This is a genomic window from Gracilimonas sp. (assembly GCF_031581265.1).
Classification (GTDB): domain Bacteria; phylum Bacteroidota; class Rhodothermia; order Balneolales; family Balneolaceae; genus Gracilimonas.
Map to the genome: position 1 here is coordinate 1 of NZ_JAVLBQ010000026.1, position 42,303 is coordinate 42,303.

Annotated in this window: 40 protein-coding genes; 25 read left to right on the top strand and 15 right to left on the bottom strand. The window is 42.3% G+C overall.

Translation table 11 applies throughout. From position 1 onward, the window contains the following. The first annotated feature begins 170 nt into the window (after positions 1–170). The 3 genes from RI561_RS09755 to RI561_RS09765 all read left to right on the top strand — a co-directional run bounded on the left by RI561_RS09755 (position 171) and on the right by RI561_RS09765 (position 2,158). Positions 171–545 carry a hypothetical protein gene (locus tag RI561_RS09755; RefSeq protein ID WP_395080046.1) on the top strand — a complete coding sequence of 125 codons (375 nt, stop codon included), beginning with the start codon at positions 171–173 and terminating at the stop codon, positions 543–545. Positions 546–847: 302 nt separating this feature from the next. Beyond that, a complete protein-coding gene (locus tag RI561_RS09760; RefSeq protein WP_395080047.1) occupies positions 848–1,717 on the top strand; it encodes an alpha/beta fold hydrolase in 870 nt (289 codons plus the stop codon). 96 nt (positions 1,718–1,813) lie between these two features. Then, on the top strand, positions 1,814–2,158 hold the full coding sequence (locus RI561_RS09765) for a DUF6122 family protein (protein ID WP_395080048.1): 345 nt from the start codon (positions 1,814–1,816) through the stop codon (positions 2,156–2,158). A 17-nt stretch (positions 2,159–2,175) separates the two neighbouring features. Here the strand turns inward: RI561_RS09765 and RI561_RS09770 are convergent, their stop codons facing one another. Continuing rightward, the gene (locus RI561_RS09770; RefSeq protein ID WP_395080049.1) at positions 2,176–2,667 is read right to left on the bottom strand and encodes a VOC family protein; all 492 of its coding nucleotides are present in this window, start codon (positions 2,665–2,667) and stop codon (positions 2,176–2,178) included. A gap of 81 nt (positions 2,668–2,748) precedes the next feature. Here RI561_RS09770 and RI561_RS09775 point away from each other — a divergent pair, with 81 nt between their 5' ends. Beyond that, positions 2,749–3,135: a DUF4345 family protein gene (locus tag RI561_RS09775; RefSeq protein ID WP_395080050.1), complete on the top strand. Its 387-nt coding sequence runs from the start codon at positions 2,749–2,751 to the stop codon at positions 3,133–3,135. Positions 3,136–3,217: 82 nt separating this feature from the next. Then, positions 3,218–3,868 carry a nicotinamide riboside transporter PnuC gene (gene pnuC, locus RI561_RS09780; RefSeq protein WP_395080051.1) on the top strand — a complete coding sequence of 217 codons (651 nt, stop codon included), beginning with the start codon at positions 3,218–3,220 and terminating at the stop codon, positions 3,866–3,868. 20 nt (positions 3,869–3,888) lie between these two features. On the opposite strand, the gene RI561_RS09785 is transcribed toward pnuC, so the two are convergent. Next, entirely contained in the window at positions 3,889–4,506 is a 618-nt protein-coding gene (locus RI561_RS09785) for a thiamine diphosphokinase (RefSeq protein ID WP_395080052.1), read from the bottom strand. A gap of 89 nt (positions 4,507–4,595) precedes the next feature. Here RI561_RS09785 and RI561_RS09790 point away from each other — a divergent pair, with 89 nt between their 5' ends. From RI561_RS09790 to uvrA, 3 genes are all read left to right on the top strand, one after another. Next, complete coding sequence (locus RI561_RS09790) at positions 4,596–5,567, top strand: bifunctional oligoribonuclease/PAP phosphatase NrnA (protein WP_395080053.1); 972 nt, start codon at positions 4,596–4,598, stop codon at positions 5,565–5,567. A 102-nt stretch (positions 5,568–5,669) separates the two neighbouring features. Then, the gene (locus RI561_RS09795) at positions 5,670–6,905 is read left to right on the top strand and encodes a S1C family serine protease (RefSeq protein WP_395080054.1); all 1,236 of its coding nucleotides are present in this window, start codon (positions 5,670–5,672) and stop codon (positions 6,903–6,905) included. A gap of 114 nt (positions 6,906–7,019) precedes the next feature. Continuing rightward, positions 7,020–9,833 carry an excinuclease ABC subunit UvrA gene (gene uvrA / locus RI561_RS09800; protein ID WP_395080055.1) on the top strand — a complete coding sequence of 938 codons (2,814 nt, stop codon included), beginning with the start codon at positions 7,020–7,022 and terminating at the stop codon, positions 9,831–9,833. Positions 9,834–10,027: 194 nt separating this feature from the next. On the opposite strand, the gene RI561_RS09805 is transcribed toward uvrA, so the two are convergent. The 3 genes from RI561_RS09805 to RI561_RS09815 are packed head-to-tail and all read right to left on the bottom strand — an operon-like array spanning position 10,028 to position 14,195. Further along, positions 10,028–10,579, bottom strand: coding sequence for a DUF2911 domain-containing protein (locus RI561_RS09805; RefSeq protein WP_395080056.1), 552 nt, complete (start codon positions 10,577–10,579; stop codon positions 10,028–10,030). Between the two features lie 14 nt (positions 10,580–10,593). Next, on the bottom strand, positions 10,594–13,530 hold the full coding sequence (locus RI561_RS09810) for a hypothetical protein (protein WP_395080057.1): 2,937 nt from the start codon (positions 13,528–13,530) through the stop codon (positions 10,594–10,596). Continuing rightward, on the bottom strand, positions 13,530–14,195 hold the full coding sequence (locus tag RI561_RS09815; RefSeq protein WP_395080058.1) for a hemolysin III family protein: 666 nt from the start codon (positions 14,193–14,195) through the stop codon (positions 13,530–13,532). Before RI561_RS09815 ends, RI561_RS09810 begins: the two co-directional genes overlap by 1 nt. Positions 14,196–14,370: 175 nt before the next feature. Between RI561_RS09815 and serA the strand changes: the two genes are divergently transcribed. Then, positions 14,371–15,612: a phosphoglycerate dehydrogenase gene (serA, locus tag RI561_RS09820; protein ID WP_395080059.1), complete on the top strand. Its 1,242-nt coding sequence runs from the start codon at positions 14,371–14,373 to the stop codon at positions 15,610–15,612. Positions 15,613–15,618: 6 nt separating this feature from the next. Here the strand turns inward: serA and RI561_RS09825 are convergent, their stop codons facing one another. Both RI561_RS09825 and RI561_RS09830 read right to left on the bottom strand, forming a co-directional pair. After that, the gene (locus RI561_RS09825; RefSeq protein ID WP_395080060.1) at positions 15,619–16,392 is read right to left on the bottom strand and encodes a gamma-glutamyl-gamma-aminobutyrate hydrolase family protein; all 774 of its coding nucleotides are present in this window, start codon (positions 16,390–16,392) and stop codon (positions 15,619–15,621) included. After that, a complete protein-coding gene (locus RI561_RS09830; protein WP_395080061.1) occupies positions 16,382–17,380 on the bottom strand; it encodes an amidoligase family protein in 999 nt (332 codons plus the stop codon). Before RI561_RS09830 ends, RI561_RS09825 begins: the two co-directional genes overlap by 11 nt. Before the next feature lie 222 nt (positions 17,381–17,602). Here RI561_RS09830 and RI561_RS09835 point away from each other — a divergent pair, with 222 nt between their 5' ends. The 4 genes from RI561_RS09835 (at position 17,603) to RI561_RS09850 (ending at position 21,118) form a co-directional block, all read left to right on the top strand. Further along, positions 17,603–18,064, top strand: coding sequence for a hypothetical protein (locus RI561_RS09835; protein WP_395080062.1), 462 nt, complete (start codon positions 17,603–17,605; stop codon positions 18,062–18,064). Continuing rightward, the gene (locus RI561_RS09840; protein WP_395080063.1) at positions 18,061–18,261 is read left to right on the top strand and encodes a helix-turn-helix transcriptional regulator; all 201 of its coding nucleotides are present in this window, start codon (positions 18,061–18,063) and stop codon (positions 18,259–18,261) included. Before RI561_RS09835 ends, RI561_RS09840 begins: the two co-directional genes overlap by 4 nt. An 85-nt stretch (positions 18,262–18,346) precedes the next feature. Beyond that, positions 18,347–20,245, top strand: coding sequence for an ABC-F family ATP-binding cassette domain-containing protein (locus tag RI561_RS09845; protein ID WP_395080064.1), 1,899 nt, complete (start codon positions 18,347–18,349; stop codon positions 20,243–20,245). A gap of 153 nt (positions 20,246–20,398) precedes the next feature. Continuing rightward, a complete protein-coding gene (locus tag RI561_RS09850) occupies positions 20,399–21,118 on the top strand; it encodes an SIMPL domain-containing protein (RefSeq protein WP_395080065.1) in 720 nt (239 codons plus the stop codon). A 180-nt stretch (positions 21,119–21,298) separates the two neighbouring features. On the opposite strand, the gene RI561_RS09855 is transcribed toward RI561_RS09850, so the two are convergent. Continuing rightward, the gene (locus tag RI561_RS09855) at positions 21,299–21,550 is read right to left on the bottom strand and encodes a hypothetical protein (protein ID WP_395080066.1); all 252 of its coding nucleotides are present in this window, start codon (positions 21,548–21,550) and stop codon (positions 21,299–21,301) included. 326 nt (positions 21,551–21,876) lie between these two features. Next, the gene (locus tag RI561_RS09860; protein ID WP_395080067.1) at positions 21,877–23,724 is read right to left on the bottom strand and encodes a hypothetical protein; all 1,848 of its coding nucleotides are present in this window, start codon (positions 23,722–23,724) and stop codon (positions 21,877–21,879) included. A 388-nt stretch (positions 23,725–24,112) separates the two neighbouring features. Between RI561_RS09860 and RI561_RS09865 the strand changes: the two genes are divergently transcribed. The 5 genes from RI561_RS09865 to RI561_RS09885 all read left to right on the top strand — a co-directional run bounded on the left by RI561_RS09865 (position 24,113) and on the right by RI561_RS09885 (position 28,546). Further along, positions 24,113–24,457, top strand: a complete 345-nt coding sequence (locus tag RI561_RS09865) for a hypothetical protein (RefSeq protein ID WP_395080068.1) — start codon at positions 24,113–24,115, stop codon at positions 24,455–24,457. Positions 24,458–24,638: 181 nt separating this feature from the next. Continuing rightward, positions 24,639–26,189: a hypothetical protein gene (locus RI561_RS09870; protein ID WP_395080069.1), complete on the top strand. Its 1,551-nt coding sequence runs from the start codon at positions 24,639–24,641 to the stop codon at positions 26,187–26,189. Continuing rightward, positions 26,174–26,932 (top strand): ABC transporter ATP-binding protein, encoded by a 759-nt coding sequence (locus tag RI561_RS09875; protein ID WP_395080070.1) that lies wholly within the window; start codon positions 26,174–26,176, stop codon positions 26,930–26,932. The genes RI561_RS09870 and RI561_RS09875 overlap by 16 nt, the downstream gene beginning before the upstream one ends. Before the next feature lie 66 nt (positions 26,933–26,998). Further along, positions 26,999–27,688: a hypothetical protein gene (locus RI561_RS09880; RefSeq protein WP_395080071.1), complete on the top strand. Its 690-nt coding sequence runs from the start codon at positions 26,999–27,001 to the stop codon at positions 27,686–27,688. Between the two features lie 3 nt (positions 27,689–27,691). Beyond that, positions 27,692–28,546: a mechanosensitive ion channel family protein gene (locus RI561_RS09885; RefSeq protein WP_395080072.1), complete on the top strand. Its 855-nt coding sequence runs from the start codon at positions 27,692–27,694 to the stop codon at positions 28,544–28,546. A 17-nt stretch (positions 28,547–28,563) separates the two neighbouring features. Here the strand turns inward: RI561_RS09885 and RI561_RS09890 are convergent, their stop codons facing one another. After that, a complete protein-coding gene (locus RI561_RS09890) occupies positions 28,564–29,034 on the bottom strand; it encodes a GAF domain-containing protein (protein WP_395080073.1) in 471 nt (156 codons plus the stop codon). A gap of 113 nt (positions 29,035–29,147) precedes the next feature. On the opposite strand from RI561_RS09890, the gene RI561_RS09895 reads away from it, so the two are divergent. From RI561_RS09895 to RI561_RS09905, 3 genes are read left to right on the top strand one after another with little or no spacing between them, the layout of a single operon-like run. Next, a complete protein-coding gene (locus tag RI561_RS09895) occupies positions 29,148–29,822 on the top strand; it encodes a MarC family NAAT transporter (RefSeq protein ID WP_395080074.1) in 675 nt (224 codons plus the stop codon). Beyond that, positions 29,822–30,268 (top strand): DinB family protein, encoded by a 447-nt coding sequence (locus tag RI561_RS09900; RefSeq protein WP_395080075.1) that lies wholly within the window; start codon positions 29,822–29,824, stop codon positions 30,266–30,268. The genes RI561_RS09895 and RI561_RS09900 overlap by 1 nt, the downstream gene beginning before the upstream one ends. Positions 30,269–30,305: 37 nt before the next feature. Next, positions 30,306–31,706, top strand: a complete 1,401-nt coding sequence (locus RI561_RS09905; protein ID WP_395080076.1) for an alanine/glycine:cation symporter family protein — start codon at positions 30,306–30,308, stop codon at positions 31,704–31,706. Between the two features lie 38 nt (positions 31,707–31,744). On the opposite strand, the gene RI561_RS09910 is transcribed toward RI561_RS09905, so the two are convergent. Then, positions 31,745–32,698 (bottom strand): YheT family hydrolase, encoded by a 954-nt coding sequence (locus RI561_RS09910; RefSeq protein WP_395080077.1) that lies wholly within the window; start codon positions 32,696–32,698, stop codon positions 31,745–31,747. 107 nt (positions 32,699–32,805) lie between these two features. Here RI561_RS09910 and RI561_RS09915 point away from each other — a divergent pair, with 107 nt between their 5' ends. Beyond that, entirely contained in the window at positions 32,806–33,567 is a 762-nt protein-coding gene (locus RI561_RS09915) for a lysophospholipid acyltransferase family protein (protein ID WP_395080078.1), read from the top strand. 12 nt (positions 33,568–33,579) lie between these two features. Here the strand turns inward: RI561_RS09915 and RI561_RS09920 are convergent, their stop codons facing one another. Continuing rightward, entirely contained in the window at positions 33,580–33,831 is a 252-nt protein-coding gene (locus RI561_RS09920) for a hypothetical protein (protein WP_395080079.1), read from the bottom strand. A gap of 415 nt (positions 33,832–34,246) precedes the next feature. Here RI561_RS09920 and RI561_RS09925 point away from each other — a divergent pair, with 415 nt between their 5' ends. The 3 genes from RI561_RS09925 to aat all read left to right on the top strand — a co-directional run bounded on the left by RI561_RS09925 (position 34,247) and on the right by aat (position 39,163). Beyond that, positions 34,247–35,878, top strand: a complete 1,632-nt coding sequence (locus RI561_RS09925) for a sodium/sugar symporter (RefSeq protein WP_395080080.1) — start codon at positions 34,247–34,249, stop codon at positions 35,876–35,878. An 85-nt stretch (positions 35,879–35,963) separates the two neighbouring features. Continuing rightward, a complete protein-coding gene (locus RI561_RS09930; protein ID WP_395080081.1) occupies positions 35,964–38,378 on the top strand; it encodes a zinc-dependent metalloprotease in 2,415 nt (804 codons plus the stop codon). Positions 38,379–38,578: 200 nt separating this feature from the next. Then, positions 38,579–39,163 (top strand): leucyl/phenylalanyl-tRNA--protein transferase, encoded by a 585-nt coding sequence (gene aat, locus RI561_RS09935; protein WP_395080082.1) that lies wholly within the window; start codon positions 38,579–38,581, stop codon positions 39,161–39,163. 277 nt (positions 39,164–39,440) lie between these two features. Here aat and RI561_RS09940 read toward each other — a convergent pair whose 3' ends face one another. Genes RI561_RS09940 through RI561_RS09950 form a run of 3 tightly spaced genes read right to left on the bottom strand, consistent with a single transcriptional unit; the run spans position 39,441 to position 42,089 of the window. Next, entirely contained in the window at positions 39,441–40,829 is a 1,389-nt protein-coding gene (locus RI561_RS09940) for a hypothetical protein (protein WP_395080083.1), read from the bottom strand. A 17-nt stretch (positions 40,830–40,846) separates the two neighbouring features. Beyond that, positions 40,847–41,527 (bottom strand): anti-sigma factor family protein, encoded by a 681-nt coding sequence (locus RI561_RS09945; RefSeq protein WP_395080084.1) that lies wholly within the window; start codon positions 41,525–41,527, stop codon positions 40,847–40,849. Further along, positions 41,520–42,089, bottom strand: coding sequence for an RNA polymerase sigma factor (locus RI561_RS09950; RefSeq protein ID WP_395080085.1), 570 nt, complete (start codon positions 42,087–42,089; stop codon positions 41,520–41,522). Before RI561_RS09950 ends, RI561_RS09945 begins: the two co-directional genes overlap by 8 nt. Positions 42,090–42,303 lie beyond the last annotated feature (214 nt).

A 42,303-nucleotide genomic window follows, 5' to 3' on the forward strand; every position in this document is an offset into this window, starting at 1 on the left:
GTTTATAATACTTGTTAACCATTGTATAGCAATATGTTACAAACAATCATAACATGCTATACTTCATAAGACCCTAAAATAATATCAATTATCTAACTACCCCTGTTGATGCCACTTTATTAGAAAACCAAAGATGTGGAATAAGAACGATGATTGGTAGTTTTCATCATATGAAACCACATGAAGCAAAAAAGATATTAACCTCAGTTCAGAAAAGCGGTGAACCTATCTGTGTGTTTGAAATCAGTGATAATAGTACTCCCACCTGGCTTTGGTGGGTCGCATTTCCTATTAACTTTATCATGACATTTTTTATAACACCCATGGTGAGACCTATGTCTTGGCAGCAACTTGTTTTTACCTATATCATTCCCATAATACCATTCTGTTTCGCTTGGGGTGGTGCTGTTTCAAATGCCCGAACATATACCCTTAATGATTTAGATGAGTTATTAAGTGGTATTGAGTCTAATACTTATAAGTGGAAAAAGAGAACGATCGAAGGTAAAACCAAACAGATCTATTTACTTGGAATTCCGAATTGAATATTAAACATTGGCTTCCCATGGTTCATTTAAACTATTCTTTGGGCCCTAAAACCCGCGCATTAACTCGCACGCAACTAGCCAGGTCTTTGCCGCTCTTGGTTTTAAGTCTCTTCTTTCGTTAGTTGCTATTTCAATATCAATTCGTGTGCCGGTTATGTGCAATGTCGTTACCTGCCAAATTTTACCTGATGTCGTGCCATCCTCTTGGAGATTTTTATTGCTTGTTAAAAGATTTTAGCCTTTTATAAAACTAATCTTGATGCTCTATCACCAACTTACCATACCTGAAAAGATTCAATATGGCTGATAACATTTTCAAAAATAAAACTGCCCAAAATCGGATGGAAAATTGGTATCAACAATTTTTAGACCGGGCAAATGTTGAAACCGAATCCGTCGAAGTCTCTACCTCTTTCGGATCAAGTCATGTCTTAACGGCCGGTGACCGTTCCAAACCCTCACTTATTTGCTTGCATGCTATGATGACAAGCTCGGCTCATCTACTTTCTGAGTTGGCCAGACTTCTCGATCACTTTTATATCATTGCCCCAGACCTGCCCGGTCAGTCTGTAAAGGGATTACCTAAAAAACTGCCCTACTCAGATAACTCTCATGCAATTTGGTTGCAAGAACTACTTGACGGACTCAATTTAGAGAAGGTGCATCTACTTGGTATAAGCCTTGGCGGTTTTGTAGCCCGACAGTTTGCCTCTTCTAATCCCAAAAAAGTTAAGTCGCTTGTTCTTATTGTCCCCGCCGGAATTGTGCAGGGCTCGCTGGTCAAAGGTTTTACGAAAATGGCTTTACCTATGATCAAGTATAAAATTCGCCCCTCCGAAAAAAACCTTCGCAACTTTGTGGGTCACCTGATAACAACATGGGATGAGGATTGGGCCAAATACTTGGGAGATGCCTTTAATGACTTCAATCCAAATCTTAAGATCCCACCCCTTGCTTCTAAAGAGGAATTGGAGAACTTGACTATGCCTTGCCTGGTAATAGGTGCTGAAGATGACATTTCATTCCCGGGAGATAAGGTTATCGATCGCGTCAAAGCTCACGTTCCGCACGTAGAAGCGGAACTGCTTAAGGGCAGCAAACACAGCCCTCCAACAACCCCTGAATTTCGAAACTGGCTGGCAACACGTATCAAGAGTTTTGTTAGTTAGCTTGATTGTTAAACCCATTTAAACAATTGCAAGGGATCACACCGTCCAAATCTCTGGCAGTTTTAACAAAAGAAACAAGTCTTTTACCCTGCTTTTATGATTCATATTATTCTGCACTTTCTCATTCCCCCGGTAGTTGCTCTTGTTTTCTACTATAGTAGATGGCGAAATGCTACCTTTATCATGATTGCCACCATGCTTGTTGATATAGATCATCTGCTGGCCAATCCCATCTACGATCCTACCCGGTGCTCAATTGGCTTTCATCCCCTTCATACCCTGCCTTTTATTATTATTTATACCGTAATGTTTGCTGTACCACTTTTGAGATTCAGGAATAACGAGAACAAGGATTGGCATTCAACAGCTTGCATTATTCATTTGCTGGGACTGGGTTTACTTATTCATATGACGCTCGACTGGTTAGACTGCTTTATTTAACAAAACCAATCACTCGGTTAATTTAGCTCCCCAAGCAAGTCTTCAATATCTAGCGGTTCGGTTACCATTTTTACGGAGCCGCCCTTTGAGTAAGCCCACTCTTCTTTAGGGCGATCACGATACAGTTCTACTCCGTTACCGTCCGGGTCTTCCAGGTAAATTGCTTCTGATACCCCGTGATCACTCGCCCCTGTAATAGGATATTCCGCATCAATCAGTCGTTGCAAAATTTCTGCTAAATCTTTTCTTGTAGGATACAAAAAGGCCACGTGATATAAGCCTGCACTGTTTCTTGGAGCCGGCGGACCCCCTGCACTGTTCCATGTATTCAGTCCAATGTGATGATGATATCCTCCGGCCGATAGAAAAGCTGCTCGCTCGCCGTACATCGTTGTGAGCTCAAAACCGAGCAGGTCTCTATAAAACTCGAGTGCGCGATCTAAGTTTGATACTTTTAAGTGTACATGTCCTACGCTTGTTTTGGAAGGGACGGTGTATTCTTTGCTCATATTGACTTTGAGTTAGTTGCTGGAATGTAATCGCCTTTATATATACCATCAAAGTATAAATAAAAACAAACCGCTTCTGATATGCATAAAAAATCTGCTTTATTCTTACGTGTTAGCGCACTCATACTTATGGCCTATGCGCTTTCTTTCATTGTCTATCCTCAGTTATTGGGAGAGCTGGTTGGGTTTACCCATATGAATCCCAATACCCTCGTGGAAGTTACCGCATTTTATGGCGGTCTTGAATTGGGTATTGCCATATTCCTGCTGTGGTCAGCGGCCCGGGAAGAGCGTCTTTATTTTGCGCTGATGATGGTATTCTTTGTATTCATGGCTGCGGGTTTAGCCCGGCTTTTTGGAGTGATCCGATTTGGGTTTGAAGGACCGAGTCAACCTGTTGTTACCGTCTTAGAAATAGGTTGGGGCTTCCTTTCGTATTGGCTGGCCGGTAAAATTCATTCCGATTGACGGGCTTTACATTTTAAACCATGAATTATCAGCGTGCTTCCTTATCTTCACGCCGGCATGTAACCATTAGTATTATTTTTCCATGGAAGTTATCATTGACGGCATTATTAACGGAGTCATTCAAACCAGCCTGCTGGAGTGGATTGCTGTAGCTACTGGACTGGCAAGTGTCTGGTTCTCCATGAAAGAAAATATCTGGGTGTATCCAACTGGCATCGTCAGTGTATTGATTTATGTTTATATCGCATTCGCTTATAAGCTCTATGCTGATATGGGAGTGAATTTCTACTACTTCGTGATGAGCGTATATGGTTGGTACTACTGGGTTCACCCCAAAAATGAATCGCGGGAACAGGTTGCCGTCACCATCAACAACAACAAAGAAAACCTCATTACGCTGGCGCTTGGGATCGTTTCCTTTGGTATTTTATATTTCGTTTTGTTTAATTTCACCGACAGCGATGTTCCGTTCTGGGATTCGGTAACCACCTCATTTGCCATCATGGGTATGTTCCTGATGGCACGCAAAAAACTGGAAAGCTGGATTGCGTGGATTATAACCGATCTTATTTCCATTCCACTTTATTTTTATAAAGAGCTGGTGCTAACAAGTTTTCAATTCCTGGTATTTACAGCCATCGCCTTTGCGGGTTATTTTGCGTGGAAAAAGTCGATGGAAAAGAATACCGACGAAATTGTGAAAGATGAGGTTAAACTGGTTGAGTCATCGTAGCTGCCTAATATCCCCGGACCTTACCGGCGCTCCACAAAAATAACCAAGTCCCCGCTTTCAACACTCACAGAGAATTGGTCTGAAATTGTTTCGTTGGAGGTGCCGTCTCTCTCTCCATTTTTAAGTGACTCATTATTCAGAGGAAATTTTAGTCCTTCAGTTACAATTCCTGTTACTTCTCCCGACAACGGAAATAACGATACTAAATTTCCTACAGGACACTCCTCTGAAAAGGTTCCATTTATGATAGAAGCCTCAAACAACTCATCCTTATAAATTAATTTTTTGAAGGCAGCATCAAACTTTTTGAGTACTGAAAGGTTTTTCAAGGCATGATCCATTCTCTTCCCGAAAGCTCCCAAAACCGTGCACGTATCTGCGCCTCTGGTTATCACTAACGAAAGAGCCTTTTCCAAATCATTGGTTTCTTGTTCCGGTTCATGGATAATTTCAAAATCAACATCCTTCGGCTTTTCAAAACTGTCCAAATCTCCAATTATCACATTGGGGAGTAAACCATATTTTAAAATTTTATTACCGCCGCCGTCTGCACCAACTACCAAATCCGCTTTCTTGAACTCGGCTTCCAATAAATCTTTGGGTGGGGGAAAACCATTGCTGACTACAAGTACATGCATAAATCAATTTTACTGCTGAAATTATTTCTCTATAAAATAAGTGGAATTCCGGCAATGTTCGCCTATTTTTGAACCTTATGAAAAATACTATGTTCAAATCGTTTATATCAAAAATCTTATCACACCAAAAGGTCGCCGTTTTCTCGCATGTTCGACCTGATGGAGACTGCCTCGGGGCACAAATAGCCCTTTCTCTTTGGCTTCAAAAAAATGGGATTGAGGTCGCAGCTTATAACGAGGATAGCATCCCCGGCAACATGCGGTGGCTGCTGGAATACTTCCCTATTGATGATCCGGCTAATGCAAACCTGGATTCTTTTGATGCTTTTGTGGTAGTGGATGGAAATGCACTGCATCGTTTTGGCGACACCGCAGAGACCTTACCGGAGTTTGAAAAACCGATCTACATGGTTGATCATCATCCGGATCCCGATGATGTTTTTGAGGAATTTGTATCAAGTGTGGAAGCTTCATCTACCTGTGAGCTTATATATCGGCTTTATGCCGAACATAAACCCCAACAAATTGACGAAAAGGCTGCCAAAGCAATGTATCTGGGGCTGGTTACTGATACGGCCTCTTTTCAATTTAATAGCGTAAAACCGGATACCTTGCAAGCTGCCGGAGATCTGCTTGAAAGAGGCGGATTCACCCCGGATGAAGTGGTAGAAAAAATTTATTCATCTCGTCCACTCCGGCAATTAAAGTTGTTGAGCCTTGCACTCGAAACGATTGAAGTTCATGCCGAAGGCACTATCTCCACGATAGTTATAACCCAAGATATGCTGAAAAAAACCGGCTGCACCAAAGAAGATACGGAAGGTTTTGTGCAGTACCCTATGAGTGTGGAAGGGGTTAAAGCTTGTGTGCTTTTCCAGCAACAGGATGAACGAATTAAACTGAGTCTCAGATCAAAAAGCGATGATGTTGATGTTAACCAATGGGCCCTAAATTTTAACGGTGGTGGGCACAAGCGTGCAGCCGGGGCTTGGTTTGAAGGAGATTTGGAAGAAGCTATAGAAGCCGTGATTAAAGTTGGCCAAAAACAGGCTTTAGCTTAATATTTAGGTGTTACTCACGCAATGGATACGGGATTGATCCGTTAGATGAGTCCTATTTCTTGCTGTATGCTAACTTTTGTATTCCTAACAAATAAATGTTTTATGATTAGATACGCTACTATTTTTCTGTTGATGTGTACCTTATTTGGTTGTCAGCTTGAAGATAAACCGACCGATAATTCTACCGACCGCACTCCGGTTGCAGCTGTAGGTTCACTGTCAACTTCTAACACAACACCCGAAACTGCTACTGAACAGGTGCCTGATCAAGCTCAAGATCAACCTTCAACCCCTTCCATTTCAGTTGATGATACTCGCCGCAATGCCATCACCAATGCCGTAGAAAAAGCCGGTCCCGCTATTGTCAGTATTACCGTCACAGAATTACAGCGTGGGTACACCCGGGAATTTGACTCCTTCTTCTTTCGCTATTTTGATGTTCCCATCCAACGTGAAGTTAAAAGTGTCGGCTCCGGATTTATCATCAGTGAAGACGGACTTATTGTAACCAATGAACATGTGGCCAGTAAAAATTCTAAAACCATTATGGTCGCTCTTTCCGATGGCAACAACTACGAAGCCGAGTTACTGGGTTCTGATGAACTGGCTGATCTTTCACTACTCAAGATTAAAACCGACGATCCTGATAAAACTTTTCCTTACGTCACTTTTGCTAACTCTGATGAAATTATGGTCGGTGAATGGACTATTGCCATGGGTAATCCTTTCGGGCTTTTTGCAGACGGACAACCTTCTGTAACGGTAGGCGTAGTTAGTGCCAAAGAACGAGATTTCAGACCCGATCCACAAGATCCACGCGTTTATATTGAAATGATTCAGACGGATGCCGCCATTAATCGTGGTAATTCGGGTGGACCATTAGTGAACAGTAATGGAGAGGTAATGGGTGTTAATACCTTTATTTTTACGGGGGGCACCAGCAGCGGCTTTGTGGGGTTGGGTTTTGCTATCCCCAGTAACCGCGTTCAAAAAATTATATCACAGCTTAAGGAATCAGGTTCCGTTTCTCTGGATTTTGATCCCGGCATGAAGTTCAAGCCGGTAACCCGTCAGCTTATTATGCAGTATCCAAGTATTCCCAGGGTTTTGGGTCTTTTTGTGACGGAAATTAATAAAAGCGGTCCTGCCTATGAGGCCGGTATTATGCCGGGAGATGTCATTGTTCAAATCGGGGAAGAACGGGTTACCAGCGAAATGCATGCCTGGGCTTTAATGCGGGAATACAATGAAGGGGATGATATGGAACTACATCTTGTGAGAAATAACAAACAGTATAAAACTAGTATGGAATTACGGAAGCGAGTTCAGGGTCGCTAATAAAAGGATAGCTCAGGATAGCTTCTGTCTCTTTTTTTGTTGGGGAATCGTATCGGATTGCCGATACTAAATCCTTATATTCAGGGTTCGACGAATTCAGAATTCAATTTCTATATGTCCACTAAACAAACGGCTACCCAAGAAGCTAAAGAACAAGAAGAACAACGTCCCATTATCGTCAAGGGAGCGCGGACGCATAACCTCAAAAACATTGATGTTGAAATTCCTCGCGGTAAATTAACCGTTGTGACCGGTGTTTCTGGTTCCGGAAAATCCAGCCTCGCTTTTGATACCATCTATGCCGAAGGACAGCGTCGTTATGTGGAAAGCCTCTCGAGTTATGCTCGCCAGTTTTTAGAACGAATGGATAAACCTGATGTAGATTTCATGCAGGGTATTTCTCCGGCCATGGCCATTCAGCAAAAAACGACGTCCTCCAATCCTCGTTCAACTGTTGGGACCACTACCGAAATCTACGATTATGTGCGCTTGCTTTTTGCGCGGATAGGGAAAACTATTTCTCCTGTCTCCGGCGAAGTGGTGAAAAAGGATTCCCCTCTCACAGCTATCAATAAATTGTATGAGACCCAGGAAGAGGGCGAGCGATTTTATGTACTTCATCCCATTCCTCAACATGAAAAGAAAAAGCTGGAGGAAGAACTGAAAGTCCTTAAGGAAAAAGGACTGACCCGGCTACTCAATGTAGAAACTGAAGAAATGCTTGACCTTACCACAGACGAGGTCAACCTCAAGAAATTCAAAGCCGATAAACACCGGGTTTTAATTGACCGTCTTGTGCTAAAAGATGAAGATAAAACACGGACCCGTATTGCTGATTCTTTGGAAACGGCATTCCAGGAAGGGGCCGGACGATGCTCAATAAAAATGAAGGATGGCGAAGAACTTTCCTTCAGTGAGCGGTTTGAGATGGATGGTATTGAGTTTATGGAACCAACCCCTCAAATGTTTTCCTTTAACAACCCTTTTGGGGCTTGTGATGAGTGTGAGGGATTCGGAAAAGTGGCAGGTATTGATGAAGACTTGGTGATCCCGGATCATCAAAAAACCATTCGGAATGGTACCATAGCTCCGTTTAATTCACAAAAATTCAGTATGCACCTTAAAGACCTTATCAAGGTGTGTGCCCGCGAAAAATACTCTATCGATACGGCTTATGCCGACCTGCCCAAAGAAGTGAAGGATGTTATTTGGAAGGGTAAGGATGAATACATCGGGATTTGGGAATTTTTTGATGAGATTAAAAATCAATCTTATAAAGTCCACATGCGCGTGTTGTACTCTCGTTATCGCGGATATAGCCGGTGTCCGGAATGTGAAGGGTACCGCGTTCGCAAAGATGCGCTCTATGTTAAAGTTGGCGACCTCCATGTCGGTGAGGTTTCGGAACTTACTATCGGACATGCCCGAACTTATTTTGAAGACCTCGAACTTTCTGAATTCGAAGAAGAAGTAGCCGGACAGATTTTATATGAAATCCGAAAGCGACTGAAGTATCTGGATGAAGTTGGGCTGGATTATCTCACCCTCGACCGACTCGCCAATACTTTGAGTGGAGGAGAATCACAAAGGATTAGCCTGGCTAATGCTCTGGGAAGCTCCCTCATCGGCAGTATGTACGTGCTGGATGAACCCACAATCGGGCTTCATCCGCGCGACAATGACCGACTTATTAAAATCCTGGAATCACTGCGAGATATTGGGAATACCGTATTGGTGGTAGAGCATGATCCGGAAATGATCAAGTCTGCCGACAATGTGATTGATATCGGTCCTTTTGCCGGGGTACATGGTGGAGAAGTAGTATTTAGCGGGCCGGTTGATAAACTGTTGGAAGCCGACACACTAACCGGAAAATTTTTAAGTCGCCGAAAAGAAATTCCGGTCCCTGAAAAACGACGAAAAGGAAGCGGTAAAACAATTTCTTTGGAAGGAGCATCTGAACACAATCTAAAAAATATTGATGTGGAATTCCCTCTTGGTATGATGACGGTGGTGACCGGAGTTTCCGGGTCGGGGAAATCTACGCTTGTCCACGATACATTATATGCCGGTATTCAAAAACACATAGGCTCCTACAACGACAAAGTGGGGCGTTTTTCAGACCTCTCAGGGATGGCTGCGGTACATGGAGTTGAAATGGTAGATCAGAGCCCCATTGGCCGATCTTCACGTTCAAACCCTGCCACCTACACTAAAGCTTTTGACGGTATTCGTGATCTCTTTTCCAATACCAAGCAGTCCAAAATAATGGGCTATACTCCGGGACATTTCTCCTTCAACGTGCCCGGTGGAAGGTGTGAAAACTGTCAGGGGGAAGGATTGCAGCGCATTGAGATGCAGTTTATGGCGGATATTGAACTGACCTGCGAAGTTTGCAACGGAACACGGTTCCGAAAAGATGTTTTAGCCGTGAAATATCGCGGTAAAAATATTCATGATGTGCTTGATATGCCGGTATCTGAGGCTATTGAGTTTTTTGTAGATGAGAACAGCATCACCAATAAATTACAGCCATTGGAAGATGTGGGGCTGGGATATCTGAAATTGGGACAAAGTGCAACAACCCTCTCCGGTGGTGAAGCACAACGAGTTAAACTGGCTAAATTTCTTTCCAAGACATCTACCGATCATACCCTGTATTTCTTTGACGAGCCAACCACCGGATTACATTTTGAAGATGTAGCCAAACTGCTCGATTCCTTCAATGAATTAGTAAATCAGGGCCACTCGGTAATCATCATTGAGCATAACCTCGATATCATTAAATGCGCCGATTGGGTAATTGACTTAGGACCTGAAGGCGGCTTTGGTGGCGGACAAGTTATCGGCGAAGGAACCCCGGAAGACCTGATGAAGATTGAGAAAAGTCATACCGGAAGGTTTTTGAAAGATTATTTAGAGGGATGAGAAATTGGCTTTTGAGCTACAAAATGGGCTTTGGCTATCCGCCCTACGTGTTCTTTATGTGCCAAAAACTCGTGCAGACGCTCTGCGTCGGCACGAATGGTATCAAGGTTCGCTCCGACGCAGAGCGTCAGGAGCGAGGGGCGGGATGGTATTTTTAGCAGAGTGAGTCTCTAATGAAAACCTTCTTAAATCTTTTATTCCCCATAAAAGCGTATGGGGACATCCACTTGGACAAGTCCCCATTTCATCGTCATAGTCGTCATGCTTTGAGCTGGCTCAGAAAACTGAATGGTGAAGGCTTCCACCGGATTTTGAAGGTTTTTTACAGGAAACTTCATTCTTTTATAGTCTCGCTCCGGATTGTATTCAAATGCTCCCCATTGTCCCAATTCGTGATTTAAAATAACGGTGAAAGAATCGGGCTCAGGTATAGTGAAAAGAGCGTAAGTTCCTGACGGAATAGCTTCCGTCCCCATTAAAACTGGTTTGATAATGGTAATTTCAGTTGCTTCGTTAGCGCCGGTTCTCCAGACTTCACCCCAAGGTTCTAAATCTCCAAAGATAGTACGTCCACGCCGGTATGGCTGTCCATAAACCACTTTAATGTATGTACCATCATCCTTAACTGTTGATATCGCTATCGGGCTTTTGCGATGCTCAACTTCAGGACCGGAATTACTTTCTTCCGAATTGTTTCCACAACTGATAAACGATGCTGCAATTAGTACGACAAAAAATAATCTCATGCTATTGTATTAAATCAAAATTGACCAAAAATAAATTGGGTGTTATCACGCATAGGTTCATACGCCAGCCCCACTCCAATATCGAATAACAGATTCGATAGTTTGAATTGAACATGAAGCCCGGCCCCAAAAACACTGCGACTTGATGCTACCAAATCATCCGAATCCATGTCGGTTAAAGTATGTGAAAAAGCCGTTAAATAAATACTGCTCAAATATAGTGGTACCGTGAGTCCTCCATTATCCGGGTAGAAAAGCGGAATGGTATAGCGGGTACTAAACCGCCCAATATTTTGAAACCCGGTATCGGATCCGACATTGTAGTTCGGCAGTATATCCTCCGAAAACCCCATAGGTATAATGGAATCATTAGAATAAATGGGTGATTCACTTTGGGTGAGGAACTGCACATCTAACCGCAGTGACTGATTCCACTTTCTCAACGGTGATACATAACCAAACACACCATATAAAGCCGCCCATTGGTTCTTGAACGTATTTGTAACTCGCGCTCCCGGGAATTGAATTTCTACACTGGGTTCATTCAGCGTTTGCTCGTACAAACCAAAAAAGGAAATTCCTGATGAAGGCTGTATATCGCGCGGTAAATTCAACAGCCCAAAACTAACTTGTGTGAATACTGACGCCCGGTATCTGGTTGCAAAATCAGAAATTGCTGTCGGCTCCAGGTTAAAGTATCTAAACTGCTCTGCTTTAATTTCCGGCCTGAGAGATAAACCACTAAACCGTGTGTCGCCCCTAAATGTATATTGAAATGGGAGAGTGAGACTAAATCCACGATCCTGCCGCATAATAGAATAAGGTTCATTATTGGCCGGATTTTGAGTAGCAAAAAACTGTGGCTCGCTGTAAGCTGAAAGCTCAAAGCCGGGGTAGAAGGTTTTATTGGTATATGTTAAATCATACCAAAGGCGATTTTGAATTCCTGTCACCTCAAATGAATATGCCTGACTTGAAAGTGGATCAATACTTGAAAATTCCACGCCATATTGAGGAGTATTTGCATTTTCTCGGTATACCGGCAGAATGGCTCGTGGTTTTAGCCAGCTTGGTCCCGGTCGGTATGAAGATTTTTCAAGCTCTTTGACAGAGTCAATAATCTCGTGACCTAAAAGCGGTCTGTTTAATTCCGATTCCAGTTCATTTCCGCTCAAGAAACTTGATGATTGAATACGGTTATTCAGAAAATCTTCCCGGTTTAGGGTTGCCAGTTTTCGCTGGTCGCCGTCCTGCACTATGTACGCTATTTCATCACCTTGTGGTGAGTAAGAGGCCTCAAATGCATTGTATACAGAACTCGTTACTTGATAGATTTGATCTTCATCCAAGTCATACTCATACACATTCATGGCCGGTGATCTATCTACTGTAAACAGTAGTTTATTTTCTTCAGGATGCCACTCAGGATCAAAGATGGAAGCATTTTTGAAAGCTATATCCGGATTTCCGGATACATCTTCACTCAGTGAGTTCAGCGTAGTAATCCAAAGAGCCTGAACGCCGCGCTTGTTCATCAAAACCGCTAACTGATCGGGATTATTTGGGTTGAATTTTAAACTTACCGGTGAGGCATTTCGAAGCTCTTTAAGCAATTCAACCTCACCATTAGGTAAAATTTCAACAATGTTTCCATTTGATCCATCCGTTTGAATAGCAATGACCTTTTCTCCGTTTGAATTTGGAGCATATACCCGGATTTCATCTGTAATGGTGTCCACATCTCCAGACTCTATATCGAGTGTCCTAACTTCTGCATTAAATACTCCGGAAAATTTCGGATTTATTCTATAGGCACTATAAAGTAAGTTGCCTTCATCATCGATCTCATAATTGAAATCGCTCACCCCAAATGTCTCTTTTACTAAACTGAAATTTTGAGTAGCAGTATTATACTTGTAAAACCCAAGCCGCCCATTATAGTATGAGCCGTAGAATAGAATTTCATCCTCATTAATCCATTTTGGGGCATGCACTTCTTCCCCATCGTAAGGAGTATCAATTATCTTAGATTTTTGAGTAGTATTAGCCGTGATTTCTGACTGTCTGTTTTCTTCTTCAGCTGCCATATCTTCTTCATAGAGTGCATAAAGCTGTCCCGGCCATTTGCCCGTTTTCTGACGGAGTGCAAACCCGTATCCCAAATAAAAATTATGGTAGTGATAGCGAATAGCCTCTTTCGAAATCTCTTCCCCATATTCATCATGCAGCCAATTCACAAAAGAATAGCCCGCGATGTAATGGCGATTAAAGGGTTGTGTGTAGTCGGAGGGGATTAGTGTTTGCCCCATACTCCATCGGTCATCACTGGCGAAATTTGCATTAAACCGATTTGTTGAGAAGGTATAATTTCCGCGTCCACCCATTGGTGCCACTGATTCTGTTTCATAATACACTGCCAAGCCTTCGTGTAAACCTACCGGTGGAAACCCATGAAAAGTACGAGCTAAATCAGGAGAAAAAAGACTTACCAAGTCAGGAATACTAACTTTCTTCCCTTCCATGGGAATCTGAATATTGAAATGAGTGGCATGGACTAACTCATGAGGAAGAACCATCTCCAGCCAATCTCCGGTTTGGGGATTCATCCCTTTTCCTTTAAATGGTGCTAAATCGATCTCGGATCGAAAATTTATAGAGCTTACAAATCCATTGGAAAGGTCATTGTAGTTATTTAAGATTACCGGGAAGTTTTTAAGTGTACCGCCGGTCAGTGAGGATGTTTTGGCATAATGACTTTCGAGGATAGCCGCTGACCTGTAGGCAAGAGAGTCTTCCCCATCAGGAAAAATAATGCGGAAATGATCGGTTTTAATCTCCTGCCAATTTAACCCGCCGGGTCTGTTTATCGTCATTGAATTGTAAATCTGTCCCAAAGCAGCCATCGGTAACAGGCTGATTAGAAGAATGACGAATAGCTTTAGTTTGCTCATTAAGCCGGAAAATTAAATTCAGGTAAATATTTATAAATCGCCCAATAATGTGAAAAAGCCCCACCCATTACAAATAAATGCCAAATTTCGTGAAAGCCAAAAGCGCCGGGAATAGGGTTTGGTTTTTTGATTCCATAAATCACAGCGCCTATCGTATAGAATAGTCCTCCCAATGCAATCCAATAGGTGAAAGCCTGGGGTAACAATTTCCAAACCTGGGGTAATATGATGACGGAAGCCCACCCCATAAAAAGATAAATAGCTGTTGAAAGCCATCTTGGAGCATTCAGCCAGAGTGTTTTTTTAAGTATTCCGGCTATAGCAAATAACCAAATTCCTAACAACATACCCCACTGCCAGGCGCCCTGCAGGGCAATAGCACAAAGGGGAGTATATGTTCCTGCTATAACTACATAGATTAAGATATGGTCAAAAAGACGAAATAATTCTTCGGTTTTATTTTCAACATTCAGGGTGTGATAAATTCCACTCGATAGAAACATCAGGATTACTGAAACAGCATAAACCAAAAATGATACCTGATGAGTTACGGAGCTTTCACTCGCCTCTGCCATTAAAAAAAACAACCAAACTGTGGCTATTAATGCCCCCAGGTAATGTGAATAGGCGTTGAAGGGTTCTCTTGGAGGGAATATCGTTTGCAAGACAGTGGTTAATAGAAATTTAAATTAGCACATCAAATATAGGGTTTCTGTATCTATTTTTGTGGAATTTAAATTCAAATAAGAAAGGATACTTAATTATTACAACAACCCCTTACAGTAACCTAAATCTTTTTTACCTTTCGTGAACTCACTCAATGTTCATCAATAAAAATCTATGACTGACGCTAACCAAGATCTGTCTTATCCCAAAAAAAATATTAAAGTATTATTACTGGAAGGGATTCATCAATCTGCAGTAGAAAACTTCAAGGACCACCATTTTGTAAACATTGAAACCCATGACGTTGCTTGGAGTGAAGAAGAGCTACTTGAGAACCTCGAAGATGTCCACTTGATAGGGATTCGATCCAAAACACAAATCACTGAAAAGGTCATAAAAAACGCTCCAAAACTTAAAGGGATTGGCTGTTTTTGTATTGGTACCAACCAGGTTGATTTGAAAGCCGCAACTATGGATGGTGTTACTGTATTTAATTCGCCTTATTCCAATACCCGTTCGGTTGCTGAATTGGTGATTGCAGAATCCATCATGTTGATGCGCCGCATTCCCCTTCGCGATAAAAAGGCGCATGAAGGCACCTGGCTGAAAGATGCTAAAGACAGTTATGAAGTACGAGGCAAGAAGTTGGGCATTATTGGCTATGGACATATTGGGTCACAGGTATCCGTGTTAGCTGAAAATATGGGTTTTGATGTGTACTATTATGATATAGAACCCAAACTACCCATGGGTAATGCCACCCGTGTTGAAAGTATGGATGAGCTGTTACAAATTTCTGATATCGTTACCCTCCATGTCCCAGCAACTCCTTCGACAGAGCTATTGATTGATGCTGAGGCCCTCAATCAAATGAAAGAAGGAAGCATTTTGCTAAACCTGTCGCGCGGTTCGGTGGTTGATATCCCGGCATTGCGCGATGCCCTTAAGTCAGGACAGATAGCTGGCGCAGGAGTTGATGTTTATCCCCAAGAACCGGAATCGAAAGGAGAATCATTTAAGACGGAGCTTCAGAATATACCTAACGTGATTTTGACTCCTCACATTGGTGGTTCAACTATTGAAGCGCAGTATAATATTGGTAAAGATGTATCTACCAAACTCATCAACCTGATTGATAACGGAACTACCGTCGGTTCCCATACGGTTCCACCGCTAAACCTTCCGGTTCAAAAAGATGCGCACCGAATCCTTCATGTTCACGAAAACAAACCGGGTGTGCTTTCTGAGATTAACAACCTGCTTTCAGAAATGGATATTAATATCCTGGGACAGTACCTGAAGACAAATGAATATATCGGTTATGTGGTGCTGGATATCGACAAAGAATCTGTTGAGCGTATTTTGGATGAGATGAATAAGGTGAAGCATACTATCCGGACAAGAATTTTATATTGATACTTTTTATTTAGCCGCCTTAACCAACTCCTTAAATATATTTCGCTGCCGGGCTATTTGGGTCAGGTATTCCGGGTGCCATTGCACACCAATCACAAAATCGTAGTCTTTGTGCTCTATGGCTTGCCTCACTTTTGTATTCAGTTCTTTAGCTGCTATGATAATTCCCTCTCCCGGCTCGTCGATGGCTTGGTTGTGCAATGCATTGACATTGCAGATATCCGTTTGCAAAAACTTACACAACTTCGTGCCATCTTTAATGACAACCCTTTTTTTAGGGAAAATGGAAGAGACCTGAGACTTCTCTGCATAAAAGCCCCGAATATCCTGGTGGAGCGTTCCCTTGAAATGCACATTCATAAGTTGCATGCCCCGACAAATTCCCAATACCGGCATCCTTCGCTCGATGGCTTCTGATAGATACGTTAATTCCAGCTCATCTCTTTCCAGGTCAACCGGAGATTGTTTTGTATGCTGAAAATATCTTGCCAGCCAGTAGATAGGAAAGAATAAAATTGAAAGTAGCCACTCAAAAATAGTTCGTTTATCACGGGCCAATACGGCTTTTTCAATTCGCTGTTGACCATATTTCATAGGCTCAACATCGGCCCCGCCACCCAAAATCAAGCCATCAATTTGATCAATATCTCGGGGCATTTCAGTGTTAATGCGAAGTGGTTTTCCACCGGCTAAAATCACCGAAAGTGCAGTAAAGACCCAAGCTCCCGTTCCGCCCTCTTTTGGCCCCGTAATCCCAATGACCGGCTCCCTATCTAACATCTTTGACCCACCTGTCCATTAACCGTATCCATTTCTTTTTGATCCCAAAAACGGATTTGTCATCCATGTTCAGAAAAGCTCTTGCATAGCGATTTAAATCTTTTTCATTAAAGGCCAGTTTTTCTACCAACACCCACCGGTTCCATTCTTCAGCCAGCGACCAGCTTTCCTCCTCAATAGAACAATTGGGCAGCCGATAATGGAACGTAGGACGAGCAGAAGTCAGCTCTTTTTTCATCAGTTCTGTAGTTAACTCCTTCTTCAGAAACATAAAAGCCGGCAACAAATCCAAAGGGCGATTTCTGGAGTTTTTAAATTTGAAATAATCTCGGATTAATGTTTCAAGATCCGGCTGATATTCTTCTCTGAGGATATAACGGATATAATCCATTTCATACTCATTGATGTATGGCGTGAGCTTACGTGAAATATTGATATCCCCGTCTTTACGAATCCATGCATCCAACATCACATATGCTTTAAGGTGACGAAGTAAACATTCCGCAGTCGGTTCAGGAATTTCGGGGTTAAGGTGCAGCCCAAACGCATAGAAAAAGGAACTTCCGGTCCCCTTGGCTTTCCAGGTACGTAGTTCTTCAACCAATGTATTCAGCCGGTCAAGTTTTCCAATGGAAATCGGCGGAGTGATAATTTCAAATGGAACAACAGTGGAGGCCATGTCCCGCAGGGTATCTTCAAGCTTATCCTTGTTTTTGAGCTTATCTACATCCAGTCCAACCGATTTCAAGACTTTTTCATATTTTTTGTTGAGGAAAAGACTTGCATCCAGCTCCAGCGAAAAATCGCCAAATTCAGACTCTCTTACTTTATATTCGTATCCGCTGATTTGCTCAACATTTCCACCGTAAAGATTGGCCACCATTTCCGCAGCATCCTGCATTTCCACACCGGTGAATTCAAATTCGAAGCCAACCGAGCGCTCCGTACCATCCTGGTTAAATATTTTTGGGGGATTTTTAAAGTCCAATTGCATCCTTTATTTAATTTGCTACACCTTAAACAGATGAACGGTTAGATTCAATCCTGATTTTTGGATTTGTCACGAAATCTCTAAAACACAAAATACTTCGTTCGGCAAAAGATTACCGATCTCATATATGTGATAAAGTCTTCCTAAAAAAGTAAAGTTTACTTTACTTTTTGTAAACCATACTGTATTATTCACAAAAACTAAATCTGAGAATGTAATATGGAAAAAGAAAAAGGACTTCTTCCGGCAAATTTTAAATTTGTTGGAGCTTTTATCTCAATCAGTTTTTTATTGTACGCCTTGGCTCATCACTTCATAAAACCTGATTTATATTTCGAAGGACTTCGTGTTCCCAACCTCTTTTTTTGTTTTGGGTTGATCTTAATAATCTCGTCTAAAGAGCAAATTGAGGATGAGTACTCAGATCAAATACGATTATATGCCCATTCCCTGATCGCTATTTTCTTAATCACGTTTATTTTTATGGAAGAAATTAATGGCGAAAAATATTCCTTTCTCACAGAATTAACCGGTTTCTTACTGATCTATCTTCTGATTTTCTATTATAGTTTTTTAAAGGGAATTGAATGGATCAAAAAACCCACGTTCAAAGTTCAAGTTACATGGGTTGCTATTTTAATTGTGATATTATTAAGTCAAGAAATCCTTTGGACCGCATGATCTCGAATAATTTAAAAGTAGAACGTGCGCGGATTTCCATCACCCAAAAAGATCTGGCCAATGAAATTGGGGTGAGCCGACAAACCATCCATTCTATTGAAACCGGAAAGTTTACGCCTTCTGTAGAGCTTGCCTTGAGACTGGCTACATTTTTCAAAGTCTCTGTTGAAGAACTTTTTCAGCTTGAAGAAAATTGAACTGAGTTTCTATATATACCTTAAATACCGCAATAATTTCCTTAATTTAGGGCTTCATCAAAAGAGTTTTAATTGAAGTCGATACATGACCTACCTCTCCACCGAAAATCTTTCCAAGAGCTTTGGCATCAAGCCGCTTTTTGAAGACCTGACCTTTGGTATTTCCGAAGGCGATAAAACTGCATTGATTGCCCCAAATGGTACGGGAAAGTCAACTTTGCTTAAAATTCTGGCCGGAGAGATGGAACCCGATTCCGGCAAGGTTATGACCCAAAAAGGCCTTCAGGTGAGCTTTCTGGCACAAGAACCGCAGCTGGATGAAAACATGACCATCAGCGAGTTCATAGCGCATGGGGATTCCGAGAAGATCAGCATTGTACAGCGATATGATAAAGCCGTACAAGCTCAGGCTGAAGACTTCAACCCACAAACACAAAAGGAGTTTGAAAAAGCATCGGCCGCTATGGATGCTGCCGAAGCCTGGGATGTGGAACAGCAAATGGAGCAGATTTTAGGCGTTCTTAATATTCACGATTTGGACCAATCTATTGCGTCCCTTTCCGGGGGAGAGCGCAAGCGCGTAGCCCTGGCTTTTGTGCTAATGGATGAACCGGACCTGCTCATCCTGGATGAGCCCACTAACCATTTGGATGTAGAGATGATTGAGTGGCTGGAAAAATATCTGGCCGGCAGTAAAATGACGCTGCTGATGGTGACGCACGATCGCTACTTTTTGGATCGGGTGTGTAATCATATCCTGGAGCTGGATTATGGCACGCTATATCATCACAAAGGAAATTATGAGTATTACCTGCAGAAGAAAGCTGAGCGGGAAGAGGTGGAAGCCACCGAGATTGCCAAAGCCGGCAAGCTGATGAAGAAAGAGTTGGAGTGGATGCGCCGCGGACCCAAGGCGCGAACAACCAAATCAAAATCGCGTATCAAAGCTTTTTATGACACCAAGGAGAAAGCAGAATCCGGACGGGAAGAAGCGGAGTTGCAGCTGGATGTGAATATGAGTCGCATGGGCGGGAAAGTGCTTGAGGTTGAACATCTTTCCAAATCTTTTGACGACACCGTTATCCTGGATGATTTTAGCTACCAGTTTTTACAGGGAGAGCGCATCGGGATTTTAGGTAAGAATGGCGTTGGTAAAAGTACGTTCTTAAAAATTCTAATGGGTGAAATGAAACCGGATTCCGGTACCATCGAAACCGGTGAGACCATAGTATTCGGGCACTATCAGCAGAAAGGCATTCAAATTGATGAAAGCAAAAGAGTCATTGAAGTCATTAAGGAAGTAGCTGAAGTCATTGAACTGGCTAATGGCGATACCATCACCGCTTCGCAATTTTTAGAGCATTTCATGTTTCCCGGTAAGATGCAATACACCCCGATCGAAAAACTCAGCGGCGGCGAAAAGCGCCGGCTCATGCTGATGATGGTACTCATCAAAAACCCCAACTTTTTGATTTTGGATGAGCCTACAAACGACCTCGATCTTCTAACCCTAAATAAATTGGAAGATTTCCTGCAAAACTTCGGTGGCTGCCTCATCATCGTATCTCACGATCGGTTTTTCATGGATAAATTGGTGGACCATTATTTTGTGTTTGAAGGGCAGGGCGAGATTAAGGACTTCCACGGAACGTATGATGAATATCGGGATGAAATCCTGAAGCGGATGTCCTCTTCGCCGGAAGATAAAAGCTCCAAAACACCGGATTCAAAAAACGCTACACAACAGAAGGCAACAGCCGAAAACCAACCCGACAAACTTACCTACAACGAGCGTCGTGAATTCAACAAGCTGGAAAAGGAAATCGCCAAGCTGGAGGAGAAGAAAAAGAAGCTGGAGCACAAAATGAGCGATACAGATCTTGAATACGGGGAGTTAAATGAGCTATCCAAAGAGTTTGAGGAATTGAAAGAGGAACTCGAGGAGAAAGAACTCGTCTGGCTGGAAATGGCGGAGCGGGCGTAGCGTTATAGCTTTCAGCTGTCAGACTTCAGCGCTCAGCGGCTGACGGCTGACGGCTGACGGCTGACGGCTGACGGCTGAAACATAATTCTCCAAAGACACTAAATCCTATTACAACTTCGTATATTTTTTTAACTACATCATTTCAAAAACACTATGGACATTCAAAGCAATCGCGGACTTACTATTATTGGAGCAGCTATATTTCTGGGACTTATCGCGTTCGGATTTATTGTTGGTCACTCCGCCATCACCTATAAAGAATATGAGCGAACCGTTACCGTAAAAGGCCTTGCTGAAGAGGAGCACATCGCTGACATCGTAATCTGGCCGATACAATACACCGAAGCGAGTAATCAGCTGGCTGAGATTTATGAAAACCTGGAAAACAGCGGCGATAAAGTGGAGCAGTTTTTGACGGAGCGTGGAATCAGTGAAGAGGAAATTTCTATTTCCACTCCGTTGGTAACTGATAAATCTGCACAGCGCTACGGCGGACAGAATGACGCTCAATTCCGCTACGTAGCTGACCAAACCGTGACGGTATATTCGAAGAATGTGGATCTTGTTAGGGAAGTAATGAGTCAGCTGGCTGATTTAGGGAAACAGGGCATCACCCTTTCGGGAGATGAATACCAAGTGCGCCCTGAATATATTTTTGACAGCCTGAACGATATAAAGCCACGGATGATTGAAGCAGCCACTAAAGAAGCCCGTGCCGTGGCCGAAAAATTTGCCGAAGATTCCAATAGCGAGCTCGGCAAAATTAAAACCGCTAATCAGGGCTTATTCAGCATCTCACCCAGAGATAATAATAACCCCCACATCAAGAAAGTGCGCGTGGTTTCAACGATTGTGTATTATTTGTCGGATTGATTGGAGGAGCTATCAGCTGTCAGCAGGCGTGAATTATATAAGTCTCGATTATTGATCTTTACCTCACTCCCAACCACCCGGTTGGGGGTGTACTCTTGGACCACCGGGTCCAAAATAACTGTGCCACGGAGCAGTATACCTCAGTTACTATCTGCGGAGCAGGTTTTGGGAAGCCGACAACTACAATAACCCTCGCCGGTGGATAAATGAAATTACACTATCTGTTGTGATTTCAGCTTTTATGGAACCGCCGGTACTTCCCTGATCCAGGTAGGTATCGATTGTGAGTACATGCTTCTCATTTTCTGTAGTTATGGAAATATGTGAATCTGCTTTCGGGTCAATTCTTATTGTCCTTTGTTCTCCTCTTTCTAACTTTTCTAAGAAGTAGGTATTACCGGTCACCTTGACGTTAATTGAATCTATATCCACAGAACCAACATTTATAAGAACTAATTTTGGATTGCCTAGGTATTTATAGCTTAATAGAATGAATCCAGTACTGCCGAGTAAAATGCAAACGATGAGGATTATTTTGTTATTTCGAATCATATTATTTGATACCTGCATTAGAGAGCCCTACATATTCGGAATCAAGATGAGCAGTTCATATTCTCTCCGGTTTTCCAAAGCCTAATCTGAGGCTCAGCCTCATCCTTGAAAAGCTAATATAGACAAATCTACCCGTTTGCTTTTTCGAATTTGAAGTTGGCTTTTTAGTCCTGTTCAGTGGTCAGACGAGAGCGAAGTTAAAACTATTATAGGCGCACGGTGCTTATTAATTGAAAGTCTCGATCATAAAAAGAAATTGTACTATAGCCGGTGCTTATGTATACATGCTCTCTATTCTTCGATTTAACAGGCGGCTTTAAAGCTTTGACAACAACCAATAAATCAGCAGATTTATAGTAGGTGGTCAGAAAATCATGCGATGATGATGTTTTCTTGTTCAACTTTTGGCAAACAGTGGAATCCTGTTTTGTCACTAAGGGAGTAAATTCATCAACTGATAGCCCATCAATACCCATTTCTAACCGATTCTCATGAAATGATTCAGAGTCAGATTCAAAAAAACGTGTAAGGGTTTTTTTAGTTTCAACTTCAAAGGCAGGGCAGCTACCTTTAGTGGTAACCGTGTAGGTATGACCATTCGTTTGAAATGCTAAAAAAGCAAAAAGAACACTGCTTATAATTATGGTAGTATTTATATATGATTTCATTTTCTTATTGTTACTTATTATCAATTTAATTTCGAAATAACTAATATCCACATCGACCAATTGTTTCACTATACTGGTTGGGATTTTGTGGTTGAATAATCCGTATATCAGTTTTATCCAAAACATATTTTTTAAGCTAATTCCCTGTACAACATTTTGATCACCACTACTTACATCTAATGCATTGTATTTAGGGTATCCATCTTTTTCTTCTATATCCCAATCATTATAATCTAAACATCTTTGATCATTTATTTCTTCATTATGTTTATATGGATGAGTGTGAAGTAAGCCTACAGAATTTTGAATTTTTGAAGTTGAATAAGAACCACGAAAATGGCATGAACTTACCGGGTTATCCACACTCTGTAAAGAAACCGGTTCGAAAACATAAGAGTTATCCAATTCCATAATATAATAGACCGCTTCATTTCGATCATTGTCATCTAAAGGATTGTCATTCGTGCCGTATGATTCTTCCCATACATCTTCCATGGTTTGTTGTGTTTCTAAGGAATCGAGAATAGCATCACCAGTATTACATGGGTTTTCACAGTAAGCCGGAGGATCTTCCCCTTCACAGGGGTCTTCCAACACACAAACCCCATCATCATTTTTTACATACCCGTCCAAAGCACACTCGGTGGTAGATCCGCCACCACTTCCACCGCCATCGGTTATGGGAGCACCGTCACAGCCGTATTCTACCGGGCATTGCCCGCCTCCATCCCAAAACTCATCTTCGTCATCGGTTTCATCAATTTCATAGGCCGGAGCACAGACATCAAATTCTGCAGCTATAAAACAATCCTCGCCAATACATTCCATCTCTTCTTCAATTTGTTGGCTGCATTCTGTGGAAGTTGATTTTCCTTTTACCACCGGGCTATTCAGCTGTTGTCCCCACTGCTTAACCAGCTGAAGGTCTCTCTCCGTGTTAGGTACTTTAACGGCCAGCATCCGGTACACTTTCCGGGGACCGGGATCAACGAACCAGCGCACGTACAACAGGTACTCCCCGTTGGCCTTTTGCACCGATTCCTCTCCCGGATTAATGGTAGCATACCGGTAGGTAAAAGTATTCCCGTTGCCCTTGCGGTCACTCAGCAAGGCCACATAGGGGCGTTCCTGGCTGTCACTGAATTCGTTGATGACCGCCATCAATTGCTCATATTGTTTTTTGTGAACCGAAAACCGGCCATCCTGTTTTTGTTTGGAGTCAGCGCCGGGGGCCGACCAAACAGGCAGGTTTTCAGCTCCGGGTACCACGCTTTGGCCTTCTGCGGTCAATAGCTGTTCAGGCGGGGAAGTATTCATCGACTGATCAGAACAACCGGTGATTAAAAGGACGCTGCCCACGAATAGAATAGAAAGTAATAGTTTCATTGAACTCCCCAAAGTATAGGTTATAGTAATAATTTTCTACAAGAGGGACTCATGTAAGCTTTGTTACAAAAAAAAATAAAATAAATTGAAAATGGAGTTTTGATTGCTTTCAAGCTGTGGACTTTTACATGAAATGATGGTAGCAGCCTTCCCACCGACAAGGAGTGAGGGCGGATGCTTTTTTATATCTCTACGCCCAAACATTCGTCAGACCACTTCGAATTTGAAGTTGGCTTTTTTGTCCTGTTCAGTGGTCAGACGAGAACTTGTTTATATGCGACCATCCGTTCAATCCACTTCATCCGCGATCCGATAACATTGCTTTCCATTGTGAAGTGAAATTAAATCCCGTTATCTTTGGAAAAATTCAGCTTAAATAAAGTTCATCATGCCTACGGTAAAATTGTTGAAAATAGCACACGGTCGCAGTGGCGATAAGGGAAATGGAAGTAATGTAGGAATCATTGCGCGTCACCCTGAAATCTATCCTTTCCTGGAAAAAGAACTTACTCCCGGTCGTGTAAAAGAGCACATGAAGCACGTGTGCAAAGGCGAGGTTGAGCGCTACGAACTCCCTAATATCGGAGCACTGAATTTCATCCTGAATGAAAGCCTCGGCGGCGGCGGAACCGTTTCCCTCAAACTGGATGCCCAGGGCAAAACCCATGCTTCTCAAGTCTTGCGGATGGATATCGATGTGCCCGAAGATTTGCTGCAGTTAGTAGAAAACTAACCTTTATTATTCTTTTCATTGAATAGTACAGACCTGTCAGGTTTTAAAAACCTGACAGGTCTTTTTATGGATACCCCACTTTTAGCCCAACACATTACCTGAACTTTTCGAATAGATAAAACCTTTCATTTCTGTTATAATGGTAAACCATTTTGGTACCATTAATTAATCGCAGGATGTCTTGTTTTACCGGCTTCTTTCCTTAAACTGGCGGATTTTTATCTCCAACCTGAATCGCTTTCAGCTGTTGCTGACGATTGGGTACATTCTATTTCTGGGGATTATGCTGGTGAATTTAGTTGGAACCGCCATTGTCGTAGTCCTTATGGATAGCGATCCCTGGATGCAGCTTCAGCTGCCCTGGCTCACCCCCGAAATCTACAGCTTTATATTGTTGGTTTTCGGTAATGTGTATTGGGTGATGCACTTCTCTTTTACCAATATGCGGCTGATGAACATAGAGGAAAACCGAAAATTACTCGGTTTTGGCTTCCCCCTAAAACGACTTGCTAAATATTTGACCGTCATCGTTTTTTGTCACCCGGTGAATATCATCTACAACTTTACCTGGCTGGTATTCTTGCTTATTCAAATTCAGCACGCTTATCAAATTCCGGTGGCTATTGCTGCAGTTGCCCTTAATTATGTGCTAATTTATTCCATTAAAAGCCGATTTATCCGCGTAGTTGAAAAGCGGTTTATAGCCGTCGTAATTGGATTTCTTTTTCTCATCTTTGGGCTGTTCCAGTTTATTTCTCTGCTGACCTCAAACTCCGGGCAAATCATTGCTGAATTCATTCCCAAAATTGAAACCATTAATTTGGTTTTCTCTTGGCTGCCGGGCGGTATTCTTATTCAAACCGTTACCATTGATTACGGCTTGACGAATGCTGCCATCATCTTCACTTTTACCTCCATTTTAGTGGGACTTTTGGTCCTCGATCATTTCAACAAAACCAAAGCAGGGTTGCTCAATCCCGGATTACGCAAAGCCGAAGAGGAAAGCAGCAAGTTGTGGATAGTATTGAGAAAAATTCTGGGTCGTAATGCCGGTAAATATTATTTCTATGTGATGAAGCATCCGTACAACCGCTTGCAGGTATTAACTCTTGCCGTAATTCCGGTGGTGTATGTTCCGCTGTTGCTGAATGTAAACTATGAAATCGCCCAAACCATTTTAATTCCCACCATTCTTGCGGGCATACCGGTGGCACTTCTCGCTATGGGCATGGCCAATATGTACGGGTATGAAAACCGGGAATTTTTACTACACCTGCAAATGCCCATCAAACTTGAGAAACAATTAAAAGAACGGTTTTTGGGCGTGATTGTATTACCTTTATTAGTGTTTTATTTGATCACCGTTTTTGAGCTGTTGGTGATTCCCGAAATTGGGCGGCCAATTGAAATTTTTGTCGCCAATACCTTTTTCTTCCTGATGTTCATGCTGCTCTTCATTTGGAGTTCCTATTTTCAGTATCAGAAGGCAACCTATTCGTCTTTTAGTTATAAACACCCTATAATCCCGCAGAAGGTGACTTTTGCCATCTCATTCCTCATATTTTCGCTGGGCTACCTGGTGTTTGTCCCTTTAAATGGTTTGGAATGGTACCGGCTCACCATTATGAGTACGGTTATTGTGATTATGGGCATTTACCTGTGGCGACAAATGGATGTGTTAGTGAATCTTTTTAAAAATCGTGTATTAATGAAATTATGGAACGAGCTGTAGAAATAAAGAATCTTGTGAAATGCTATGAGGATGAAGCCGTCCTGAAAAACCTGGATCTTCAAATTCCAAAGGGTACTATCTTCGGCTTGATAGGGCCAAACGGTGCGGGCAAAAGTACGCTTATCGGGGTTTTAACAGGACTCCTCAGCTTTAAAGAGGGCGATATCCGTATTCATGATATGCCCCTGAATTCTGATAATGAGTTAGCTATCAAGCGAGTTACCGCTGCGATACTTCAACCCCCGTTATTATTTGAGCAATTCAGCAGCATCGAGTTCATAGAATACATTTGTGAGATCTACGAAATTGAAGAAGACGGCCTCATCGAGAAGGCATATTCCCTGATGGATTATTTTGACATCAAGGATTTTGCCAAAATAAAAGTGAATAAACTCTCCTCCGGGAGCCGAAAAAAACTGGCCTTTGTCACCGCCGTATTGATTCAACCAAAACTATTGCTGTTGGATGAGCCATTTGAATCGGTCGATGTCATTTCCATAGAACGGATGAAAAGCGTGATTAGGCGACTAAAAGAAAAGGGAGTCACCATTATCATAACCAGCCACATCCTGGAAGTGGTTGAAAATCTCTGTGATGACATCGCCATCTTGCACCACGGAAAAATAAAAGCCTATCTCGATTCAGTAAGCCGAAAAGAGCTCCAGAAGGATGCCAGTCTCCACGAGATATTTGAAAAATATGTGGAAGTTGAAAAGAAAGAGAATATTGTGGATTGGTTATAATTTCACCTCTCCTTCATTTATTGTATAATCTGACAACCATAAATCTAATTCTAATGGGGTCTAAAAATGAAAACTGCTTTACAAACACTGATTTTAATGCTGATATGTTCTTCGCTGGCTATGGCACAAAACCGGCCCGACCCAAATGTACCACAAGGTGAAAATCTTGAAGTACCTGAGGGATGGGAAGTCCGCTTAGACCGTGAAATGGAAGAAGTTCTTATTGGCTCGAACCCTGATTCTGCCGACATCTACTTTGTTAACATGACGCCCGGTTGGCATATTTCAACCGGACCTGCCGGCATCTATTATCACCCTGCTAACACTGCTGAAGGTAACTTTGAAATTACCTCTGAACTCCACTTTTTCGATCCGGGTGAGCGAAACAGGGAAGCTTATGGAATATTTCTGGGAGGTAAGAATCTGGATAATGAAAATCAATCCTATCTCTACTTCTTGCTGCGCAACACCGGAGAATATTTGATTAAGGAAAGGATAGGTTCCGAAACCGAAACTTTACAAGGATGGACGGCGAGTGATGTGATCAACGTCTATGAAGATGGTATGGATGACTCTTCTGTTAGAAATGTCGTGCGCACCGTGGTATCCGGTTCCGATATTACCTTTCATATCAATGGCACGGAAGTAGCTTCTTTGCCGGCATCCAGCTACGACACCGATGGCATGTACGGACTTCGGGTAAACCACAGCATCAATCTTCATGTTTCTGATTTAACTTATACCCCGAGTGAATAACTAATGCGAGAAACCTTCGAAGCCCAAATTCAGTACCTTCTTGATGCTACTCCACAGATAGTAGCTGCTGTAGCGGCTTTAGTTGTTTTCGTCATCATCGGAAAGTTTGTGAGTAGCGGCGCCAGTAAAATATTAAACTCCCAGCGCTCGAAGGCGGTCAAACAAACGCGGTTGATAAAAAGACTCATAAAGTGGGCTTTCAATTTAATTGGGTTGATCATTGCCTTGAATTTAGTCGGTCTTACCGATGTAGCCTACAGCTTTTTAGCAGCCGGTGGTATGATGGCTGTGATTCTCGGATTTGCCTTTCGCGAGATTGGTGAAAATCTTTTGGCCGGCTTTTTTCTTTCATTCAGTCGTTCTTTTGATGTCGGAGATTTAATTGAAAGCAATGATATTCGGGGAATCGTACAGCGAATTGAGATTCGTGAAGTTCACATCCGAACGGCTAACGGTTGTGACATTTTTATTCCCAGTGCTACTATCTATAAAAACCCGCTTTTTAACTATACTCGTGACGGGCTAAGACGTGGGGAATTTACTATCGGGATTGATTTTGGAGATGATCCACAAGCTGCCCGAGAGTTAATGCTCAATACCATCATGGATAACCAATTTGTACTTAAGAAACCAAAGGCTGAAGTTCATATTTCCGGTTTTACACCAAGCTATGTAGAACTTACTGCTTATTTCTGGATAAACACTTTTGAGCAACAGCCGGAACTTGCAGAAGTAAAATCTCAGGTTATGAAAGAATGCCGGCAAGCTTTATTGGACCACAATTACACCTATAGCTCAAATGTAACCACTGCTGTTGATATGCTTCCTGTTCAGGTGAGTCTGGAATCAAACAAATAAAACCCGTTGGGGAATTTCTAAAACTCACTTTCCACCATACTCGCCACTTTTTCCAATAGTTCGCGCTGTTCTTTAGTGATTGAGTGTCGCGTGTTAGAATCAATATCGATTTGAGCTACAAACTTTTCACCCTTCATAATAGGCACTACGATTTCAGATTGCACATCTACACTGCAGGCGATGTAGTTGTCCTCTTCGTGCACATTTTGAGAGATAAACGTTTCGTGACTTTCTGCAACCTGTCCACAGATACCTTTACCAAACGGAATACGAGTATGATCGGTAGGTTCTCCTACATAGGGCCCCAAAATTAGTTCTTCTTTCCCATCAGGGTCAGCAAAATAAAACCCAACCCAATCAAAGGTATCTATTTTATCTGCCAGCAATTCACAAATGAAGAATAACTTTTCATCGCGTGATATATCTTTTTTTAAGATGGATTCCGTTTTGGAAATAATTTGATCGAATGTGGTTTTAACTGTGCTCATAAATATTTTTAACGGCAAAATAAATTGAATAATAATTTCAGCAAAGTTAAGCTTTGTTGAATGCAAAAACATCTTCTTTACATTCAAAAAAAGCTCCGTATCTTTGTGACACTATGGAAGAATTTTTTAATGACATTATCCCTTTTTCAACGGTATTTATGAGTGCGCTTGGGTTATTCGCGGCAAGTTTTTCATCTCTATTTTCGGTAGTGAATCCTTTTGCAGCCATGCCTATCTACATTTCATTAATGGAAGGTCATAGCGATGCGGAAAAAATTCGTACGGCCCGAAAAGCCGGAACTTATATGTTTTTTGTGCTCATCATTTTCCTTTTGATCGGTACGTATATTCTCAGCTTTTTTGGAATCAGCTTACCGGGAATTCAAATTGCGGGCGGACTGGTAATTGTGCGTGCCGGATTCTCTATGCTAAGTCCGCAAAACGGGGGACGTAAACTCACCAAGAAAGATCAGGAAGCAGCAAAGGAAAAGGAAGACGTTTCCTTCAGTCCACTTGCCATGCCGCTGCTTTCAGGACCCGGAAGTATAGCGGTAGTGATTGGTTTTGGTTCTGAGGCTCAGGGAGTAACGGATTACATTGTAAGTGGAGCGGCTGTTTTTGTTACAGCTTTGCTGGCCTATTTGATTCTGCGAGTATCCCCAAAATTAGTGAAATACATTGGCAGTGCAGGCATGTCGGTCATTACAAGGATGATGGGTTTTATAGTGTTAGCTATCGGAGTTCAATTCATCATTAACGGGATTTCAAAATTTTACGGGATTGGATAATGGATTTAGCACAGCTTATAGAGTATGATCAGTGGGCAAATACAAAAATTTTTAAAGCATCCATTTCCCCCAATCAACAAATACGTGATCCCAAAATCCACAAACTCCTTTCTCACCTATTAGCTGCACAAAACATTTGGATCAATCGTATTACAGGAGATCCTCTGCCGAATAAAATTTGGCCGGACCTGCCGGTTTCTGAAATTGAACAGATGCTGAATGAAAATCCCGAAAAGCTAAAGGGATTAATTACTCGAGAAGATGAAGTGGTGAATTACAGGAATTCAAAAGGCAAAGAATTCAGTAATATCGTTGAAGAAATTTTGTTTCACCTTACCATTCACGGGCAACATCACCGGGCACAAATAGCTCAGCTTCTAAGGGCTCAGGGTGTCACTCCTCCGGCTACTGATTTCATCTTTTTTCTGCGCGCATTAGATAATTAGCTTTCCGTTGGTTAGTTTCTATGCTTAATTATAATTAATGCATAATACTCTGGAACTTCTCGAAAGCTATCTCGCCGCATTTTCCTCCTTTATGTGGGGCTACCCGCTCGTAATTTTGTTAGTTGGGGGTGGACTCTTTTTCGTTATCTCCTCGGGTTTCACGCCCTTTCGCTTCTTTTTCCATGCCATAGATTTGGTACGCGGAAAATATGACAACCCGGATGATCCCGGCGACATCAATCACTTTGAAGCCCTGTCCACAGCTCTTGCTTCAACAGTAGGCATGGGGAATATCAGTGGGGTGGCCGTGGCTATTTTTATGGGCGGTCCCGGTGCCCTTTTCTGGATGTGGATGAGCGCTATTTTTGGTATGGCTACCAAGTTTTTCACTTGTACACTTTCCATAATGTATCGGGGTGAAGACAGCGCCGGTAAAATTCAGGGAGGACCGATGTACGTAATTCGTGAAGGTCTCAACAAAAAATGGATGCCCCTCGCGTATCTTTTTGCAATGGCCGGTTTATTTGGTCCCTTGCCAATCTTCCAGACGAACCAATTGGTACAAATTTTAAGAGATTTTATTTACATCCCAAACGGCTGGGTTGAAGCCGATGCTGCTTTCACCGGAAACTTACTGACCGGGATTGCACTCGTTGGATTGGTTTCACTGGTTATTTTTGGAGGAATTACCAAGATCGGTAAAGTAGCATCCAAGCTCGTACCTGTAATGGTTGTGATTTATTTTGTATCTGTTGTATTCATTTTGATAGTTCATATCGGGGATGTTCCCTATTACTTAGGACTGATTGTAACGGATGCCTTCACCGGAAAAGCTGTGATGGGTGGTGCCGTTGGACAGTTAATCATCATCGGGATACAACGAGCTGCTTTCTCGAATGAGGCTGGAATTGGAACCGAGTCGCTGGCACACGGGGCCTCTAAAACCAAAGAACCCGTTCGCGAAGGATTGGTTGCCATGATGGAGCCGGCTATCGACACCCTGATTGTTTGTACTATGACCGCTCTCGCTATTTTGGTAACCGGCGTATGGCAAACAACCGAAGCCAATGGAGTAACTCTAACTCTGAATGCTTTTAATGAGGCCCTCCCAACTTTTGGAACGTATCTGTTGATGATTTCCGTGTTCACCTTTAGCGTAAGCTCAATGCTGTCTTATTCTTACTATGGATCTAAATGCCTTGGCTTTTTATTAGGTGCAGATAAGCAACATCTCTACAATTACTTCTACGTGTTCTCTATTGTATTTGGAGCCGTCGCTTCATTGGATGCCGTCATCAACTTGATAGACGGAATGTTTGCACTTATGGCTGTTCCTACGATGATTTCAGCCTTGTTGCTATCACCTAAAGTACGAGCGGCATCTAAAGATTATTTCAAACGTTTAAGAGCAGGCGAATTCAAAGAGTATAAAGAATAACAAAAAGCAGTTTCAGCTCAGATGGTATATCATTTTTGTTAAGCTCTAAACCACTTTAACATAACACGGTACAGCCAGCCGGGTTTACTGCTCAAAAACCCCACATGTCCTCCTTCTTCAGTAAAAATAGTCCGGATATGTGGATTGTTTTTCATCACCTCAATTGGCGCAAATTCAATAGGACAAAGAGTGTCTTCTTTGCTGTGGATTACCAACAAATCAGTTTCTACATCCCCATAAAAATGCTTGCTTGAACATTGGTGGTAATAATCATCGGCTCCTTCAAAATTGTGCAATTTGGCAGTCACCTGATCATCAAATTCATAAATAGTGCGGCCTTTGAATGTTGGCATATCAGGATATTTCTCTCGCTTAAGTTCCAGCTTTTCCACCAAGGTCTTCAAGAACCGTATTTCATAAATTTTATTAAGTCCCTGCTGCATTCTAATAGATCCTTCCTTCAGATCATAAGGTGGAGATACTGCCACAGCACGGTCAACCAAGCTTTCACTACCTTCTTCCCCTAAATATTTCACCAATGCATTCGCACCCAATGAATATCCAACCGCATATATTTTTTTATTGGGATAGGTCTGCTTAATCCACCTTAAAAAAGTGCGATAATCCTCTGTTTCTCCCGAGTGATAAAACCGGGGGCGCCGATTCATCTTGCTGCCACACCCCCTGAAATTCAGTGCTGCTGAGGAAAACCCTGCTTCCTTCAATTCGCTCATCAAGTTTGCAATATAGTGGCGACTCGTTGATCCCTCCAAGCCATGAAAAAGTGCTACCATCGGCTTTTCTTCCTCTGCCATACATACATCTACTTCCAGAAAGTCGTTGTCCGGAGTAGGAATTTCGACGCGCCGGCAATCAGGTTTTTGAACAGGAGTAAATTGAGATGCCACAATGGTATGAACATGGGTGTTCCACGCCCACCAAACCGGGTTAAATGGTTCAAGCTGAATTTCTAAATTGGATTTTGTTTTCATTTCTTAAAATTTGACCTTCGCAAAACTATAGAGAATTAGTATGTCTTGCCATTTCTTATTTTAAGTCTACCTGCGCTTACCCTATATTCTCCATCAAAAAGATCTGCATGGCATCATCACTTACACCGGTTGAATATTTACGCAGCTTCCTGGCTATAATGGTTTTCTTTTTGATGTTTGCCATTTGTACTCCCATCATTGCCATTCTATTGATTCTTAGCTTTGGTAAAGCCACTAATTTCATTGTTGAAAATTTTGGCCCCATCATCGCTTATCCTGTCTTATGGACGCTGGGTATTAAATTCAACGTAATACAGCACGGTGAGCCGGTTGAACCGCCCGTTATCTACACGATCAATCATAGTTCCACATTAGATTTATTAACTATGATTGCCCTTGGACTCCCACACATTCGTTTTGTGGCTAAATGGGAGCTACAATACAATCCCCTCTTTTTTATCGTAGGTCATCTAACAGGACAAGTATTCATTCAACGTAAGAAAAGCAAAAAAGCTATTTCGAAACTACAAAATACCTATGATCGACTTAGGCGAGACAAACTTTCCATAATGGTAGCACCGGAAGGGTCGCGTAAGCATCCCGGCATTATTGGACCGTTTAAGAAGGGAGCATTCCATATGGCCATCGACTTAGGCTTCCCAATTGTCCCAATTTACTTTGACGGTAATATGGAACTGAGCCTGGAAAGTTCCCTTCTTTCAAAAAGCGGAACCATTAACGCACATATCCACCCACCCATTGACACCTCCAATTGGAAAAAAGAAACGCTGGATGAGCATATTCAAGAAGTCAGGCAAAAATACCTTGAGTGGGCAGACGTCGAAGATGAGTCTTTACCCGAGAGGTAAAAGCCAATCTCTTTATTTGTCTCTGTAGAAATAGATCTTCTTATTATCTGCATCTCTCCGGCTTCTTACCTTAAAGCCATTCTTTTTACCGAACTGATAAACCGCGGTCCGCATTGAATTGATATTTTTTTCATTGTTATATCCAACCTCAACAGCCTGTCCACCCGGCTTCAGCTTTTCAATAGCCTCCAACAAAGGCTTAAATTTTGAAGTCCTCTTTTTCGATGATTTTACATTAGACCTTTTTACGAATTTAATATCCATTTTCCCAATATTTTATATAATTACTTGTTTAATCTAATCAAGGGTTGATTACCCAACACACGTATAAAATAATTAATATTTACTATAAAATATAAGAATTTGAAACAATCTAATTTATAATACCATTTCTACGATTTTGCGAAGCCCTCCTTATTAGATAAAATGCGTTTACCGGTTGGAAGTATAGACCAGAGAACCTGCGATCGTCTCACGAAACCGGGACAGCGTTCGCCTTTTTAGCTTTTTTTCCCGTAACGTTCGCAGGTCCTTCGGACGCTTCGAGGTTACTGTACTCAGAGATTGTTTCAAGCCATTTTCTAACCGGTAAACACGTTAGATAAATTTTTTAAGCATCTGTACGATCAGAAAATTACCTTATGTGTGTTTACCACTCATTTAAGCCTTTTTAAAGAACATGACTGGAATTGATATTGCAGTTTTTACCGGCTACTGTTTATTAATCATTGGCATTGGTTTATGGGTTTCCAGAGATAAAGAAGGGCATCAAAAAAATGCGGAAGATTATTTTTTAGCCGGAAAATCACTTCCCTGGTGGGCAATCGGTGCTTCTTTAATTGCCGCCAATATCTCCGCAGAGCAAATTATAGGAATGTCGGGTTCAGGATTTGCGGTTGGGCTTGCCATTGCCTCCTATGAATGGATGGCTGCCATCACTCTGATCATTGTGGGAAAGTATCTGTTGCCTATCTTCATTGAAAAAGAATTATATACCATTCCGGAGTTTATTGAACATCGGTATAACACCACCCTCAAAACTATTCTCGCTGTTTTTTGGATCGCATTGTTCGTTTTTGTAAACCTGACCACCATCATGTTTTTAGGAGCCAAAGCCCTCGATACTATTATGGGAACGGGTGATGGCAGTCTCGTTATTTACGCCTTATTAGGCCTTGCTCTTATTGCAGCCGCCTATTCTTTGTATGGGGGATTATCTGCCGTAGCATGGACCGATGTACTTCAGGTTGGGCTCCTGATTCTCGGTGGATTTGTCACCACCTTTGCTGCACTCTACAACCTCACTCCTGAAGGGGGAATTCTAAATGGAATGGTTCATCTATATGAAACCGCCGGTGATAAATTCAATATGATCCTGGACCAATCAAATCCTGAGTTCGATAACTTACCCGGTATTGCCGTTTTAATTGGCGGACTTTGGGTAGCTAATCTCTATTACTGGGGATTCAACCAGTATATCATACAGCGTACACTGGCTGCTAAATCATTAAGGGAGTCACAAAAAGGGATTATTTTTGCTGCGTTTTTAAAACTATTGATCCCACTAATCGTGGTCATTCCCGGCATCATTGTGTATGTGCTTTACACACAGCCGGAAGGTACGGCTCATATTCCCGGAGTTTTAGATGTATTTACCAATCCCGATGGCAGCATTGAATATGATAATGCCTATCCGTGGCTCATCAGCGTATTTCTAACTCCCGGATTCAAAGGACTTGTGGTTGCAGCACTTGCCGCAGCCATCGTTTCTTCACTCGCATCTATGCTGAATTCTGTGGCTACGATTTTTACTATGGATATTTATCGTCAGTATTTCAACAAAAATGCCACCGATAAACAAACCGTGAATATGGGGCGGATTACTGCCGCCGTGGCTTTAGTAACTGCTGTTCTCATTGCCCCTATGCTTGAAGATGTCCCACAAGTATTTCAGTTTATACAAGAATATACCGGCGTGGTAAGTCCCGGTATTTTAGCCGTATTTATCATGGGGCTCTTCTGGAAAAAAACCACCACCAAGGGAGCTATTTACGGAGTGTTAGCGTCTACTGTCATAGCCCTTTTACTAAAAATTCCTTCGTTGCAACTACCCTTCCTTACTCAAATGTACTACACATTTATTATGACCATTGTGATTATAGCGGGAGTAAGCCTCACAACCAATCCAGAGGATGATGATCCTAAAGCCATCCATACTACGGCAAAAATGTTCAAAACCGGACCGGCTTTTAATATCGGTGCTTATGTGATTTTAATAATCACTGCCGCACTTTATGCTATGTTTTGGTAAGAGATTAGGATAGGGCTTTTCTTATCCCTGCATCTTTCGCATATTCTACAAATTAATTCTTCATCCAACTCTTAATTTCCAAATTATGAAGCGAGCGATACTTTTTTTGCTGATGGCTTTTGTCTCTTTTCAGGCCATGGCTCAAACCCCAACAATCTCTGAAAAAACCGAAGGACTCACTAAAACCGAAGGTTATTTCGATTATTACTATGATGAAGCCAAAGATCAGCTTTGGCTTGAAATCGACAAACTGGATACGGAATTCATTTATGTGAATTCACTGACTGCCGGTGTTGGTTCTAATGATATTGGCCTGGATCGTGGGCAGCTGGGAGGTACTCGCGTAGTCTATTTTGAGCGGCGCGGTCCAAAGATTCTCATGGTTCAACCTAATTATGATTACCGAGCTGAAACTGATAATGAACTTGAAAAGAAATCGGTTCGGGAAGCTTTTGCGAAGTCCATAATTGCAGGATTTGAAGTTGCTGCAGAAGAGGACGGAAAGGTTCTCATCAATCTCACTGATTTTCTATTGCGGGATGCCCACGGGGTTGCCGATCGCCTAAGAGGAATGGGGCAAGGCTCATTCAGCTTAGATAAAAGCCGTTCTGCACTTTATAAAGAAGGAACCATGAACTTCCCCAAGAACACAGAATTTGAGGCTACACTTACTTTTAGCGGAAGCGGAGCCGGAGGATATGTTCGTTCCGTGGTACCAAGCCCGGAGGCGCTTACCGTTCGCCAACATCACTCCTTTGTTGAATTGCCGGACGATGGATATGAAAAAAGAAAGATGGATCCTCGTTCAGGATTTTTTGGTATTTCTTATCAGGATTACGGCACCCCCATTGATCAATCACTAACTAAACGCTTCATATCACGTCACCGTCTTGAGAAGAAAAATCCGGAAGCTGAAATGAGCGAGCCGGTTGAACCGATCGTTTATTATTTGGATAACGGAACACCTGAACCGGTCCGAAGTGCCCTTTTAGATGGTGCACGTTGGTGGAATCAGGCTTTTGAGGCTGCCGGTTATAAAGATGCCTTTATCGTAAAAGTACTCCCTGAGGATGCCCACCCACTGGATGTTCGGTACAATGTCATTCAATGGATACATCGCTCAACCCGTGGCTGGTCGTATGGGTCGTCAGTCACTGATCCGCGTACCGGGGAAATCATAAAAGGACATGTTTCACTTGGTTCATTACGCGTCCGTCAGGATTACCTGATTGCTGTTGGATTACTAGCCCCTTATGGAGATAATCAAACCAATACTACTATGCAGGAAATGGCCTTGGCTCGAATTCGGCAGCTTTCTGCGCATGAAATTGGTCACACTTTGGGAATCGCCCATAATTTCGCGGCAAGTACCACGGATGATGCTTCAGTGATGGATTACCCGCATCCCCAACCGGAATTAGTAAATGGAGAGATCGACCTGTCGAATCCCTATGATGTGGGAATTGGGGAATGGGATAAAGTGGCAGTAGCCTATGGATACCAGGATTTCCCGGAAGGAACTAATGAAGAAGAAGCGCTCAACAATATTCTGGAAGAAGCCTACGACTCGGGACTCAAATATATATCTGATGCCGATGCCCGCCCCCAAAGCGGAGCCCATCCCGATGCTCACTTATGGGATTTTGGTGCTGATCCTTCATCACAACTTTCCAAGATTTTGGATATAAGAGAAACAGCCATGGAGAATTTTGGAACGGCCAATCTGAAACAAGGTCAGGCGATGGCAGAATTAGAAGATGCGCTTGTTCCCATGTATTTCTTCCACCGATATCAGCTGGAAGGAACCGTGAAACTGATCGGTGGCTTGGATTACAGCTACAACTTGAAAGGCGATAATCTACCCGGACCACAAATAGTGGACAGAGCCACACAGGAAAAAGCCCTGAATGAAATGCTGAAAGCTATCGAGCCGCGAACTTTAGCGGTACCTGAAAATCTATTGGATCTCATTCCTCCCCGGCCTTCCGCTTTGGGATATTCACGCGAACTGTTTAACGGGAATACCGGTCCGGATTTGGATGCCCTTGGCATTGCAGAAACAGCCGCGGACATTCCGGTGAGCCTTATATTAAATCCCGATCGGGCAAACCGATTGGTAGAATATGGTTCTCGGGATAATAACCTAAGTCTCGAAACAGTACTCGATGAACTAATCGAAGCAAGCTGGGGCACAGAATCTCCCGATGGATATTTAGGCTCCATCCACCGCGTTGTAAAACACGTGGTCCTGAAAAACATGATGGAATTGGCCGTCGATAATAGTGCCAACCCGGTTACCAAAGCGATTGTTCATGATAAGATCACCAATTTAAGAATTAAGCTATCGCTGAATATAAACGACGATGCCGACAGCAAATACGGCGTTCATTTGATCGATCAGTTCCTGGAAAACCCGGAAGAATTTGAAGTTGAGGATGCACCGGCTCCACCTCCCGGTTCACCGATTGGAAGTGGTGGGTTGCTTTATTGTGAATTTTAGATCAATACATGAATAAGAAGTTGTCACTCTGAGCGCTTAAAATGTTGAAATAGAATTTACAGGCTGACCGCGAAGAGTCTCAAACTTGATACTACTTGGTAAATAAATCTTGACTTGAGATCCTTCGCGTTAACGTTTTAATTCCTGATAGAATTTATAGGCGCTCAGGATGACAAGTCTAAATAAATTTGTAAAGATTAATGCGCATCATCCCACCCGAAAAACTGCTCGAAGCCTATGCTCAAGGCATCTTCCCTATGGCCGAAAGCAAAGATGCTGATGATGTTGATTGGTACACCGCCCGAAAACGGGGCATCATCCCCATTGGAAAGTTTCACACCTCAGATAATTTAGCCCGAATTATTCGGCAAGAAAGGTTTGAAGTAAAGGTGAATCACAATTTCCGGGAAGTAGTAACACAATGCGCCAATCGTGATTCTACTTGGATCAACGACCTGATCATCAATTCTTATGATGTACTGAACCAACATGGTAATGCATGCAGTGTAGAAAGTTACCGGGATGGGAAATTAGTAGGTGGCTTGTATGGGGTGAAATTGAAAGCCGCTTTTTTCGGGGAGAGTATGTTCAAAAAAGAAAAATGGGCGGATAAAGTGGCACTCTATTACTGTCATCATATCCTCCAAAAAAATGGATTCCTGCTTTGGGATACCCAATTCTATACTGATCATCTTGCCCAATTCGGGTGTACTGAAATCGAAGCGGAGGAATACGAAGAAATGCTGGATAAGGCTCTAAGGAAAGAATGCTCATTCAGTCTGTAAAATATATTCATTCATGGCACTAGCGCAAGGCGTCTCACTTGTGCGGTGTTGAATTGAGGAATAAAGCGATTGTACATATTCGTCCAAGCGAGACGCTTGGACGAGGGGAGGGTGTTAAAGTGCGAAAGTATTACGGTGTTATGGTTTTCTCTGTGAAACCATAACACCGTAACACTCAAACACCATCGCACTAAAAAAATAGCCGCCCCGAAAGATGGATCGATGAAAATTCAACCCACTCCCGAGACAGCTAATTCGATAGGATACTTATTACACTTTAATATTCGGTAATAGTTACAGCATTTATGGCATCATCACGAGAAATTTGTCCGCGATCGAGTTGCTGAAGAACCGATTTTTGAAGTTGAAAATTAACCTGAGCCGGTACTATATCCCGATAATCTGTAATATTCACGGAGACAATGATAAACTGTTCGTTATTCAAAGAATTCAGTGTTCTTCCATAATCAACCAGATATGTTTTCATCTGCTCAGTTAGGTTCTGGTATTCGAACTTCATCTCGTTGTCGCGCTTTTCTCTGGCTTCCCGAATCTTTTGAGCAGATTCCTCAGCTTCAGCAGAGCCTGATTGTCCAAAACTAGTGATAGTTCCAAATGGTAAAGTTTGCAGCCCATGACCACGGTGCATGTCAAGGGTGTAGTGAACGCCAAATCCATCAATTGTTACATAGGATAGCGAATTGGAATTTACCAGGTGGAATCCTGTTTCGTCTCCATCCTCAAAAGCCGTTTCCAGGATGTTGGCCATCACCTCTAAGTCTAAGCGCTCTTTCTCATTACCATCTTTTTTGGAGATTAAAAGTCGGTCTTCGAAATTATCTGATGACAATCTTCCACTCCGTAATGAAGTTAAATCACTGGCTTTTGCTGAAACCGTAATTACGGGGATAGGATCAATCTCTGTTTCTTCTTCCTTTTCTCCGGAGAGATTAAAGATCCGAACGGTGGGTGAACTGTCTTTTTTCTCACCGTACACAATGGTCACTTGTTCATCATCCGCAAGCTGTCCGATGGTTGGAGCATAGTCTTTTAAGAAATTCGTGATTCGCTGAACCACTGTTTCTTCTGTAACTTGGTTATCGCCTGAGTTTTCATCAGAGTCGTAGTAAAATGAGATACTTTGTTCTCCCTCATTTTTTACTACTGAAATACTGGATATGTTTGTTGAAAGTAAATATGGAACTTTGAAAATGATTCCATATCCCGGAATATAATTTCCGGAAACCTGGTTACCCCGGCTTCCCAATGAGCTTACTGCAAAGTTATTAGAAATACTTCTGATTCTAACTTCACCGGGTGCATCCGATTTCTGTTTTTTTGATTCTGATTCTATTTTAAAAAGCTCACCTAAAACATTCTCCATAATCTTGATATCCCGGTTCATCCGGCTGGTATCAAAATCTTGGGCGAAAGAAAGGGAAGACAGTAAAAGCGTTATCAACCCAATTAGAATAAATCTGGAAAGTAATCCCCAACCGTCATCGCGAGGAGACTCGGGGTTCAGATTCGAGTTTTCAAAGTAATCGACGAAGCGATCTCCCTGATAGGGCTCAGAATTTGATTTATAAAGATTGCCACAGGGTTTGCTCCCAAAGGTCGCCGAACCCTTCGCAATGACGGTGTTATTGTTGGCTAATGTTTTCATAATGTGTTCCTGTAAAGTTAATTTCTGGTGCTTACCGTTTGTATGAGATCGCCTAATACCTGGTCGGTTTGCCTGAATCGGTCGTAATACACTTCTTCCATATTGTTAATGCCGGAGCTGATCATCTGTAAATCATTTATTCGTTGCTCCTCAATGTAATCTGCAAAGTTGATGAGGCTCTGTTCTAACTTCTCATCCTGTGCTTGCTGAACCTGCTGGACCGCATCGGCCACCATCAGGGCATTTTCTTCTTTCATTTGCTGCAGCAAATAATCAACCTGTTGGGCCGTAACTCCCTGCTGTAAGACTTCCTGTTTATCTCCAAATGCAAGCTCAAAGCCATTGTCATCAACTGAAATATTCAATTTTGTGAAAGCTCCCATCACCACAAATAATATTAGGAGTGAAGCCACAGCAAAACCGGCCCTGGCAAAACCATTTTTGGGGATAAGGCTCCCAATGAGCTCATTCCACCAATCCTGAAATCCGGATTGTTCCGGCTCCATCATCACCAGCTGTTCGGCAGGATCTTGAACCGGCAGATGCTCAAGCATACTTCGTACCTCACCAAGTTCTTCCAGTTCATTTTGAAGATCGGGATGTTCAGCTAAAAACTGTTCTAATTCTTTTCGTTGATCTTGCTCCAGTTCATCATACAGATAATCCATGAAGAGCGATCGGGCAGTTTCTTTATTCATAATCAAACACCTCTTTGTTGATATTCCATGAGTCGAACGTCTTTTTGAGAGCGCTCAACCCGTAATACAGTCTTGACTTTACTGTGTTTTCGGGTTCGTCTAAAATTTCAGCTATTTCCCTGAATTTCAGTCCTTCATATTCTTTCATAATCACCACAACCCGTTGTTCTACAGGTAACTGAAGGAGTGCCTTATGCAAGAGCACGAGTCCTTCATTGCGCAAAACTTTATCATCTGCAGAAGTAGTGGTTTCAGTTTGCGGGGCGGTTTTGAGTGCTTCGTAAGAAGTAGCTCGTTTTCGTCCCACCCGTTTCAATTCATCGAGACAAAGGTTATTGGCGATGGTGTACAGCCACGACCCAAATTTTTCCACATCATCAAGCGTATCTAATTTGTGATAGGCTTTGATGAAGGTTTTTTGAGTGATCTCGGCGGCATCATCTGAACTCGCAAAAAATCGGTACGCAAAATGATGGATGCGATCTTGCCATCGCGCCACCAGCTTGTTAAAAGCCTGGTGATTTCCACCACGAAAATCCTGTACCAGTTTTGCGTCTTCCATGTGTTCTTGTTGTCCCGGGTTCATTCTGAAAGTAAGACGAAGGAAGTTGGAATATAGTTTTAAAATTTTTTCTTTGGCCTCTAATAAAAAATCGGAATAGAACGCGGATGAGCCTGTGGATTGAAGATATTCTTAAACTCGTTCCCAACCTCCCCAGCCTGTGTGAAAAGTCGAAAAAAAATGTAATGCTATTGCTATATATAGCATTAATAAT

Excerpts from the sequence above, each read along its gene's own strand:
- RI561_RS09755 (WP_395080046.1), top strand. The coding sequence starts at position 171 with ATGAAACCACATGAAGCAAAAAAGATATTAACCTCAGTTCAGAAAAGC.
- RI561_RS09760 (WP_395080047.1), top strand. The coding sequence starts at position 848 with ATGGCTGATAACATTTTCAAAAATAAAACTGCCCAAAATCGGATGGAA.
- RI561_RS09765 (WP_395080048.1), top strand. The coding sequence starts at position 1,814 with ATGATTCATATTATTCTGCACTTTCTCATTCCCCCGGTAGTTGCTCTT.
- RI561_RS09770 (WP_395080049.1), bottom strand. The coding sequence starts at position 2,667 with ATGAGCAAAGAATACACCGTCCCTTCCAAAACAAGCGTAGGACATGTA.
- RI561_RS09775 (WP_395080050.1), top strand. The coding sequence starts at position 2,749 with ATGCATAAAAAATCTGCTTTATTCTTACGTGTTAGCGCACTCATACTT.
- pnuC (WP_395080051.1), top strand. The coding sequence starts at position 3,218 with ATGGAAGTTATCATTGACGGCATTATTAACGGAGTCATTCAAACCAGC.
- RI561_RS09785 (WP_395080052.1), bottom strand. The coding sequence starts at position 4,506 with ATGCATGTACTTGTAGTCAGCAATGGTTTTCCCCCACCCAAAGATTTA.
- RI561_RS09790 (WP_395080053.1), top strand. The coding sequence starts at position 4,596 with ATGTTCAAATCGTTTATATCAAAAATCTTATCACACCAAAAGGTCGCC.
- RI561_RS09795 (WP_395080054.1), top strand. The coding sequence starts at position 5,670 with ATGATTAGATACGCTACTATTTTTCTGTTGATGTGTACCTTATTTGGT.
- uvrA (WP_395080055.1), top strand. The coding sequence starts at position 7,020 with ATGTCCACTAAACAAACGGCTACCCAAGAAGCTAAAGAACAAGAAGAA.
- RI561_RS09805 (WP_395080056.1), bottom strand. The coding sequence starts at position 10,579 with ATGAGATTATTTTTTGTCGTACTAATTGCAGCATCGTTTATCAGTTGT.
- RI561_RS09810 (WP_395080057.1), bottom strand. The coding sequence starts at position 13,530 with ATGAGCAAACTAAAGCTATTCGTCATTCTTCTAATCAGCCTGTTACCG.
- serA (WP_395080059.1), top strand. The coding sequence starts at position 14,371 with ATGACTGACGCTAACCAAGATCTGTCTTATCCCAAAAAAAATATTAAA.
- RI561_RS09825 (WP_395080060.1), bottom strand. The coding sequence starts at position 16,392 with ATGTTAGATAGGGAGCCGGTCATTGGGATTACGGGGCCAAAAGAGGGC.
- RI561_RS09835 (WP_395080062.1), top strand. The coding sequence starts at position 17,603 with ATGGAAAAAGAAAAAGGACTTCTTCCGGCAAATTTTAAATTTGTTGGA.
- RI561_RS09840 (WP_395080063.1), top strand. The coding sequence starts at position 18,061 with ATGATCTCGAATAATTTAAAAGTAGAACGTGCGCGGATTTCCATCACC.
- RI561_RS09845 (WP_395080064.1), top strand. The coding sequence starts at position 18,347 with ATGACCTACCTCTCCACCGAAAATCTTTCCAAGAGCTTTGGCATCAAG.
- RI561_RS09850 (WP_395080065.1), top strand. The coding sequence starts at position 20,399 with ATGGACATTCAAAGCAATCGCGGACTTACTATTATTGGAGCAGCTATA.
- RI561_RS09860 (WP_395080067.1), bottom strand. The coding sequence starts at position 23,724 with ATGAAACTATTACTTTCTATTCTATTCGTGGGCAGCGTCCTTTTAATC.
- RI561_RS09865 (WP_395080068.1), top strand. The coding sequence starts at position 24,113 with ATGCCTACGGTAAAATTGTTGAAAATAGCACACGGTCGCAGTGGCGAT.
- RI561_RS09875 (WP_395080070.1), top strand. The coding sequence starts at position 26,174 with ATGGAACGAGCTGTAGAAATAAAGAATCTTGTGAAATGCTATGAGGAT.
- RI561_RS09880 (WP_395080071.1), top strand. The coding sequence starts at position 26,999 with ATGAAAACTGCTTTACAAACACTGATTTTAATGCTGATATGTTCTTCG.
- RI561_RS09885 (WP_395080072.1), top strand. The coding sequence starts at position 27,692 with ATGCGAGAAACCTTCGAAGCCCAAATTCAGTACCTTCTTGATGCTACT.
- RI561_RS09890 (WP_395080073.1), bottom strand. The coding sequence starts at position 29,034 with ATGAGCACAGTTAAAACCACATTCGATCAAATTATTTCCAAAACGGAA.
- RI561_RS09895 (WP_395080074.1), top strand. The coding sequence starts at position 29,148 with ATGGAAGAATTTTTTAATGACATTATCCCTTTTTCAACGGTATTTATG.
- RI561_RS09900 (WP_395080075.1), top strand. The coding sequence starts at position 29,822 with ATGGATTTAGCACAGCTTATAGAGTATGATCAGTGGGCAAATACAAAA.
- RI561_RS09905 (WP_395080076.1), top strand. The coding sequence starts at position 30,306 with ATGCATAATACTCTGGAACTTCTCGAAAGCTATCTCGCCGCATTTTCC.
- RI561_RS09910 (WP_395080077.1), bottom strand. The coding sequence starts at position 32,698 with ATGAAAACAAAATCCAATTTAGAAATTCAGCTTGAACCATTTAACCCG.
- RI561_RS09915 (WP_395080078.1), top strand. The coding sequence starts at position 32,806 with ATGGCATCATCACTTACACCGGTTGAATATTTACGCAGCTTCCTGGCT.
- RI561_RS09920 (WP_395080079.1), bottom strand. The coding sequence starts at position 33,831 with ATGGATATTAAATTCGTAAAAAGGTCTAATGTAAAATCATCGAAAAAG.
- RI561_RS09925 (WP_395080080.1), top strand. The coding sequence starts at position 34,247 with ATGACTGGAATTGATATTGCAGTTTTTACCGGCTACTGTTTATTAATC.
- RI561_RS09930 (WP_395080081.1), top strand. The coding sequence starts at position 35,964 with ATGAAGCGAGCGATACTTTTTTTGCTGATGGCTTTTGTCTCTTTTCAG.
- aat (WP_395080082.1), top strand. The coding sequence starts at position 38,579 with ATGCGCATCATCCCACCCGAAAAACTGCTCGAAGCCTATGCTCAAGGC.
- RI561_RS09940 (WP_395080083.1), bottom strand. The coding sequence starts at position 40,829 with ATGAAAACATTAGCCAACAATAACACCGTCATTGCGAAGGGTTCGGCG.
- RI561_RS09945 (WP_395080084.1), bottom strand. The coding sequence starts at position 41,527 with ATGAATAAAGAAACTGCCCGATCGCTCTTCATGGATTATCTGTATGAT.
- RI561_RS09950 (WP_395080085.1), bottom strand. The coding sequence starts at position 42,089 with ATGGAAGACGCAAAACTGGTACAGGATTTTCGTGGTGGAAATCACCAG.